At 68.1% G+C, this 43,273-nt stretch carries 37 protein-coding genes and 6 pseudogenes; 16 read left to right on the forward strand and 27 right to left on the reverse strand.

Annotated features, from left to right (window positions below):
* The first annotated feature begins 164 nt into the window (after nt 1-164).
* Nucleotides 165-494, forward strand: a complete 330-nt coding sequence (locus AQJ91_RS56440) for an L-rhamnose mutarotase (protein ID WP_234383241.1) — start codon at nt 165-167, stop codon at nt 492-494.
* 308 nt (nt 495-802) lie between these two features.
* Here AQJ91_RS56440 and AQJ91_RS35975 read toward each other — a convergent pair whose 3' ends face one another.
* The 4 genes from AQJ91_RS35975 to AQJ91_RS35990 form a co-directional block, all read right to left on the reverse strand.
* The gene (locus AQJ91_RS35975) at nt 803-2,056 is read right to left on the reverse strand and encodes an ROK family transcriptional regulator (protein WP_234383242.1); all 1,254 of its coding nucleotides are present in this window, start codon (nt 2,054-2,056) and stop codon (nt 803-805) included.
* Nucleotides 2,022-3,302, reverse strand: a complete 1,281-nt coding sequence (locus AQJ91_RS35980) for a sugar ABC transporter permease (RefSeq protein WP_067030075.1) — start codon at nt 3,300-3,302, stop codon at nt 2,022-2,024. The genes AQJ91_RS35975 and AQJ91_RS35980 overlap by 35 nt, the downstream gene beginning before the upstream one ends.
* Nucleotides 3,299-4,075 (reverse strand): ATP-binding cassette domain-containing protein, encoded by a 777-nt coding sequence (locus tag AQJ91_RS35985; RefSeq protein WP_067030077.1) that lies wholly within the window; start codon nt 4,073-4,075, stop codon nt 3,299-3,301. Before AQJ91_RS35985 ends, AQJ91_RS35980 begins: the two co-directional genes overlap by 4 nt.
* Nucleotides 4,076-4,189: 114 nt before the next feature.
* The gene (locus tag AQJ91_RS35990) at nt 4,190-5,281 is read right to left on the reverse strand and encodes a sugar ABC transporter substrate-binding protein (RefSeq protein WP_067030079.1); all 1,092 of its coding nucleotides are present in this window, start codon (nt 5,279-5,281) and stop codon (nt 4,190-4,192) included.
* A gap of 918 nt (nt 5,282-6,199) precedes the next feature.
* On the opposite strand from AQJ91_RS35990, the gene AQJ91_RS35995 reads away from it, so the two are divergent.
* On the forward strand, nt 6,200-7,729 hold the full coding sequence (locus tag AQJ91_RS35995) for a non-reducing end alpha-L-arabinofuranosidase family hydrolase (RefSeq protein WP_067030082.1): 1,530 nt from the start codon (nt 6,200-6,202) through the stop codon (nt 7,727-7,729).
* 54 nt (nt 7,730-7,783) lie between these two features.
* Here the strand turns inward: AQJ91_RS35995 and AQJ91_RS56445 are convergent, their stop codons facing one another.
* The 6 genes from AQJ91_RS56445 to AQJ91_RS36015 form a co-directional block, all read right to left on the reverse strand.
* Nucleotides 7,784-9,253, reverse strand: coding sequence for a hypothetical protein (locus AQJ91_RS56445; protein WP_234383243.1), 1,470 nt, complete (start codon nt 9,251-9,253; stop codon nt 7,784-7,786).
* Nucleotides 9,250-9,456: a hypothetical protein gene (locus AQJ91_RS56450; protein WP_234383244.1), complete on the reverse strand. Its 207-nt coding sequence runs from the start codon at nt 9,454-9,456 to the stop codon at nt 9,250-9,252. The genes AQJ91_RS56445 and AQJ91_RS56450 overlap by 4 nt, the downstream gene beginning before the upstream one ends.
* Before the next feature lie 257 nt (nt 9,457-9,713).
* Nucleotides 9,714-9,953, reverse strand: coding sequence for a transposase family protein (locus AQJ91_RS56455; protein ID WP_324618044.1), 240 nt, complete (start codon nt 9,951-9,953; stop codon nt 9,714-9,716).
* Between the two features lie 232 nt (nt 9,954-10,185).
* The gene (locus AQJ91_RS36005; RefSeq protein WP_067030088.1) at nt 10,186-11,007 is read right to left on the reverse strand and encodes a 2-keto-4-pentenoate hydratase; all 822 of its coding nucleotides are present in this window, start codon (nt 11,005-11,007) and stop codon (nt 10,186-10,188) included.
* Between the two features lie 51 nt (nt 11,008-11,058).
* The gene (locus AQJ91_RS36010; RefSeq protein ID WP_067030090.1) at nt 11,059-12,021 is read right to left on the reverse strand and encodes an NADP-dependent oxidoreductase; all 963 of its coding nucleotides are present in this window, start codon (nt 12,019-12,021) and stop codon (nt 11,059-11,061) included.
* 41 nt (nt 12,022-12,062) lie between these two features.
* Nucleotides 12,063-12,452 carry a RidA family protein gene (locus AQJ91_RS36015; protein ID WP_067030093.1) on the reverse strand — a complete coding sequence of 130 codons (390 nt, stop codon included), beginning with the start codon at nt 12,450-12,452 and terminating at the stop codon, nt 12,063-12,065.
* A gap of 169 nt (nt 12,453-12,621) precedes the next feature.
* Here AQJ91_RS36015 and AQJ91_RS36020 point away from each other — a divergent pair, with 169 nt between their 5' ends.
* The 3 genes from AQJ91_RS36020 to AQJ91_RS53990 all read left to right on the forward strand — a co-directional run bounded on the left by AQJ91_RS36020 (nt 12,622) and on the right by AQJ91_RS53990 (nt 14,270).
* Nucleotides 12,622-13,122: an Lrp/AsnC family transcriptional regulator gene (locus AQJ91_RS36020; RefSeq protein ID WP_067030095.1), complete on the forward strand. Its 501-nt coding sequence runs from the start codon at nt 12,622-12,624 to the stop codon at nt 13,120-13,122.
* Nucleotides 13,119-13,967: a PhzF family phenazine biosynthesis protein gene (locus AQJ91_RS36025; protein ID WP_067030099.1), complete on the forward strand. Its 849-nt coding sequence runs from the start codon at nt 13,119-13,121 to the stop codon at nt 13,965-13,967. Before AQJ91_RS36020 ends, AQJ91_RS36025 begins: the two co-directional genes overlap by 4 nt.
* 66 nt (nt 13,968-14,033) lie before the next feature.
* Entirely contained in the window at nt 14,034-14,270 is a 237-nt protein-coding gene (locus AQJ91_RS53990) for a hypothetical protein (RefSeq protein WP_159054722.1), read from the forward strand.
* A gap of 94 nt (nt 14,271-14,364) precedes the next feature.
* Here AQJ91_RS53990 and AQJ91_RS57895 read toward each other — a convergent pair whose 3' ends face one another.
* From AQJ91_RS57895 to AQJ91_RS36060, 8 genes and pseudogenes are all read right to left on the reverse strand, one after another.
* On the reverse strand, nt 14,365-15,207 hold the full coding sequence (locus AQJ91_RS57895; RefSeq protein WP_067030102.1) for a PhzF family phenazine biosynthesis protein: 843 nt from the start codon (nt 15,205-15,207) through the stop codon (nt 14,365-14,367).
* A gap of 137 nt (nt 15,208-15,344) precedes the next feature.
* Nucleotides 15,345-15,641, reverse strand: a pseudogene (locus AQJ91_RS58530) (PhzF family phenazine biosynthesis protein); the annotation flags it as partial.
* Between the two features lie 98 nt (nt 15,642-15,739).
* Nucleotides 15,740-16,678 carry a 2-hydroxyacid dehydrogenase gene (locus tag AQJ91_RS36035; protein WP_067030104.1) on the reverse strand — a complete coding sequence of 313 codons (939 nt, stop codon included), beginning with the start codon at nt 16,676-16,678 and terminating at the stop codon, nt 15,740-15,742.
* Nucleotides 16,675-17,511, reverse strand: coding sequence for an enoyl-CoA hydratase/isomerase family protein (locus AQJ91_RS36040; RefSeq protein ID WP_067030107.1), 837 nt, complete (start codon nt 17,509-17,511; stop codon nt 16,675-16,677). The genes AQJ91_RS36035 and AQJ91_RS36040 overlap by 4 nt, the downstream gene beginning before the upstream one ends.
* Before the next feature lie 73 nt (nt 17,512-17,584).
* Nucleotides 17,585-18,859 (reverse strand): CaiB/BaiF CoA transferase family protein, encoded by a 1,275-nt coding sequence (locus AQJ91_RS36045; RefSeq protein WP_079085481.1) that lies wholly within the window; start codon nt 18,857-18,859, stop codon nt 17,585-17,587.
* Between the two features lie 108 nt (nt 18,860-18,967).
* Nucleotides 18,968-20,359 (reverse strand): MFS transporter, encoded by a 1,392-nt coding sequence (locus AQJ91_RS36050; RefSeq protein WP_079085482.1) that lies wholly within the window; start codon nt 20,357-20,359, stop codon nt 18,968-18,970.
* 161 nt (nt 20,360-20,520) lie between these two features.
* Nucleotides 20,521-21,327 carry an SDR family NAD(P)-dependent oxidoreductase gene (locus AQJ91_RS36055; protein ID WP_067030111.1) on the reverse strand — a complete coding sequence of 269 codons (807 nt, stop codon included), beginning with the start codon at nt 21,325-21,327 and terminating at the stop codon, nt 20,521-20,523.
* Between the two features lie 3 nt (nt 21,328-21,330).
* The gene (locus AQJ91_RS36060; protein ID WP_067030114.1) at nt 21,331-22,824 is read right to left on the reverse strand and encodes an aldehyde dehydrogenase family protein; all 1,494 of its coding nucleotides are present in this window, start codon (nt 22,822-22,824) and stop codon (nt 21,331-21,333) included.
* 208 nt (nt 22,825-23,032) lie between these two features.
* On the opposite strand from AQJ91_RS36060, the gene AQJ91_RS36065 reads away from it, so the two are divergent.
* Nucleotides 23,033-23,764, forward strand: a complete 732-nt coding sequence (locus AQJ91_RS36065) for a FadR/GntR family transcriptional regulator (RefSeq protein ID WP_234383245.1) — start codon at nt 23,033-23,035, stop codon at nt 23,762-23,764.
* 213 nt (nt 23,765-23,977) lie between these two features.
* Here AQJ91_RS36065 and AQJ91_RS54000 read toward each other — a convergent pair whose 3' ends face one another.
* From AQJ91_RS54000 to AQJ91_RS36080, 5 genes are all read right to left on the reverse strand, one after another.
* Nucleotides 23,978-24,802: a hypothetical protein gene (locus tag AQJ91_RS54000; RefSeq protein WP_159054723.1), complete on the reverse strand. Its 825-nt coding sequence runs from the start codon at nt 24,800-24,802 to the stop codon at nt 23,978-23,980.
* A 137-nt stretch (nt 24,803-24,939) separates the two neighbouring features.
* Complete coding sequence (locus AQJ91_RS57905; protein ID WP_324618046.1) at nt 24,940-25,293, reverse strand: ATP-binding protein; 354 nt, start codon at nt 25,291-25,293, stop codon at nt 24,940-24,942.
* A gap of 287 nt (nt 25,294-25,580) precedes the next feature.
* Entirely contained in the window at nt 25,581-26,477 is an 897-nt protein-coding gene (locus tag AQJ91_RS36070) for an HTD2 family dehydratase (protein ID WP_067030120.1), read from the reverse strand.
* A 97-nt stretch (nt 26,478-26,574) separates the two neighbouring features.
* Nucleotides 26,575-27,561 carry an HpcH/HpaI aldolase/citrate lyase family protein gene (locus AQJ91_RS36075; RefSeq protein ID WP_324618045.1) on the reverse strand — a complete coding sequence of 329 codons (987 nt, stop codon included), beginning with the start codon at nt 27,559-27,561 and terminating at the stop codon, nt 26,575-26,577.
* A gap of 141 nt (nt 27,562-27,702) precedes the next feature.
* Nucleotides 27,703-29,283 (reverse strand): CoA transferase, encoded by a 1,581-nt coding sequence (locus AQJ91_RS36080; protein WP_199848114.1) that lies wholly within the window; start codon nt 29,281-29,283, stop codon nt 27,703-27,705.
* A gap of 73 nt (nt 29,284-29,356) precedes the next feature.
* Here AQJ91_RS36080 and AQJ91_RS36085 point away from each other — a divergent pair, with 73 nt between their 5' ends.
* A complete protein-coding gene (locus AQJ91_RS36085) occupies nt 29,357-30,418 on the forward strand; it encodes a DEAD/DEAH box helicase family protein (RefSeq protein ID WP_234383246.1) in 1,062 nt (353 codons plus the stop codon).
* A 267-nt stretch (nt 30,419-30,685) separates the two neighbouring features.
* On the opposite strand, the gene AQJ91_RS36090 is transcribed toward AQJ91_RS36085, so the two are convergent.
* Nucleotides 30,686-31,216 (reverse strand): hypothetical protein, encoded by a 531-nt coding sequence (locus tag AQJ91_RS36090; protein ID WP_159054724.1) that lies wholly within the window; start codon nt 31,214-31,216, stop codon nt 30,686-30,688.
* Between the two features lie 520 nt (nt 31,217-31,736).
* Here AQJ91_RS36090 and AQJ91_RS36095 point away from each other — a divergent pair.
* From AQJ91_RS36095 to AQJ91_RS36105, 4 genes and pseudogenes are all read left to right on the forward strand, one after another.
* A complete protein-coding gene (locus tag AQJ91_RS36095; protein ID WP_067030126.1) occupies nt 31,737-32,912 on the forward strand; it encodes an alpha/beta hydrolase in 1,176 nt (391 codons plus the stop codon).
* 24 nt (nt 32,913-32,936) lie between these two features.
* On the forward strand, nt 32,937-33,083 hold the full coding sequence (locus AQJ91_RS54005; protein ID WP_159054725.1) for a hypothetical protein: 147 nt from the start codon (nt 32,937-32,939) through the stop codon (nt 33,081-33,083).
* A 53-nt stretch (nt 33,084-33,136) separates the two neighbouring features.
* A pseudogene (locus AQJ91_RS36100) lies at nt 33,137-33,448 on the forward strand (IS5/IS1182 family transposase); the annotation flags it as partial.
* A gap of 412 nt (nt 33,449-33,860) precedes the next feature.
* Nucleotides 33,861-34,701, forward strand: a pseudogene (locus tag AQJ91_RS36105) (IS110 family RNA-guided transposase); the annotation flags it as partial.
* Between the two features lie 223 nt (nt 34,702-34,924).
* Here AQJ91_RS36105 and AQJ91_RS36110 read toward each other — a convergent pair.
* Nucleotides 34,925-35,659, reverse strand: a complete 735-nt coding sequence (locus tag AQJ91_RS36110) for an alpha/beta fold hydrolase (protein ID WP_067030129.1) — start codon at nt 35,657-35,659, stop codon at nt 34,925-34,927.
* Nucleotides 35,660-36,031: 372 nt separating this feature from the next.
* Between AQJ91_RS36110 and AQJ91_RS50750 the strand changes: the two are divergent.
* Nucleotides 36,032-36,217, forward strand: a pseudogene (locus AQJ91_RS50750) (IS110 family transposase); the annotation flags it as partial.
* A gap of 258 nt (nt 36,218-36,475) precedes the next feature.
* Here AQJ91_RS50750 and AQJ91_RS50755 read toward each other — a convergent pair.
* A pseudogene (locus tag AQJ91_RS50755) lies at nt 36,476-37,551 on the reverse strand (IS110 family RNA-guided transposase); the annotation flags it as partial.
* A 262-nt stretch (nt 37,552-37,813) separates the two neighbouring features.
* Between AQJ91_RS50755 and AQJ91_RS36125 the strand changes: the two are divergent.
* Nucleotides 37,814-39,067: a hypothetical protein gene (locus AQJ91_RS36125; protein WP_234383248.1), complete on the forward strand. Its 1,254-nt coding sequence runs from the start codon at nt 37,814-37,816 to the stop codon at nt 39,065-39,067.
* Nucleotides 39,068-39,392: 325 nt separating this feature from the next.
* Here AQJ91_RS36125 and AQJ91_RS36130 read toward each other — a convergent pair whose 3' ends face one another.
* Nucleotides 39,393-40,097, reverse strand: coding sequence for a hypothetical protein (locus AQJ91_RS36130; RefSeq protein WP_067030139.1), 705 nt, complete (start codon nt 40,095-40,097; stop codon nt 39,393-39,395).
* 1,226 nt (nt 40,098-41,323) lie between these two features.
* On the opposite strand from AQJ91_RS36130, the pseudogene AQJ91_RS56470 reads away from it, so the two are divergent.
* The 3 genes and pseudogenes from AQJ91_RS56470 to AQJ91_RS36140 form a co-directional block, all read left to right on the forward strand.
* Nucleotides 41,324-41,467 (forward strand): annotated as a pseudogene (locus AQJ91_RS56470) (DUF6207 family protein); the annotation flags it as partial.
* 333 nt (nt 41,468-41,800) lie between these two features.
* Nucleotides 41,801-42,487: a CPBP family intramembrane glutamic endopeptidase gene (locus AQJ91_RS36135; protein WP_234383249.1), complete on the forward strand. Its 687-nt coding sequence runs from the start codon at nt 41,801-41,803 to the stop codon at nt 42,485-42,487.
* Between the two features lie 501 nt (nt 42,488-42,988).
* Nucleotides 42,989-43,273, forward strand: a 285-nt coding sequence (locus AQJ91_RS36140) for a GNAT family N-acetyltransferase (protein ID WP_159054726.1), incomplete at its 3' end; no start/stop codon positions are given.

The following is a 43,273-nucleotide window of genomic DNA, read 5'->3' on the forward strand; positions in this document are numbered from 1 at the left end:
CCGAGGCGGCCTACGACAGCGCCTTCCTGACCGTCCGGCTGCCCGCGTCCCACCCGGGTCCGGCTCATCCTCCGCCTCCGGCTGCGCACCAACGCCCCCAGCTACCGCACACCGTTCGACGCCCAGGCCCACGCGTCCTCCGCGGGCGTAGAGGGAGAAACCGTATGAAGCGCATCGCCCAGACCATCAGACTGCGGCCCGAACATCGAGAGGAGTACCGCGAACTCCACTCCGCCGTCTGGCCAGGAGTCGAAGCCGCCCTGAACCGGGCGCAGATCCGCAACTACAGCATCTTCCACGGCGACATGGACGCCCGAGTCGCCGCACCGGCCGTCCTGGGACACGAGATGTCCGGCAGGATCGTCCGCGTCGGCCCGGGCGTGGAGGGCCCTCCCTGGAGACCGAGTTCGCCGCGATCGACCGGATCGAGGCGGGCGTCGTCGTCAACGAGGTCCCCGGCTTCCGATCCGACGTCATGCCGTACGGCGGGGTGAAGGACTCCGGGACCGGACCCGAGGGACCCCGGTTCGCCTTGAGGACATGACCGTCACGCGGATGGCCGTCATCCGCTCCCGTACCAGGAAGGCCTGACCCATGACCCACCAGCCGAAGCCGAGCGCGCCCTTCGCCGTCCGAGATGCTCCGGCTGCGACGCTTGCGGCCGGAGCCGAATGGCGAGCACGAGCAGGCCAGCAGGACCATGGTTCCTCCGCCGGGGCCGGGGTGACCACCGGATGCGGCGACCGTCTCGGGTGTACCGCGTGGCGGTCCGGTCTTCGTGCCGTTCGCGTCGCCGTACTGGCTATGCGCCGGCGCGGGCCAGCGTCTCCAGAGGGCCGACCAGGATCTCGGAGAAGGCGAGTTCGGCGGCTCCGATGAGCACCGCGTCGTCGCCGAGTTCCCCCAGTCGCAGCCGCAGGTTCTCGCGGGAGGCCGTGAGGGCATGGCGGTTGATACGGCTGCGGATCTGGGCCGCCGAGCCGAGGAACACCTCGCGGAGCGTCCCGCCGAAGATGACCGTACGCGGGTTGAGCACATTGACCAGGTTGGCGACGCCGATGCCGAGCCAGTCACCGACGTCGTGCAGCGCGGCGCGGGCGGTGATGTCGCCCCGGTCGGCCGCTTCGACGACGGCGCGTACGGCTTCCCGGCCGGTGGCCGACGGGTCGCGCTGCGCGGTCTCCAGCAGGGCGCGCTCCCCGGCCTCGGCTTCGAGGCAGCCGCGCGCCCCGCAGCCACAGGGCCTGCCGCCGCGCGGGTTGACGACCATGTGCCCGATCTCGCCGCCGTATCCGCAGTCGCCGCCCAGCAGTTGGCCACCGGTGATGACACCGCCGCCGATGCCGATGTCGCCATGCAGGTACACGAGGTCCTGGCAGCCGGTCCCGGCACCGCGCAGGTGCTCCGCGAGCGCACCGAGACTGGCCTCGTTGCCGACTGAGACGGGAAGGCCGAGGCCCAGCCGGCGGGTGAGGTCCTCGCCGAACGCTTCCTCCTCCCAGTCGAGGTAGGGGGCGGCGCGGACGAGGCCGTCGGGTCGGCGCACCATCCCGCGGACGGCGGCGGCCACGCCGACGCAGTAGGTTCCGTGCGGCGCCGTGCCCACCATCTCCAGTGCGGAGCCGGCGAGGACCTCAGCCACCTTGTCGGCGTCGCGACGGCCGGGAAGCACGGGGATCTCCCTGCGGTCGAGTACGACCCCGCCCAGACCGATGCGTGCGGCGGCCAGCCGGTCCACGCCGACGTCGAAGGCGAGGACGTACACGCGGTCGGACTCGGGCCGTACGACCAGGGACGGCCGGCCGGCCCTGCCGGTGTCACGGGGCAGTTCCTCACGGACGAGTCCGGCCGAGGTCAGCTCGCTGACCAGACCCAGGATGGTGCTGCGGTTGAGTCCCATGCGCTCGGCCAGGACGGCCCGCGACGTGGAGCCGCCGATGTGCACATGACGGAGCAGGGTGCCGAGGTTGTGCCGGCGAATCTCCTCCTGCGAGGGACCGGCTTTCATGGAGACCCAGACCTCATCGTTGTACGGCCCGGCGACGGGAGAGGGCATCCACGCCTGCGGCCACCAGCAGAACCGAACCCGTGACAGCGTACTTGACCCCTGAGCTGTACCCCATCAGGCCCATGCCGTTCTGGATGACCGCGACCACCATGCCGCCGAGCACGGCGTCAACGACCCTGCCCCGCCCGCCGAACAGGCTCGTCCCGCCGATCACGGCGGCGCCGACCGCCAGCAGCAGCACGTTGCTGCCACCGGTGTTGGGGTCGACCGAGTTGCCCCGGGACGCGGCGATGATGCCGCCGACCGCGGCCAGGGACGAGCAGATGACGAACGCGGAGATCCGGATGGCTGCCACGTTGATGCCGGCCCGGCGGGCCGCCTCGGCGTTGCCGCCCACCGCGTAGATGTGCAGGCCGAACGAGGTGCGCTGGAGCAGGAACGTACCGGCGACGAGCAGGACGGCGATGACCGGCACCACGATCGGCACGCCCTTGAGCGAGTCGACGATGACGTTGCGGCTGCGCTCCTGGTTGAGCAGGTGGACGGCGATCGCACCGAGCACCGCCAGGCCGCCGATCCTGACCGCGAGCAGGGTGAGCGGAGCGGTGGCGAGCCCGCGCTGCCGGCGGTTGCGGTTCTGCCGGAGCTGGATCGCCGCGTACGCCCCGACACTGACGGCGAGCAGTACCCAACCCAGCACGGGGGAGAGGTTGTTGTTGGCGACGGCCAGGATCGTCTCGTCCCGGATGGAGATGTTGGTGCCTTCCTTCAGCAGCATCAGCACGATGCCCTGGAATCCCAGGAAGGCGGCCAGGGTGACCACGAAGGAGGGGATGCCGACCTTCGCCACCAGCAGGCCGAGCAGCAGGCCGATGACCGTGCCGGTGAGGATCGCCGCGCCGGCCGCGCCGTACCAGGGCCATCCGTGGTCGGTGAGCAGGATGGCCAGGACGGCGGCGCAGACCCCGCTGGCGTACCCCGCGGACAGGTCGATTTCGCCGAGGAGGAGGACGAAGACCAGGCCCATGGCGATGGCGATGCTGCCCGCGCCCTGGGTGAGCAGGTTGGCGAAGTTCAGCTCGGAAAGGAAGACCGGGCGCAGGGCGGCGAAGAACAGGCACAGGACGATCAGGCCGAGTACGGCGGGGAGGGCGCCCAACTCGCCGCCCCGTACCCGCTCGGCGTAGTTCCGGGCGACCGAGCGCAGACTCGCTGACCCGGCCGCTCCGTTCTTCTTCGACGTACCGGGACTGCCCGGCAGGTCCGGCTTCTCGGGGGCGAGGGCGGCGGTCATGCGGTGGCTCCGTTGCTGTGGGCGAGGCCGAGGTCCCCGCTGCGGCCTGAGGTGATGAGTTCGACGACCTGGGAGTGCGTCACGTCCGACGTTTTGACCTGGGCGGCCATCCGGCCCAGATAGAGGGCGGCGATCCGGTCGGACACCGCGAAGACGTCGTTCATGTTGTGCGAGATCAGGACCACGGCGAGGCCGTTGTCGGCCAGCCGCCGCACGAGTTCGAGGACCTGTGCCGTCTGGGCGACACCCAGCGCGGCGGTCGGCTCGTCCAGGACGACGACCTTGCTGTTCCACAGCACGGCCTTGGCGATGGCCACGGTCTGCCGCTGGCCGCCGGAGAGACTGGAGACCTGCTGGCGGATGGACTTGACGGTGCGGACCGACAGCCCTTCGAGGGTCCGGGCGGCCATCTCCTCCATCGTCGCGTCGTCCAGGACAAGGCCCCGGCGCTTCTCGCGGCCGAGGAACATGTTCTGCACGATGTCGAGGTTGTCGCAGAGCGCCAGGTCCTGGTACACGATCTCGACACCCATGGCCGCCGCCTCACGCGGGCTGTGCACCTGGACCTGCTCACCGTCGAACCAGTACTCGCCGCCGTCGATCGGGTGGATTCCGCCGATGCACTTGACCAGGGTGGACTTGCCTGCGCCGTTGTCTCCGACGAGGGCGGTCACCTCGCCCGGGTGGACGTCGAAGGACACGTCGTGCAGTACCTGCACGGCGCCGAAGCTCTTGTCGATCCCGCGCAGTCGAAGGATCGGGGTCGCTGTCATGGAAGACGGCTCCTTACGGTCGTGAGGTCGCGGGCCCTGGGGAGGTGGGAGCCCCGGGGCCCGCGGTCGGGCAGGCCGGACCAGGGGGCACGGTCCGGCCGGCCGGTCAGGGCGCTACTTGATGCCGGCCTTGGTGCACAGGGCGGCGTACTCGCCCGTGCACAGCTCTTCCTTGGTGACGAAGCCGTCGTCCACGACGTCCTTGACGTTGTCCTGGTAGATGGCCACCGGGGTCTCCAGCACGGACGGGACCTTGCGCTTGCCCTCGGGGTCCTCGACGGTCGCGTTCGTCTCGCCCTTCTCGCCCTTGGCGAGGGAGATGGCGAGCTTGGCGGTGGCGTCGGCCTCCTTCTTGACCGCCTTGTAGACGGTCATGCACTGGTCGCCCGCGAGGATGTTCTGCAGGCCCTGCACGGTGGCGTCCTGGCCGGTGACCGGGACCTCGCCGTTGCGGTTCTGCTTGCGCAGGACGGCGATGGCCGCGTTGCCGAGACCGTCGTTGGCGGCGAGCACACCGCCTATCTGGCGCTCGCTGGTGAGCATCTGCTCGAAGATGGTGCCGGCCTGGGCGTTGTCCCAGTCCGGGACGGACTGGTCCGGGCCCTTCACGTAGTCACCCGACTTGTACTTCGGGTCGAGGACGCCGTTGTAGCCCTCGGCGAAGAGGGTGGCGTTGTTGTCCGTCGGGGAGCCGTTGAGCGTGGCGATGATGGGCTTCTTGGCCTTCATGTCGCTCAGGCACTTGCTGAGGCCCTCGCCCTGCAGTTTGCCGACCGCGGTGTTGTCGAAGCTCACGTAGTACTGGGCGGAGCCGCCGAGAGTGAGCCGGTCGTAGTCGATGGTGGCGACGCCCTGTGCCTTGGCCTTGTCCAGAACGGCCTTGCCGGTGCCGCTGTCCAGGTTCACGATCACCAGGACGTTCACGCCGCTGGTGATCATCTGGTCCGCGATGGTCTGGAACTCCTGCTTGTCGCCCTGCGCGTTCTGAATGTCGTACTCGACGCCCGCCGCCTTGAACGCCTCGGAGAGGTACTTGCGGTCAGCGGTCTCCCAGCGGGCCGAGGACTTGCTGTCCGGGAGGATCACACCGATCTTCGGCTTGGCGTCCGAGCCGGAGTCACTGCTGCTCGACGAGGAGCCGCCACAGGCGGTGAGCGAGCTGGCCAGCGCCACCGAGGCGGTGGTGAGGAGGAGTCCCTTGCGCATGGGCAGGGTCCTTTCTGGTGTTACGGCCGGACGACCGGACGCACGAGGGTGGTGAGGAGGAAGGCGAGAAGCGCGCTCTCGGGGGAATTGCCGGGTGTTGGGTGATCCGCCCGGCTGAATGTTGTGAGCGGGAACTTACGGCGCTCCGGAGCCCGTGCGCCAGAGTGTGGGAGGCGCTATTTGTCATTCGCCATAACAATTAGGTGACGCCGTCGCAACACGGAGGCCGCGCGGCCTCCTGTGCGCCATGAACCCGCAGAGGGCATGAGGTCGTGCGATGGCCGGCCGCGCAGTGGCCCATAGGGCGGCGTGACGCGGAGTATCCGCGCCGATGGGCTTCCACGGTCGTGACCGCGTCCCTGCCCGCGCGTGTTGGTGGGCCCGCGCGCATCTCGACCGGGCCGGAGCCGGGCCCGCATCGGGAGCCGGAACTGCGGCGGGAGTTCTGGGGAGCGATCCACCTGGTGGGCAAGGGGTGGTGACAATCCGTCAAGACGGAGCACATGTGCAGGTCGGCGCGGTTCGACGTGACCATCGGTGATGGAGGGGCGCCTTCCGTCCGGGAGTCCTGGCTGCCCCGGTCCGCCCACTGAATTTGCAACAAGTCTTGACGGGGGGATCTTCCGGCCCCACAGTGTGGCCCGATTAATCAACTGCCCTTACAAACTCGCTGCCCTCCGACGGGACGGGGGACTGTGGTCGGGTCAGGGAGCGCTTCCAGGCTTCTCTGGCGTCGACAACAGATTCGGTGCGCAGGTCATCGCACTGGCAGTGGCGGCCGCAGGACCTCGCTGCGGGACTTCTCCGTTCCTTTGCTGCGGCGGGAGTGCCTGCCGGTGCTGGACTGGTTGGTTCTGGCGAGAGTGTGCCGTGCCATGAGACGGGCTGCCCGGGCCCTGACGAAGAAGGAGGAAACAGATGGTGGCCATTGGTATGGCCAGATGGACTTCGCCCCGACAACGTGGCCTGGTGGCGGTGGTGGTCATGGCCATGCTGACCGCTTTTCTGGTCGTGGCCGGTGGGACGCGGGCGTCGGCGGCGACGGTTGACCTCAACGGGTGGTACGTGCTGGTCAACCGCAACAGCGGCAAGGCGATGGAGGACTACAACTTCGCCACGAACGACGGTGCCGCGGTGGTGCAGTGGACGCGCCACGACGGGGCCAACCAGCAGTGGCGGTTCCTCGACTCGGGGGGCGGCTACTACCGGTTGCAGAATCGGCACTCCGGCAAGGTGCTCGACAACCAGGGGTGGTCGACCACGGCCGGAACCGACATCGTGCAGTGGAGCGATCGGGGCGGGGCCAACCAGCAGTTCCGGCTGGCAGACTCGTCGGGCGGCTATGTGCGGTTGATCAATCGGCACAGCGGCATGGCCGCGGAGCTGAAGGACGGCTCCACCGCTGACGGGAGCAAAGTCGTCCAGTCCTGGGACTGGGACGGGAACAACCAGCAATGGCAACTCGTCCGCGTCGGCGACGTCTCCACCCCCTCACTGCCGTCGACGTTCCAGTGGAGCTCCAGCGGCGTGCTGGCCGGGCCGAAGCCGAACGCGAACCACAACGCCGTGGCCATCAAGGACTTTTCGGTGGTCCGCCACAACAACGAATGGCTGATCTACGCCTCGGCCGTTGGCCCGGACTTCGGGTACGCGCTGGAGTTCTTCAAGTTCGGTGACTGGTCACAGGCCGCGTCGGCGCCACAGACGTACCTGGACGAGGTGTCGCCGATGGGGCCGGGCTACCGGGCCGCACCACAGGTGTTCTACTTCGCCCCGCAGAACCTGTGGTACATGGTCTACCAGACCGGTCCACCCACGTACTCGACGAGCACCGACCCCAGCAACCCGGCGTCATGGTCGGCGCCGAAAACGTTCATGTCCACCCAGCCTCCGATCGTGCAGCAGTACAACGGCGGATGGCTCGACTTCTGGGTCACCTGCGACACGGCCGACTGCCACATGTTCTTCACGAACAACAGAGGGCAGCTCTTCCGGGCGCAGACCACCCTGGCCAACTTCCCCAACGGCTTCGGCAACACCACCGTGGTCATGTCCGACACGGCCGCCAATGTGTTTGAGGCGACCAATGTGTACAAGGTTGCTGGCGGCAACCAGTACCTGCTGCTTGTCGAGGCCATGGCGCCGTCCAACGGACGACGCTATTTCCGGTCCTTCACCTCCAGCAGCCTCACCGGACCCTGGACACCGCTGGCCGCCACCGAGTCCTCACCGTTCGCCGGCGCCAAGAACGTCTCCTTCTCCGGCACACCCTGGACCCAGGACATCAGCCACGGAGACATGGTCCGCTCCGGCAACGACCAGACCAACACCATCGACCCCTGCAATCTGAAGTACGTCTATCAGGGCTTGGACCCCAGCGCCAGTGGCGATTACAACTCGCTCCCGTGGCGGATGGGCCTCCTCACCCAAACCAACTCAACCTGCTGACCGAACTGCGCACTCCCGCCCGCAAGTCCGGTACCCACAACGCGTATGCCCTGGTCAAGCGGCGCTTTCCAGGGGGCGTCGCAACGCGTGGTCGTGTTGATCGGGCCGCGAGCAGTCCATGCTGGCGCTCGGCTGGGGTTTCCCAGCCGAGCGTTTTGCGTGGGCGGCCGGTGAGCTCGGTGGCGACATCTCGAGCTGTTTGACAGCACCATCTCGTCCGCCCAGGTCAACCGGCGACAAACCGGCGCTGCCGCCTCTTGACGAACCATTGGCAGCGTCGTCAGGCAGGCGAGCGGGAGTCACCGGCAAGCGGTCCCACCGCCGGGCGACGACGAAAGAAGCCGCCGAGGCGAAGGCGGCCAAGCTCGGAGATTGGAGTGAGTACGCGGAGTGCCGATCTGTTCCATGTCGTGGCGTCGATCGCGTGCGCGCGAGTCTTGTCGAAGACGCATGGGAACTGCGCTGCGGACGCGGGAATGCACACCGATCATGGTCGTCAGTACATCTCGAAGGCGTTCCAGCGCGCACGTCTGCGTCAGGGTGGCCCAGGAGAAGCGAAGTCGCCGGGCCGTGAAAGCTGGAATCGTGTCGGCGTCGCTTGAACCGTGGCTCAGTCAAGATTTCCGTGAAGCCGATCACGGGACCGGTCGCTTCATAACTCTGTGTTGTCGGCGGTCCGCGGCGACGAGCAGGCCTCGCTTGCGGAGCAAGGGGAGTCCTGCTCGTCCTGCCATCTGCCGTTTGAGCAGCTTGGTCCGTCACCCGGCCCTCGACGCAGCCCGAACTCCACTCCGTGCTGAGCCCCTGAGCGACGGCGTCGAAGTCGGTCAGCAGGCCGTCGGCGAAGCCGCGGAGCCCGTGGTGCTCGTCCGCGCGGGCGTCGGCGATCCATTCGGGCAATCGGCTCGCGCTGCGGATGGCCATCATCGCGGCGAAGGACCGGACATGTCGGGTGGCGGCCTCAAGTTCGGGGCAGCGGGCCAGGATTGCCTTGAGTTTCTGCTGATCGTCGTCGCTCATGCGGTCGGGGTTCCTGGTGATCCATCCGGTCACCTTGCGCACCCTGGGCGGGCGCGGTGGGGGCGGGGTGTCGGCCGGTGCGCGGCGGAAGCGGCGGAGGTAGTCGCGGACGACGGAGTAGGAGCCGGTGAAGCCGCGTTCGCGGAGTTCGGCGTGGAGCTTGGCCCCGCTGGTGTGTCCTTCGTTCCAGCGTCGGTTGAGATAGGGCTTGTAGGGGTCCAGGGTGCTGGGGATGTTCTGCCAGCGGCCGGTGGCGAGTTCCTGCCAGGTAGCAGCCCGGGCATAGCGCCGGACGGTGTTGGGGGCCAGGTCAAGGCGGCGGGCCACGGCCCGGACACTCAGGCCCTGGCCGAGGAGTTCGTGCACGGCGGTGTGTTGCTGCTGGACCCGGGCGGCCAGTCGGCCTGCGTGCGAGATGGGCGGGCATACGATGTCCGGACCCGATTCCGGGTCGGGATCCGGCTCGCGCAGGCAGGCGCTGTGCTTGCTGACCAGGTGTTTCATCGCTTCGGCGAGGTTGTGCCAGATGTGCCAGAGATCGGCGATCTGGACCGCATCGGGGCTGCGGAGCGGGCGCCCTCGGCGAAGGCGCCGCCCCGGTCGCGGCAGATGATCTCCACTCCGGGGTGGTCGGTGAGCCAGGCGGCGAAGGTGGCCGACTCCCGGTCGGGGAGCAGGTCGATCGGGGCGTGAGTCTCGCAGTCCACCAGCACAGTGCCGTACTTGTGTCCCTTGCGGGTGGCGAACTCGTCGACCCGAGCACCCAGGGCGTCCCAGCGGGCGGATCAGGCAGCGCCATGACCAGTCCCAGCAACGTGGTCCGGCTGACCGGCGCCGGCAGCCGGGCCGCCAACCGCTCGCCGGCCCGGCCCGCCAGAGCCACCGAGATCGCTCAACAGGTCCCTGAGCTGCGGGGTTCGACGCCCATAGCGCACCGTCAATCCCTCGACCTGCCCGGCGAAGGTCACCCGGCTGCACCCAGGTCGCAGAACAGACGGCGGATGGTCAGCTCGATGCACACCCGCCGGCCGCCGACTGCGCCATCCGCGAGACGGCGCTGGTATCCGCTGTGCCGTCGCAGGGACGGTGCACCGCAATCCGGGCACGACGCCGGAACCGACCCCGACGTTCTCGCCGCAATGCGTAACACCCCGCCCTCGGCACTCACTTCCTCCACCAGCACCCCGCCCAGGTGCGGTAACACCGTCTTCAGTAGCTCCCCACACTCTCCGAGTGTCGTGGCATCAGTGACGGAGCGTCACCGGCGCACGGAAGCGTGATCGGCTTCACGGAAATCTTGACTGAGCCCAAGTTCAGGCGCCCCCGACAAATCGTCATGAGGAGGATGTCGGCACCTGCCCGCGCAAATAGCATACCGGTACGGCTTGTGCTTCCTTGGTCTGTGCCAGCAGGACACGAAATTGTTCGTCAGCAGATCAGGGGACGAATGCGCAGGTCACAGTCATGAATCCCTGGAAGTGTGCTGCCAATCGGTCGCCTGGCTGCACGGCGATGGGGGCGCTGCATGTCCCTGTGGTGACGAAGGCACTGGCTTCGAGGGGCGTTCCGATGTAGGTGAGCTCGTTGGCCAGCCAGGTGAGCGCCGCGACCGGATCGCCGAGCACATTGGCTCCCGTCCCCTTCACGGACCGGCTCGTTGCTGGACCGTTGATGGTCGCCGTCATGTCTACGGAGGCGAGTTCCGATGCGGTCCATGGGCGGAGCGTCTCAGGGCCCAGCACGAACTGGTGGCCGCAGGCGTTGTCGGCGATCAGCTGATTCGCGCCGACCGCAGTGACGTCGGTGAACCGCGTACTCGGCAGTTCGATGCCGAAACGCAGCTCAGACACGGCATCCATCACCTCGGCCGCAGTGTATGGCCGTACGCGCGGAAGTATCGGGGAACCGAGGACGAACACGAACTCCGGTTCCGCCAGGCGCATGGCGTTTCCTCGCAGGGAGAGCGCGGTGCCGTCGGCGTGGACGCGATCGGCAAAGACGCGGCCACCGATGGGGCCGTCGACGTTGATGTGCCGCTGCCCGGCCGCGCTCGTCGCAGCGATCTTCCAGCCGGCCGTGGCATGGCCCCCGAGGTCGGCGATCCTGGTCTGCACGACGTATGCCTCCGCCCGTGTGGAGGGAGCGATGCCGGACGGGAGCGGGCCAATGCGCTCACCGCTCCTCGTCGCCCGGAGCAGCATGGCGGCACAGAGGTCGGCTCTTTCGGCTCCTTTCGGGAGCGTGGGACTCGTGTCCATGCTGTCCTTGATAGGGGACTCCGAATGATTCGGTGCAGTCCGCCGCGTCCGTCAGCCGGCGACGCGCAGCACTGTCTTGGGCATGCGCCCTGTTGCCATCTGCCGGTGGATCTCGACGGTGTCCTCCAGCGGCGCGACCCGGGGAGGCACGACGTGGAGAGCGCAGTCGGCGATGAGCGCGGAGACGTTTTCGAGAGCGACGCGATCGGGTTCTACGATGATGTCGGTCCAGCGGATCCCGGATCGCTCGGCGGCGGAGTGGAGCTCCTGCTGCTGGCCGGAGGGCACACCGACGATCAGGCCGCCCGGCCGGGTGAGCGGCACCGAGCGCGCTGCGAACTGTCCACCGATGAGATCGACGACGACGTCGACGTTGCGGACCGGCCCTCCGGGGAGGTACGGGTCGTCGAATTCGTGGGCGGCGTAGTCGATCGCGCGATCGATGCCCAGCGTCTCCAGCTGCTCCAGCTTGGCACCGGTCGCATGTCCGATAACCGTCGCCCCCAGCCTCCTGGCCATCTGCACGACGTAGGAGCCCACGATCCCGCCCGCCCCCAGCACCAGAACTTTCTGGCCGCTGCGCACCTGCGCGGCGTCATGCACGATCTGGTACGCCGTCGTCGCCGGCAGTGGGATCGAGGCGGCAGTGGCGAAGTCGAGGCAGTCCGGAATGCGCGCCAGATGGCGCGACGGGGACGTCACGTACTCGGCGTACCCATTCGCCGCGCGAGGGAAGCGAGGCATGCCGTAGACGCGGTCGCCGACCTGGAAGCGATTCACCCCGGTGCCCAGTGCGGTCACGGTTCCGGCGACGTCCCACCCGACTGTCATCGGGAACCCGCCCATGAGCGGAGCCACCGACCGGCCTTCCCGGGTCTTGCCGTCCACGGGGTTGACGCCGACGTGGCTGACGCGCACCTGCACCTCGGTCGGCACCGGCTCGGGCACCGGTGCATCGTGCACCAGGGACAGGACCTCCGGGCCTCCGAACTCGGTCTGCACGACAGCGCGCATCGCAGCTGCCCCCTTCTGATCACCACGGGCTTGAGCGGACATCAGGACTGGGAGTCCCGGGCGACGAGCTCGATCTCGACCGCCGCCCCGAGCGGCAGGCCGGCTGCCGCGATCGTCGTTCTTGCCGGATACGGCTCGGTGAAGACCTCGCCGTAGATCGCGTTCACGGCCTCGAAGTCGTCAAGATCAGTCAGGTACACGTTGACCTTCAGCACCTCGGTGAAGCTCGATCCCCCGGCGGTCAGCACCGACTCCAGGTTGGCGAAGACCTGGCGCGTCTGCGCCTCGATCCCTCCTGCCACCACCTCGCCCGTCTGCGGGTCGAACGGAGCCTGGCCGGAGAGGAACAGTAGGCCGCCGTGACGAACCGCATGCGAGTACGGCCCGACTGCGGCAGGTGCTCCAGCAGCATCAATAGTGTTACGATTCATAAGTGCACTGTATCATCTGCTTTGATATATAAATCAAATCTGCGCATCAGCTTTACTAAGTGAAGCGAAGTCGGTGCATGGGTGACTTCGCGAGTCACAGCGACCTCACACTCGCAGCGCCGTGGCGGGGTGCTCGTCGCCGATGCGTGGTCAAGGGACAGGGACCCCAGTGAGTGAAACTCTCGATGCCGTTGATGTACGTCTGCTCCAGCTTCTCGACCTGGACGGACGCGCCTCGTTGCGGAGCCTGGCCGAAGCCGTCGGTCTCTCCGGGCCGGCGGTCGCCGATCGCATCAGCCGGCTGACCGAGCGCGGCATCATCCGCCGCTTCGCCGTCGACATCGACTGGGCGCGACTGGGCCTTCCGACGCTGGCTCACATCGCTCTGCTGACGGACAAGACCCAGCACATCGAGACCGTCATGAGCAGGCTGCGCGAGGTGGAGCGCATCGAGGAGATCTCGATCGTCACCGGTTCCATCGATCTGCTCGTGCGAGCACGGGTGGCGGACCTGGTCGACCTGCGCAGGCTCCTGGTCGAGCGGATCTGGCCCATCGAGGGCATTCAGCGGGTCGAGACGACGCTCGCGGTCGAGACGCTTGCACTCCCCGACTTCACGGCGGCTCTGCTCACTGACCGCACCACCTCCGACGGATCGAGCCGATCATGACCAAGTCCCCGACCGTTGCCCGATACGCCGCATTCGCCGACAGCCCCGAGCTTGGCAACCCGGCCGGCGTCGTGCTCGATGCGCGAGCCCTGTCCGATGCCGACATGCAGAGCATCGCCGCCGAAGTCGGCTACAGCGAGACTGCCTTCGTCACCTCGCTTGTCGAACCAGGGGCGACCGCCTTGTCCGTACGGTATTTCGCCCCGGACGCCGAAGTCGATTTCTGCGGCCACGCGACCATCGCGACAGCGGCCGCACTGGGCGACGTGCTCGGCCCCGGCGACTACGTCCTGAACACCCGCGTCGGCCCCATCCACGCCTCCGCTCGACGAGAGAATCAGCGCACCATCGGGGCGTTTCGAAGCGCGGCCGTCTCCAGCTCTCCGCTCAGTGCTGAACAGCTCGACGCTCTGCTGCGGCAGCTGGGCTGGTCCAAGGAAGATCTGCACCCGGAATACCCTCCCGCGATCGGGTACGGCGGCAACCGTCACCCCGTCCTCGTGGCCCAGGATCCGCACCGGCTGGCTGACTTCGACTACGACTTCGATGGACTCCGCGCCCTGTGCCGCGCAGAGGACTGGGTCACGATCCAGCTCATCGCCCCTGAAGGCCCCGGCTGCTGGCGTTCCCGCAACCCCTTCCCGTGGGGCGGGGTGGTCGAGGACCCGGCCACAGGCTCGGCCGCCGCAGCTTTCGCCGGCTACCTCCGTGCACTCGGACGAGCCACTCCAGGGGACCGGTTCACGATCATCCAGGGAGTCGAAATGGGTCGTCGCAGCCGCATCGAAGTCGAGGTCCTGGAGACGGCTGCGCTCATCGCCGGCCCTGCGACCGTCATGTCCTGACCGCGCATGCGTCTCACTGCTTCTCATGCAGGCTGCGGCGGCGAGGCCGCATACCGACCGATCGAGGTGCTCGTCACCGATGTCCTTGAGAAGGACCGCACCGTGATCGAGGTGCCGGGAAAACTCTCCGCGCCGCTCGACCACCTCGCCACGAACGGCGCCACGACGAACGACGGCGAGAGCAAGCGACCATCCCGGCGGACAGCGACACGGACACCGGTGCCGCGGGACCGGTCCCGGTGGCGGTCGCCGCCTTGGAGACCCGCGTCGGGAAACGCTCAGGAGCGCGCCGTCGATCCGTGACCTGTGCCGTCGTGCAGAAGGCTGCAGAGGGACCGGAGAGAAGAGCACGGCGTACCAGCGCTCCTCTGCCGACCCTCCACTGTGGGCGGGGCCGTCAGACGACCGCGGTGGCGCGCAGTTCGAACAGGACCGCCGGGTGGGTGAATCCGGTGATGAGGGTCATGCGCGCCGGCCCCGGGGTGGGCCACACGCGGAGGAACTCTTCGTTCCAGCGGGGCACGTCGGACGCGGAGGCGAGGAACGCGTCCAGCGACACAACCCGGTCGTGCGCAGATCCTGCCGCCTTGAGCTCTGCGAGGAGGGCGTCCACCGACTCGGTCACCTGCTGGGCGAACGGCACGGTCCCACCGGTCTGCATGGCCTTGATCACGGAGGGAGCGATGATTCCCGAGGTGAAGACGAAACCGTTGGCGGTGACGGACCCGGGGAGGATGGGCAGCTGCCCTGGGGTGCGGTGGATGCTGGTGCTCACGAGGTTCTCCTTGGACTGCGGAATGTCGGGGTGCGGGGACACCGCCCTGCCTTTGCCGGTACGGCATCGCGGTGGCGCTCTGGGCTTGCGGTGAAGGCAGCCTTCGCCAGGGGGCCAATCGGGAAGCGCGATGGTTCCGTTCAGGAAACGCACGCAGTTGCCGGTGACGAAGGTGCGGTCGCCTTCGACGCGGCATCGGACGGTCCCGCCGCGGGCCGAGAGCTGGCGTGCGGTGAGCGTCGTCCTGCCGAGGCGCTCGGCCCACAGAGGGGCGAGCTGGGCGTGGGCGGAGCCGGTGACGGGGTCTTCGGGGATGCCGGCCTTGGCGCCGAACCAGCGGGAGACGAAGTCGTAGGGGGTGCCTGTGCCCGGGGCGGTGACGGCGACGCCACGCACATCGAGTCCGCCGAGTGTGGCGAGATCCGGGCTGAGGTCACGGACCGTCTGCGCGTCCCGACGACGCATACCAGATCGTCCGTGCCGCGCAGCGCCTCTGTCACGGGCGCGCCCATGGCCTCGACGACCACGGGATCGACCTCGCCCGGGGTGAGGGGCCCGAAGGGGAGGTCCATGGTGTAGCCGCCATCGGGCTCGTGTTCGACGAAGAGCCATCCACTGCGGGTGAAGAACTGCAGGCGAGTCGCATCGGGATGGCGGTCTTCGAAGAGGTATGAGGAGGCGGCGAGTGTGGCGTGGCCGCACAGGTCGACCTCGATCGCGGGAGTGAACCACCGCAGCTGATAGGCCGGTTGGGTGGGGATCGGCGCTGTGACGCCGGCCGGCAGGTCGGGCACGAGGTAGGCCGTCTCGGAGAGGTTGTTCTCGTTGGCGATCTTCTGCGGCCGGGTTGCCCTCGAAGAGGGCGTCGGCGAACGGGTCGATCTGGATGATGGGCGGATTCACGAGGATCATGCTGTCCGAAACGGGATGTAAATGGTTGAACGGTCGGGTCCGTAGGACCGGTGTCGAGCCGGGACGGCGCATCCGGACGGCGCTGTCATGACGGGCCCTCGTCGGTGCGTGCGGTGGTCACAGGTGTGACGTCCATGACGTTCTGGAGCGGTTCGCCGGCTGCGAATCTGGTGAGCTGCTGTCTGATCAGCCGTTCCGCGCGGGGGCGGAACGCGCTGGTCGGGCCGCCGACGTGGGGCGAGAGCAGCAGGTTCGGCGCCGTCCACAGGGCGTGGCCGGGTGGCGGTGGCTCGGGGTCGGTCACGTCGAGGGCGGCACTGATCCGCCGGGTCCGCAGCTCGGCGATCAGGGCGTCGGTGTCGACCACTCCACCGCGGGCGACGTTGACGAGCAGCGCGTCGTCCTTCATGGACGCCAGGAACTTGGCGTCGACGAGGTGACGGGTGTCGGCGGTCAGGGGAACGGTCAGGATCACGATGTCTGCCTGCGGTACGAGTTCGGGCAGGTCGGCCATGGCCCGCACGTCGCCGCGCGCCGTCCGGGCCACCTTGTCGAGCGTGACCTCGAACGGCAGGAGCCGCGCCTCGATCGCGGCGCCGATGTCGCCGAACCCGACGATCAGGACGTGCTTGTCGGCGAGAGACGGATAGAACCTCTGCAGCCATTCCTGGCGGTCCTGGGCGCGGACGAAACCCGGGATACCGCGAAGTGAGGCGAGGACGAGGGCGACGGCGAGTTCGGCCGTCGCGGCGCTGTGGATCCCTCGGCCGTTGCAGAGGGTGATGCCGGCCGGGATCCGGCCGCTGAGGTGCTCGACGCCGGCCGTCTGCGTCTGCACGACCCGAAGTTTCGGCATCCGGGACAGCAGTGAGCTGTCGTCTGCCAGGAACCGGTACGGCATGACGTAGAACTCGATCTCGTCGAGGTAAGTCGGTGCGGCATCGGCGTGGTCGGCCACCTCGTAGCGCAGCCCCTGGGGCAGGTCGTCGATGGGGAACGGCAGCCAGACCAGTGGCGCGCTCATGCGTCTGCTCCCCTCATGGTCACCGCGGCCGCGTCGCGTGGCGGATAGGGGTGGAGGCGGTAGTCCGGTTTCGTCTTGGCGACGAAGGCGTCGACACCGTCGCCGGCCTCGGCCGAAGTGAAGGCTCGTTCGCTGAATGCCAATGTGTGTTCCAGTGCTTGGTTTTCGTCGGTGTCGAATGCCAGGTCGATCGCCGCCTTGCACATCGCTGTGCCCGTGGCGGGCCGGTCGGCGAGTTGCTCGGCCAGGCCGAGCGCCACCTTGAGGCTGTCCCCGGTCGGGGTGACCCGGTTGATCAGGCCCCACGAGAGAGCCGTGAGGGCGTCGATCGGTTCTGCGAGCAGCATGATCTCCTTGGCCCGGCCCACACCGATCCGACGCGTCGTGCGCAACGTGCCGCCGCTGCTGGGAAACAGACCGAGCGTGATCTCGGGAGAGGCGATCTTGACGTGTTCCTCGGCGACGATGAGGTCGCAGCACACCGCGATCTCCAGACCGCCGCCGTAGCAGAGCCCGTTCAGGGCCGCGATCGTCGGCTTCGGGAAGTGCGCGAGATGGTCGAACACCTCCTTCTGCGGCCGCAGCTTGAGCTCGACCGCCGCGCCCGGCTCTCGTAGGCCGACGATCTCCTTGATGTCGGATCCGGCGCAGAACGCCTGCTGTCCGGCCGCCGTCACCACCACCGCGCGGACGTGCGTGTCGTCGTGGGCACGCTCAAGCGCCTCGGCCAGGGCCATCGTGAGGGGACGGTTCATCGCGTTGACCGGCGGGTGGTCCAGCGTCAGGACAGCGGCGGCGCCGACAACTTCGTAGTGGACGGTGCTGGTGGTCATGAGTCCCTCCGGATGGGGGGTTCCTCGCAAAGCGAGGTCGCGTACGGGTCGAGCAAGGGCCGGTTCGCAGGAATCACAGGGCGCCGCCGTCATCGAGCCGCTTGAACTCCTCGTCTCCGACCCCGAGCAGTTCGTGCAGCACGTCCCGGTTGTCCTGGCCGACGGAGCGCCCCAGATACCTGATCACGCCGGGTGTCTGCGACATCCGTGCCACGGGCGCCTGCACCCGCACCTCGTCGAGATCCTCGTCCTTGACCGGGACGAAGGTGCCGCGGGCCTTCAGGTGCGGGTCCGCCATCAGCTGTTGGGCGTTGTAGACGGGACCTGCCGCGACACCGTGGTCGTCGAACTGCTGCATGACCGTCTGAAGGGAGCGTTGCCGGATCCAGTCCGCGATCAGGTCGTCGACGGCGTCGCGGTTGACGATGCGACGCAGCGGGTCCGCGTACTCGGGGTCCTCCCGCAGCTCGGGTCGTCCGATCGCGTCGAAGACCTTCAGGGCCACCGACTGGGCGCTGCCGGACAGGGCGATCCAGTGGCCGTCGCCGGTCTTGTAGGTGTTGCGCGGCACGCTGATGGCCCACTTGTTGCCGACGCGGCCGGGGATCTTACCCAGCTGGTCGTAGGTGAGTGTGGCCTGTTCGGCGAAACGCGCCAGCGGTTCGAGCAGGCTCAGGTCGATGAGCTGTCCCTGTCCGGTCCGCTCGCGGTGCAGCAGCGCGGCGCTGACGGCGAAGGCGCCGTGTACCGCGGCGGTGCAGTCGGCGAGCATGAACCCGGGCAGGGTCGGCGGGCCGTCGGCTTCACCGGTGATGTGGGCGAAGCCGCTCATCGCCTCGCTGATGGTGCCGAACCCGGCCTTGTCGCTGTAGGGGCCGCCGGCGCCGTAGCCGGTCACGTGGATCATGACGAGACCCTCGTTGCGGCTGGCCAGGTCCTCGTAGCTGATACCCCATCGTTCGAGGGCCGAGGGGCGGGCGTTGAGGATGACGACGTCGATCTCGGCGGCAAGCCGGCGGAAGAGCTCTTGGCCGGCCTCGACGCGCAGGTTCAGCGACACACACCGCTTGTTGCGGCCCAGGCTCTTCCACATCAGGTTGATGTCGCCCTTGTTGGCGCCCCACTGCCGGATCGGATCACCGGATCCCGGCTGCTCGACCTTGATGACGTCCGCGCCGTACTCACCCATGTAGGTGGCGATCATGGGGCCGGCGACCAGTGTGGCCGCGTCGAGCACCTTGATCCCGTCGAATGCTCCCGGCGTGTGCCGGGGCGACGGAGGGCGCTGGCCGGTAGTGCCGCCGGGCCGGCTGCGGGTGGGTGGCTGGTACGCAGAGTTGGTTGTCATGAGCGGCCTCTCGGGGCGGAGATGGAAACGAACGGGACGAGTCCCTTTGAACGGCGCTTTGTCTCGGACGGGCGGGCAGCGACTGGGCCCGGGTGTGCGTGCAGCAGGTCACTGAGTGACGGCAGCCGTGCCTTCGCCGGTCTTGACCTGGGTGCCGGTGCGCATGACCGAACTCATGCGCAGCGCGAGGACGGTTCCGAGGATCATCAGCGCACCGATGCTCACCAGTCCCCACTTGGGGTGGCCCGTCCTGTCGGTGAGCCACCCGACCCAGTAGGGGCCGACGAACCCCGCGATGTTGCCCAGCGAGTTCACCGCGGCGATACCGGCCGCGGCGGCCGCACCGGTCAGGAACGCGGTCGGCAGCCGCCAGAATCCGGCAAAGGTGGAGATGACGGCGACGGCGCAGATGAACAGGCCCGCATAGCCGACCCACGGGTTCGTCGCGAACGCTGTCACGGTCAGGGCGAGGCCGCCCGCCGCCAGGAAGAACGCCGTGATCCGGGCCGGCTGGTTGAGCCGGTCGACCATGATGCCGGCGGCGATGATGGCGATCGCTCCGACGGCGTAGGGCGCCGCCGTCAGCAGAGTCACCGTCAGGTTGTCCTCGATACCCAGACTGGACTTGATGATCGTCGGCAGCCAGAAACTCAGCCCGTAGAGACCGAAGACGAGCGTGAAGTAGACCGCCGCCAGGCCCAGCACCCGCGGGTCCTTGAGCGAGGCCAGCTCCGACTGAGGGTGATGCGCTTCGATCTCCGTGGCCTCCGCCCTGAGGGTTGCGGTCAGCCACTCCTTCTCCGGCCGGGGAAGCCACTCGGCCTTATCGGGCCGGTCGGTCAGGTAGGAGAACAGGAACACACCGAGGAGGACGGTCGGGATGCCTTCGAGAATGAACAGCCACTGCCAGCCCTCGAGCCCGAGGCCATTGACTTTCAGCAGCAGGCCGCCCAGCGGTGCGCCCAGTGCGGTCGACAGCGGTACGGCGCAGAAGAACAGGCCCACGACCCGGGCACGCTGGCGGGCCGGGAACCAGAACGTGAGGTAGAGGATCATGCCGGGGAAGAACCCGGCCTCGGCCGCACCCAGCAGGATCCGGATCGCGTAGAAGCTCATCTCGTTCCACACGAACGCCTGGAGTACAGCCACCAGGCCCCACGTGACCATGATGCGGGCCATCCACACGCGCGCCCCGACCCTGAACATGATCAGGTTGCTCGGGACCTCGAAGATGAAGTACCCGAGGAAGAACAGTCCGGCACCGAGTCCGAACGCTGTGGCGGAGATCCTCAGCGCGTCGTTCATCGTGAGCGCCGCGACCGAGACCGAGGTGCGGTCGAGATAGGAGAAGAAGTAGCAGACGCACATGATCGGCAGCAGCCGTCGCGCGACGATGCGATAGGCACTCGCGGCAACTTCCGGTTCGGCCGGGGTTGCCGGGCCCGGCGTCACAGGACCTGCCGGCTCGGTCGGCTGTTCGGTGCGCCTGTCCTTCGTCATGGCGGCTTCCCCTTACGTGCGGGTGTCAGAAGAGATCAACTGCTGGGGCGACAGCGGCTGCGGGTGCGGTTCGGTCAGGCGCCACAGAGCAGGGCGGCGTGACGTGCGCAGGTGCTGGGTGCGACTCGCCAAGCGGCGAGAAGCGGGCAGGCGGTGGGGGGTCAGCCCATGGGCGGGGTGTAGCGGCCGTCGACCGCGGTCCAACCCCCGTCGACGCAGAGCTGGCTTCCGGTGATGAAGGACGCTGCGGGAGAGGCCAGGAACACGACCGCTCCGGCGAGTTCGGAGGGGTGGGCCCACCGGTCGAGGGCGCCCTTGGTGGCGTATGCCTCGTCCCACTCCTTGTTGGAGCGGATCGGCACCGTGAGGGCGGTGTCCACGGCGCCGGGCGCGATGGCGTTCGCGCGCACTCCCTGTGGTCCGAGTTCGGCGGCGATCGTGCGCAGCAGCTGGACCAGGCCGCCCTTGGTGGTGGCGTAGACGCTCTGGCCGGGCTCGACCAGGGTCGCGCGCATGGAGCTGAAGCCGATGATGCTGCCCTTGCCGCGTTCGGCCATGCCGCGGCCGAAGCCACGGAACAGATCGAACTGGGCGCGGAGGTTGAGCGCGATCACCCGCTCGAACTCCTCGCTGGAGTAGTCCAGGATCCGCTTGCGTACGTTGGTCGCGGCGGTGACCACCAGTGTGTCGACCGCGCCGATCTCGGCCACGGCGCCCTCCACGTCGACGCTGGATGTGGCGTCGAGCTCGTAGGCGCTCATCCCCGGCCCCCGCGATGCGGTGTCCTTGGCGGCGATCAGGTTGCGGTCCGCGCAGATCACCTCGGCGCCGCCTGCCGCCAGGGCGATGGCGCTCTCGCGGCCGATGCCGCTGCCGGCGCCGACGACTACGGCACGCTGACCCGTGAGGTCGAACATCTTGGTGTAGTCGACGGCGTACGGCGCGCTCGACTTGGGCTCGTGGGTCATGGTTCAGCTGTCCATTCCGGTGTGGGGGCGGATGATGGCCATCCGGGGCACGGTCATGTCCTCGATGGCGAAGCGGGGACCCTCGCGGCCGGTCCCGGAGTCCTTGACGCCGCCGTAGGGCATGACGTCGGAGCGGAAGCCGGGCACCTCGTTGACGACCACGCCGCCGGCCTCGATCCGGTTGACCGCGGTGAACGCCGTCTCCAGGGACGCGGTGAAGACAGACACGTGCAGCCCGTAACGCGAGTCGTTCACCAGATCGAAGGCCGCTTCGACGTCCGCGACGCCGCGGATGCCGACGACGGGGCCGAAGATCTCCTCGTTCCAGGCGCGGGAATCCGTGGGGACGTCCAGGAGAACGGTCGGAGGGATGACCCGATCCGGGGCTGTTCCGGCAGTGAAGCTGGACGCGCCGTGGCGGACGGCTTCCTCGACCCAGCTGTTCACGCGCTCGGTCGAGGCCGGATCGATCAGGGCCGACACCCTGGTGGCCGGGTCACGCGGGTCGCCCACGGTGACATCGGCGAGCCGGTCCTTGACCAGCGCGAGCAACTCGTCGCGGATCGACTCGACGGCGATCACCCGCTGCACGCTGATACATGCCTGCCCCGACGCGTAGTAACCGCCCTTGACGATGGCGCTCGCGGCGGCCGGAAGGTCGGCGTCCTCAGCGACCACCAGCGCCGCATTCGAGCCCAGCTCGAGCAGCACCTTGGTCGGGGCCGCATCACGGGCGATCTGGTGCCCGACGGCGGCGGACCCGGTGAACGAGACGAGCCCTATCCGCGCGTCGGTGGTCAGGCGCCTGCCGACGTCCACACCGCCGGTGACCAGTTGAACCGCCTCGGCGGGCGCACCGAGCTCCACCAGTGCCTCCCGCAGGACGTGCACCAGCCACAGCGTCGCCAGCGGCGTCTGCGGGGCGGGTTTGACGATGACGGGGCAGCCCGCAGCCAGTGCCGGCGCAACCTTGTGGGCGGCCAGCATCAGGGGGTAGTTGAACCCGGCGATCGCAGCGACGACGCCGATCGGCTTGCGGACCCAGAACCCGAGCAGGCCCTCACCGCTGGGCAGCAGGTCCATGGGGACGGTCTCGCCGTGAATGTGCGTCGTCTCGTCCGCTGCGGCGCTGAGCGTGACCAGTGTGCGGTCCACCTCGACCCGGCAGTCGACCAGCGGCTTGCCCGACTCCAGGACGAGAAGCTGCTCCACTTCCGTTCGGGAGGCCGCCAGGGCGTCGTGCGCCCTGAGCAGCGCTGCGCGGCGTACGTGCGTCGGCAGCGCGGCAACCTCGTCCTTCGCCGCGGCCGCGGATTCCAGCGCTTGCTCCACCAACTCCACGTCGCCCAGGGGAGCTGCAGCCACGAAGGACCCGTCGTAGGGAAAGACCACGTCACCGGTGGCGGGGGTGTCCACCCAGCCGGCGCCGACAGGCAGGCCGCTCGGGTAGGGCAGCGCCACGCGGGACGTTCGGTCGACGCGTACCGAAGATGTCATGTGCATTTCCTCATCTCGCCAGTGGCGGGCGTCAGATATGGCCCACTGAGTAGACCTAGGTCACTGGTCAGACCAGTGCGCTTCCTTTAATATTGAGGTGTTGCGCTGGCCTGTCAAGGCCCATCGCTAGGGTTGAGCAGCGACTAGGCGAGTGAGGGGTGCCCGGAATGGTGATCAGCCAGTGAGTGGAGAAACCACGTTCAAGCCTGTGCAGTCGGACCGGCTCTACCGGCGCATCGTCGAGCAGATCGAGGACGCTCTGCTGCGCGGAGAGCTGCGCCCAGGACAGCGGCTGCCCAGCGAGCGCGAACTCGTCGCGCAGTTCGGAGCCAGTCGCTCCACCATTCGCGAGGCGCTTCGCGTACTGGAGAACGACGGCGTCGTCCGCTCACGCCCGGGTGACAAACAAGGGCCAGAGCTGCTGCCGTTCTCGACTGCCGCCCTGGCGCGCCAGATGACACGGCTCGTGCGGTTCGAGCAGATCACGATCGCCGAGCTGATCAGCTCAAGGATGATCTTCGACTCGGCCGCAGCTCGACTGGCCGCGGTACTCCACACGGCGGACGAGCTCGCGGAGATGGAAGCAGCCGTCGCATCGATGAACGCCGCCATGCCCGACGACTTGGACGCATTCGGCCAGGCGGACCTCGCTTTCCACGAAGCCGTCGCCAGGGCCAGCCGCAACACCTTCGTGCAGGTTTCGGACGCCGTGGTGCACGACGTCGTACTGTCGCTGATCACCGACGACATCGACCAGGCACAGAACCAGGTGTCGTTCATGGCGAGATCGGCCGAGTTCCACGGACGAATCCTGGCTGCCATCCGCGAGCGCGACGGCATCACGGCAGCACGGCTCTCACGCCAGCTCCTGTTCGACTTCTACGCCAATCACGTCAGTGCCGAACAGAGGGTGCTCCTCGCCGCTCTGGTCGACGAGTAAGAGCTCGCCCAGCTGGGGCATGAGGTCATGGTCGTCGGTGGGGTGGTTGCCGCCGGTGTCCGAGGAACGTGTCCAGCCACGCAGGAATGCGGCCGAACTCCTCATCGCGATCGGGGAGGCACCGGGGTGTACGAGGGGGTGGCGGACGCGCACCTCATGAGCAGTTCAACGGTTCGCCGCGACCCTCGCGACATCCTCCGATGTGACGAGTGGTCAGCCACGATCTGCTGCGCTCGGCGCCCGAGACTCACCCGGTCCGGTCCACAGCGTGCTGCGAGTGCAGTAGGTCGCCAGCCCCCACTGCTGGTCGACAATCAGCTCCAGTCCCTGTTCGCTGAAGGCGGGCAGGAGCCGTTGCAATCGTGCCCTCAGGGCGCGCAGGGTCATGGGCAAGTCGGGGGTACCGAACAACAGTCTCAGGTGGTGGCAGCAGACGACGCTGCGGGCATGGGAGGCTATGTGGAACAGAAGCCTCTGGCTTGACGTTCCTCTTGGGTATCCGGCATTTCGGGCTGGTGGTGGACATCGTCTGAGGTCGGCCCGGATGCGCCACGTGAGTTCGGCCGTCGGCGCTGTCGGGTCGAGGACGTCGCACGCCCCGGCATCCAAGGCGTCAGCGGCATCGCTTCCGTCGGGTCGCAGGACCGCCACGGGGGCGACGAGTGATGCGGCCCGTACCAGGCGGGCCAGGGTCTCCGGGACTGCGGCAGGCGCATCCAGCAACAGCATCGCCGGTCGTAGTTCCAGGATCGATGCGAAGAACTGATCGCTTCCCCACCGGAGGACGCCGCCTTGGGCGAGGCCGGCGTGGTGCAGACGCGCCGCCAGGCCGGAGGTCGGCGTCTCGACCGACACCACCAGCGACGCGCGAAGATGGGCCGACAGCGTGGGGACGACGCGCGCCGTCGCGGGAAGTTCCGTCCGTGGTCCTCGGCGTTGGTGGGCTTTGGCGTAGTTGAGGTCCGCGACCGGAGCCGCATGATGTCTCATGGGGCCGACAGGGCGAGTGTGGGTGGCCCGCAACTCCTGGATGGGCATCGCGTGCCCTGGGAGGTGAAGTCAACGGCCGTGGCGACACTGTCGGTCGGCAAGTCGTCCCGTCAGGCACTGTGGACAAACGGCGGCCGGAGACACCGACCAGCCCGCGCCGTTGTCCGCGGATGCCACCGTCGAGCTCAAGCCTCATAGACACGGCTTCTTGAGTGATCGATTCCGCTACCGTGCAGCATGAGGGTCAGAGGGGCGTGTGGAACATCTTGTGCAGGCGCTGGACTCAGGCTGCACGGAGCATCGCCCACCTTGGTGGTCCCGCAGGTGTGGGTGTGGATGCCGTACTCCGAGGACAGAGCTGCGACGATGGGGATCCCACGGCCGTGTTCCTCCGGTTGGAGGTCCTGGGGCGACCGCTGGATGCCCGAAGGTCCCGCATCGGTGACTTCGATGCGCAGGCCGCGACACTCCTCGGTACTGATCCAGGAGAGTCGCAGTACAGCCGGAGGAAGGGCGTGGGAGACAGCATTGGTGATCAGTTCTGATCACCAGGAGGGCGTCCTCGGCTGGTTCCGGGAACAAGTTCCACTCGGAGAGGATCGTTCGGGCGCGTCGGCGCACAGCGGCGAGCGCCTGGGGGACATGCGGTACCAGGCAGGTGTGCTCCATGTCTTTGGGAGGCACACCGTTCGCATGGGCGGCCAATTCGGAGACTGTCGTGCTCATCTTGTGTCCATCCTCAGTCAACTGAGGGATCATTCGGTGCGTCTTGGGCGGTGAACGCCTCGGTCACGCCTACCTGCGCGAGCGCCAAAACGGCGGCACATCAGAAAGCAGTGAACGACACTGCAGCCGGGGCGGGCTCAAGGGCAGCGGCAGCGGTCATGGTCTTCACATGGCCGCTGAACGCGGCGACTTCGACCGTGGCTCCGCCTGTAGGGGCGTCTTCGGCTGCCTCGCCCAGGCTTGATCCCTTCAGCCTCAACCGCAGATCGTGGTCGTCGAAGGCCGGCGCGAGGGCACGGAACTCAAAGCTGCGCACCGCACGGCAGGGAAAGAAACGGGCAACCGCGTCTGCCAGCAGCACTGCCTGCAGCGGGCCGTGGACGACAAGCGCCGGGTAGCCTTCCACATCGGTGGCGTAGTCGCGGTCGTAGTGGATTCGGTGCGCGTTGTAGGTCAGAGCGGAGAACCGGAACAGCAAGGTGGGTTCGATCCGGACGTCGCGCCCCCAAACCCAGGCGTGTGCGTCTTCCCGCAGCTCGGGAGCCTCGCGGGCCTCGAAGCGGCGAGCGTCCCGGTAGACGATGTTCTGCCGCTCGTGGATGGCCGCACGGTCGGAAGCGAGTTCGTGGTCGACCGTGACGAACATGAGGTCACCCGTTCGGCCCTTCTTGCGGGCCACATCGGACACACGCGAGGTGCGGGTCAGTGGCTCTCCCACCGCTGGCGCGGAGCCGATCGCGATGCGGCCTCCGGCGTACATGCGGCTGCGTCCGTCGGCGGGAGGCAGAAAGGTGCCTGTTCTGGGGTGGCCGTCTTCACCCAGGTCGGACTGTCGCGCCTGCGGCAGAAAGGCAAGCCAGTGCCACAGCAGGGGGAGCGGTGAGCCGACGCCGGGCGGATCGCCGTCACGGTCGAGCAGATCATGCAGAGCCGATGCCGCAGCGGGCGTAACGACATCCTGGTGTGTTGCCTCGACCGGCTGCCAGATAGTGGTCATGGCCCGGTGGTCCCTCCTGTTGGTGCAAGGCACTTCCCTACGGGTGCTTCCTGCCGTGATCCACCTGTTGGATCCGGCGGATTGGGCGCTGAGGCCATCAGTTGCGCTCCTCGTCGTCTCGAAGCGCATCCCGATGCTCATGGTCGGCGCGGCTCGCTCGCGCAACGATGGCACGTGCCTGCAGATAGACAGGGCGGTCCACCATGCGCCCGGCTACGACGCCGACGTCGTGCTCGCTCATGGTGTCGACCACGCGTCGCGCCCACTCGAGTTCATCGGGGCCAGGTGCCAGGGCGGCATGGACGGGCTCGATTTGGTCGGGATGGATGCACAGTTTGGCGGTGAATCCGGCCCGCAGGGATCGGCGTGTGTCACTGAGGATCTTTTCCCGATCGCGCACCGCGACGCAGACACCGTCGATGGGGGTGGCGATCCCGGCGGCGACCGAGGCGGTGAGAACGGCGAATCGGGCCGAGGCCAGCACAGTCTCTTCGTCGGGGTCCACACCGAGTTGGGCACTCAGATCAAGATGTCCGAACGCGAGTCGTGCAACGCCGGGAACGGATGCCAGGGACCGTACGTCAAGGACGCCGACGGCGCTTTCGATCAAGGCAATGAGGGCCGATCCCGCCGGGAGGTCGTCGTGAACGGCCTGCAGCAGGTGAGGGTTCTCAGCCTTGGGGACCATCAGCGTGACAGGCCGACCGCCGCTCGCCCGGGCCAGCGCTGTGATGTCGCCCAAGCCCCGGGGCGTGGTGGGGTCATTGATACGGAAGGCAACCGGTGTGCCGTTGCGTACCAAGACCTCGCCGGCCCTGCGCGCGGCGTCCTTGTCCTGCGGAGGGACGGCGTCCTCGAGGTCCACGACGACGAGATCGGCCCCGGCCGTGAGGGCTCGTTGGAACCGGTCGCGACGATTGCCGGGCACGAAGAGGACCGTACGGGCAGTCGAGACGTGTTCGGCCGGGCTGGGCCTGGACCGGACCTTCGGGGCGCCCGGGAGGCTGGAGGCGGCCGGTGGCTCGCTGATTCCCTTCATGTTCAAGGCGGTTGTTCCTTCGACGTGTGTGAGTTGGTAGGCCATTCGGAGTGGGGGATCCGAGCTGACCGTGGCTTGTGATGTCCAGCGTCAGAGGCTGTGACGGCCGCCTCCTTGACGGGACGGATACGCCGGGCCTGGCGTGCCATCACGCCGGCACGCTGCCACCAGCGGGAGGTGGAAAGTTCATGGGGAACTTCTCCGCAGAGGGCCCGCGACGGCCTTGTCCCTGTGCAGCCCCTCGATCTCCTCGGCCGACAAGCCAAGGTCGTCGGCGAGGATCGCGCGAGTGTGCTGGCCAAGGAGCGGTGCTGGTTCGGCATCGAAGGGGGCGCTGGCGAAGGTCAGCGGTGATCCGGGGGCAAGGTGTGGCCCGATGTCCGGCTGGTCGATGATCGACATGATCGGGTTGGCGCCGTCGGACGACTGCAGATGTTGAACCGCCTGTCCGAAGCTGCGGTACGGCGACCACACCAGCGATGTCCCGGTCAGCGCATGACACACCTCGGCCATCGGCCGGTCGGCGAACCAGCGCTGGAACAGGCCGGCCAGCACTTCGCGGTACTCGAACCTGTCGTCCTCGACGGAGAAGTCGGCACGTAGGGATTCCTCAAGGGCGGCCACAGGCTTGTGCATGCCCGTCACCTCAAGCAGGTCACGCCAGTGCCGACCGGTCAGGGCCACCACCATGAGGCGCCCGCCATCGCTGCAGGTGAAGTCCCGGGCGAACCCGCCGTACAGGTAGTTGCCTATGCGCTGGCGCTGCACGTTGTTCACCTGGGCCTCGGCCAGGAATCCCAGATTGCCCGCCATGGCAAGTGCCACATCGGCCAGAGCGACCCGCACCTGGTCACCCTCGCCTGTAGCGGCGCGACGACGCGCGGCCGCGGAGACTCCGAGTGCGGCGTACAGCCCGCAGGCGATGTCCCACGCGGGCAGCACGTGATTGACCGGATCGCCGTGACCGGCCGGGCCCGTGACCATGGGAAACCCCACCTCGGCGTTCACCGTGTAGTCCACGGCCGGAGACCCGTCGCTGCGTCCTTCGATCTGCACGTGGATGAGGTCGGGGCAGACGGCCGAGAGCTCGTCGTAGGACAGCCAGGGTCGGCCCACAGCGTTGGTGAGCACCACAGCGGTGCCCGCAGGGCAGGTGGCCACCAGGTCCCGCACGATGGCGCGTCCGGCGTCTGAGCGCATGTTGACCATCAGGGACCGCTTGCCCTTGTTCAGTCCGGCCCAGTACAGACTCGCGCCGGACTTGGTGAGCGGCCAGCGTCGCGTGTCGGCGGCGCCGTCCAGAGGGTCGACGCGGATCACCTCTGCACCGAGCTGCGAAAGCGTCATGCCGCCCAGCGGGGCAGCTACGAACGACGACACCTCGATCACACGCAGCCCGCTGAGCGGTCCTGTGGCCGGACGGCGGCCTGGGCTGCCTGCCGAGCCTGCGCGCTGGCTCGATGCTGCTTCTACCTGCATGAAGTTCCACCACTCTGTGCCGCTGAAGCCTGCACGGCTTGGTTCTCTTAGTGCACTGGTCAGACCACAGTACTCGCCCCTCTCAGGGCACACCAGTACTGGCTCGACAGGCCCGCGCGAATTGAGTGAGAGCTCACACAGATGAGCCCGGTGGCACCTCGTCGTTACCCACCCGAGCTCCGGCGCCGCGTCCTCGGTGTCATTGGATCCAGTCGGAAAGTCGCCGATGTGGCCAAGCTCCTTGGAGTCAGCGCGCAGACCATGATCACGTCCGTCGAGGTGGTGCATCGGCGGCTACTCCGTGGGTGGAGTGGTCCAGAATGGCTGCCTACCTTGCCTGCGCCGTACGTCGAGGACCCGCGTGACGCCCTCCAGCCCCGCACACACCCAGCACACCGCTCGCCTGGCCCTGCGCACCGACCAGCAGGAGGGCATCGCCAACACGGTCCGCCACCTGCGCCGCCCGCACACCCGAGGCCACGTCGTCTCCGCCTGCGGCACCGGCAAAACCCTCCTCGCGCTGCGCGCCTCCGAGGAACTGGGAGTGCGCCATCTGGCGGTGGCAGTGCCGAGCCTGGACCTGATCGCCCAATGGGCGGCCGCCGCCCGCGCCGACCTCCGCCGCGAGCCGATGATCACCGTCTCGTCGCTGCGCGCCGCCTCTCATCCGGTGCTGGCCGCAGCCGAGGCCGATTCCACCAACGAGGGGGAGTACCTGGCCTACTGGCTGGCCCGTCACCCCCGAGCAACGGTGTTCTTCACCTTCGACTCCCTGTCCAAAATCGAGGAAGCCCAGCACTCCGCCGTCTTCCCCGCCCCCGTCTTCGACCTCCTGGTCGTCGACGAGGCCCACGCCACCGCCGGCACCTGGACCAAGAACTGGACCGCGCTGCACGACAACAGCCGTATCCCGGCCGACCGCCGCCTCTACCTCACCGCCACCCCCTACGCCTGGGAAGCACCGCGCCTGGCCGAACCGCCCACCACCGGCCCGACCCCCAAACGCACGACCGCAACGGCCCCGCACTGGGACGACCCCACGCTGCTGGCCACCATGGACCAGCCGAAAATCTTCGGCGCCCGCCTGCACACCTACTCCCACGCCGACGCCATCGACGACGGCGTCCTGGCCGACTACCAACTCGTCGTACCCACCGTCACCGACGACGAACTGCGCACCGCGCTCACCGATCCGGAAGCCGGACCCACCGCACGCCGCACCACCGCCCTGCACCTCGCCATCCTCAAGGCCATGCGAGAGCAGGACCTGAACCGGGACGTAGTCCAGGTCCTTGATCGTGTCGAAACGCCGGTCCTGGTCATCGATCAGCGCATTGATGATGGGCAGCGAGCACGTGAGGTCCATGCTGGCCTTGGTCTCGTTGCGGACGATGGTCTCGAGGATCATGTACTTGGCGTCTGAGCCAGCCTGTTTGGCGGCACCGTTGAAGGTGATGCTGTTGGCCCCCCGGACCTTCATGATCGTGACAACGGTGCCCCGATTGCGCGCCTCCTCCCCGAGCTTGAACTCGGCTTCGCTGGGCGCCTCAGTGTCGGCGTTGCCGCCGGTCGCTCCTCCTCTCGGATCGTCGAGATAGATCGGCGGCTTTGAGGTACGCGCGTTCCGCCAAAGCCAGGAGTCGGCGACTGTCCGCCGAGCGGGAACGGATGGGTGGAGGACCTGCGCCGGCTACAGGAAGGGAGGAACCCAGATGCGCATGCCGAGCTGCCGGTAGGCGTCTGCGTTGTCCCGGATCGTCCACCAGTTCCGGCGGGTGAATTGCAGGGAGGTCGACTGGGCGGGGTGGCGCTTGCCCAGGGTTGCGCAGATCTCGGTCAGGTCAGGCGGGAAAGCCAGGACACCCGTCACGGCGAACGCTTCGTAGACGACAAGCGCGTACCAGTCGACGCCGGGGATGGTTCGCACGGTGTGCTCGTTCGGCCAGTCGGAGAGAGGATTGGCGAGGTACTTGACCTGTACGTACTCGCCGTCGACCGATCTCAGGTCGTAGTTCGCCTGGACCCGGGATTCAGCGAGCTGGCCTCCCGACAGGGCTGCGACCAGATGCTCGGCGAACTCGGCCAGTGGGTCCCGGTTCGACTGGCCGAGTCCCAAGGTCCCCAGCAGGGTTTGCCGCGCCAACCGGTAGGAGTCCAAGGCGCTCAACAGCTCGGGTATGCCAGCGCCGTTCGGCGCGGGATGAAGAACGCTATCGGTCACGCAGTAACGATGTCGCACCAGGCTGCAGGTCCGCCAGTGGTTCTACTGTGGAGGTGATGGCGATATCTGTAACTGATTGCACGAATCCCCATCAACGGCCGGACAAGATCAATTTCACCGGTGATCGCTGTGCCGACGCCAGGAGCTACGGGCGGATCCAGACCTTCTGGCCGCACGGTTCGAAGCGGATACCCTTCGGCCCAGTGAGTGGTGTGCATCGTGAAGTTGCAGGTCATGGGTCTGGTGTGCGCGGGGTGCATGGTGCTCGTGCTGGTCGTGGGCGGATGGCTTCGGTGAAGATCGTCGGTCGCCGGGAGACTTCGCGGTTCGTCAGGGCCAGCTGGGCCCTCACCAGAGCAGTCGCCCACTTCGGGTCGGTGCGGACCTTGCCGAGAACGCGTGTGTGCGCTGATGTTGAACCGGGTTCGTTGGATTTCCCAAACGAGTGACCTACGGCGGCGCGGTTGGGCGGGGAAGTCCCAGCAAATTTCCCCGAGTTGACGGTGGTACGTTCATATACATGCCGATGGGATACGTGGCGACGACCGCGCTCTTCGCCTGGTGCACCTTCTTCGCCGTTGTCGCGCCACGTCGGCCCCGGCCTCTGGCGACCATGAGCTTCTGGTTCGGCCTGGGCCTCAACGAGGTGCCGTTCGTGGGGATCTATGTCCTGGTGGTCTCCACGGCACTGGCCGCCCAGGGCGATCTGGAGTCACCGGGTGCCAAGGTGACAACTGCGGTGGCCGCCGTCGTCACCGTCGGCCTTGCTGTCTCCGCCTGGCGGGGCGTGCGCACGGATCAGGTGGTCGGGCGGGCTCTTGAGCAGGGCCTCGGGACCGGCTGGCGGGATCGTGTGCACGTACCGCTGCGCCGCCACCGGCCCTGGGCCCGCATCCTGCTGCTGCCGGGCCTGATGCGGCAGCGTGACGTGCAGCGGATCCCCAACATCCGCTACGGGGACGCCGGCCGCCGGAATCTCCTCGACATCTACCGTCGCCGCGACACACCGCAGAACGCGCCGGTCCTGATCTACTTCCACGGTGGCGGGTACACCAGCGGAGCGAAGAACCGCGAGGCACGGCCCCTGCTCTACCGGCTTGCCGGCCAGGGGTGGGTGTGCATCAGCGCCAACTACCGGCTGCGGCCCCAGACCACTTTCCCCGGCCACCAGATCGACGCCAAGAAGGTCATCGCCTGGGTCCGTGAGCACGCCCCCGAGTACGGTGCCGATCCGTCGAGGCTGTTCGTGGCGGGCAGCTCCGCCGGCTCCAACCTGGCAGCCCTGTGCGCGCTCACGCCGAACGACCCGGTGTTCCAGCCCGGATTCGAGTTGGCCGACACCTCGGTCACCGCGGCGATCTGCCTCTATGGCTACTACGGCCACTTCTTCGGCGAGGAGCCCGACGCAACGCCGTCCCCGAACCAACCGTATGCGTACCTCAACCCCGGTGCGCCACCGTTCCTCATCGCCCACGGTACCAAGGACGCGCTGGCGACTGTCGAGGGCGCCCGGAACTTCGTCGACCGGCTGCGCCGTGTCTCGGACAGCACCGTGGTCTACGCCGAACTGCCCGGCGGACAGCACTCGTTCGACCTGTTCCACTCCCCGCGCTTCGAGGCCGTCGTGGACGGCGTCGAAGCCTTCGCCGCCTGGGTCCTGGCTGCTCCGGAGCGCACTCCCGACTCAGCCCGTTAGGTCCTACGGGACGCAGACGACCCGGTGCAGGTCGGGACGGTCGGTGGGCAGCTGGGCCTGGACGCCTCGGCGCGCGGCAAGCTGGAGCCGCTGCGGGCGAAGATGACCAAGCTCGCCGGCCGAGGCTGGCTACACACACGGGGCGGCGGGCGATTCACCGCGCGGTTGTGATCGCGCGGGGGCAGGGCGTAACTGACAGGCCCCTGACGGCAGTTGAGTTTGGTGTGAAGGAAGCCAACAGCACCGTCGAGGGCCCTGATGGCCTTGTCTACACCGCCCGCCTGCCGCTCTCGAGCGCCACCCTGAATTGGCTCGCCGACCTGATCCGCGGCCATCTGAAGAAGATCGGCTCCAGGTGGCGGGCCCTGCCCGCGGGGAAGATCGCGGGCATCGTGCTGGCGGTACTGCGCTGTGACCAGCTGCCGGGCGACCTGGCCGGCGGCAACGGGGTACACCGCACCACCGTCGCCCGGTGGGTGCGGGAGGTCATCGGCCTGCTGGCCGCCCGCGCCCCGCGCCTGGAGCGGGCCCTGAAGACCGAGTGGTGACCGAAGTTGGATCCGGGATGCGTTCGCCCAGTGGTTACTGTGACCGTTCGGCGAACGGTTCCGTTCCGGCGCCTCCAAGCCCTCACCTTGCACCGCGGCGAGCAGAACATCGCGTCCGAGCGGCGGTCGACGCCGGCCACCCGCCGGGCCCCGCACTCCGGGCACTCCGCCTCGCCCGTGCCGTCCCGGACGGCCGCCAGGCGCTGGCGCAACCGCCGTTCCCGGCGCCACTGCCTGGACCGACACGCCGACGAACAGAACTCCGCCCCGGGCCGGGCTCCCGGCCTCAGCCGTTCCCCGCAGCCCCGGCAGATCCTTTCCCCGGCCCGACCGGCGTCCTCGGACACCAGGCCAGCGTAGGACGCCAGACTACTCAGAACCGGGGCTTAGAAACACGCACATAGACCTGGCGGACGGCGGGGCCGCCCTGGTCATCCCGGTCCTGCTCAACCACGGCCAGCAACTCCTCTACATTCCCGGACGGGCGGTCAACCGGGGCTCCGAGGGCTACCGGGGTGACGTCAAGACTGATGCCAAGGACGCGGCGGTCATCGCCGACCAGGCCCGCATCCGCCGCAGCCTCACGCCCTTGCGGCCCGGCGAAGAGCTGGTGTCCGACTGGAAGGTTCTCACCCGGCACCGCCGTGACCTCAGCGACGACCGCACCCGGACCATCAACCGGCTCCGCGGCCATCTCACTGAGGTCTTCCCCGGCCTGGAACGCGAACTCGACCTGGGCAATGTCGGCCCCTTGGTAACTCCTGACCGGCTACCAGACCCCGGCCGCTATCTGCCGGACCGGACGACGGCGTCTGGCCACCTGGCTGCGCAACCGCAAGGTCCGGGGCGCCGACGAACTCGCCGCCAGGGCCGTCCAGGCCGCAGAAGGACAGCACACATCCGTCCCCGGTGAGGACATGGCCGCCCACGTGGTGCACTCCCTGGCGAGGGAGGTGATGGCCCTCAACGAGAAGATCGCGGAGACCGACAAGCTCATCAAGGGCCGGTTTCGCCGACACCGCAACGCGGAGGTGATCACGAGCATGCCCGGCATCGGCGTCCTGCTGGGCGCCGAATTCGTGGCCGCCACCGGCGGAGACATGGCCGCGTTCGCCACCGCGGACCGGCTGGCCGCGTTCGCCGGCGTTTCCCCGGTGCCTCGTGACTCCGGGAAGGTGAGCGGCAACCTGCACCGCCCCACCCGCTACAGTCGGCGCCTCCAACGCGTCTTCTACACCTCCGTGGCTTGGTCACGAGAACAGACAGCACCTGTACACGAGTTTGGGCAGCACTCGAAGCTCTGCAGAAATCGAACAGTTCATGACTTCAGGCAGCACGGGCCCCTGCCGAGAGTGCAGCAGGGGCCCACGGTGTGGAGAGCTGCGGAGGGCCAGGACCTGTCCTCGATGAGCGGCATGCCGGCCGACATCAGCTACCGTCTGCTGCCGGTCTGACGGCCCGGCCTCACTTCAGATGTCGGGTGAAGAACTGGGCCGCGGCGTCTCCCGCGAACTGCGGGACGCCGGTGTGCCCGCCCATGTTGGCGTGCAGGGACTTCTCCTTGGAGCTGAAGGCGTCGAACAGGTCCAGGGCCGCCTGCCGGTCGTTCCCTTCGTCATCCCACTGCAGCAGGACGTGCAGTGGAATGGTGACCTGCCGGGCCTCCTCGAACATGGCGCGAGGCACGAAACTCCCGGCAAAGAAACCGGCGGCCACGATGCGCGGCTCGACCACCGCAAGCCGGACGCCGATGGAGATCACTCCCCCCGAGTACCCGACCGGGCCGCCGATCTCGGGCAGCGAAAGGAGGGCGTCCAGGGCGGCCTGCCATTCCGGGACTGACTTTTCGACCAGCGGGAGGATGAGGGCGTCGACGATCTCGTCGCTGACCGGCTCGCCGGCCTCCATCGCCCGGTGCAGGTCGGCGCGGGCCTGCTCGGCCGCGGGCCAACGGGGCCGGTCGCCGCTTCCGGGGAGCTCGATGGTAGCCGTGGCGAAGCCCTCCGCCGCGGAGTGCCGGGCCCGGGCCACCAGTCGGGGGTACATCTTGTGCAGCCCGAGGGGAGGGTGGCCGAGCAGGATCAGCGGCACCGGTGCGGGTGCGGATGCGGGTGTCCACAGGATGCCGGGGATCTCACCGAGGGTGAACTCGCGTTCGAGGACGCCGTCGTCGAGGCGCTGCTCGGAAGTGAATTGCATGGTCGTGCCTTTCGGGAGGGCTCTGGAACGGCGCTCCCGGACGGCCTATCGCCCGACCGTGACCCCGGAGGGGAGCACCCATGTCGATACTGCGTTCACGGGTACCACCTCCTCGTTCTCTCGCACGGCCTCCGGGAAAGTAGCAGTGGTCGCCGTGGTCCGCCAACGGGTTTTCGCGGAGCCTCCGTGGCCGGATACCACGGAGACACTACGCAGAGCTACTTAAGGTGTCGTCGCGACTTCCCGAGTGACGGCTCTGCGACGGCCGGGTGCACTGGCGCTGCCATTTCTCATGAACATCGAACACGACGCACCGCCGACGCCTCCCAAACTCGTGTACAGGCGCTGTCGGTTCTCGTGAACAAAGCCACCTCCGCGCTGATCAGCATCCGCTGTTGTGACGAATCCCGTCGCTTCTACGACCGCAAGCGCGCTGAAGGCAAACGACACAGCCAAGCTGTCATGGCACTCGCCCGGCGAAGGGTCAACGTCCTGTGGGCCCTGCTGCGTGACGGACGGTGCTACAAGCCCATACCGCCCGTCACTCAGGCCACTTGACAACTCCATTAGGAATCGGTTTACAGCAGAGAGGTGAGATGGCGCAGCTGCTTCACGAGGGGGGTGCCCCTATCTGTTTCGTCAACCCTGGCGGGGTCGGGTTGTAGGGGTTGATCCTGGTTTCCGGGAACGTCCCGCGAAGCGGGATGTTCCCGGCGGATCGGGTGGCTGATGGGCAGCCCGGTGGCCGGCAGGGCCGGAGTGGCCGTGCCGGTGCGCGGGCGTGATGGGGCCTGGAGGGTAGGGGCGGTGGAGTCGTCAGGCGGCGAGGCCGACGTCGCCCGGGGTGCGTGCTTCGTAGAGGGCCCCGGTGCGGATCATCGCGTGGATGACGTTCACGCGCTGGCGGGCCAGGCGGAGGATCGCCTGGGTGTGGGTCTTGCCGCGTGCGCGTTGCCGGTCGTAGTAGATCCGGGAGGACGGGTCGGCTTTGCAGCCGATCGCGGCGAACGCGGCCTGGAACAGGGCTCGTTTGAGGAGCCGGTTGCCGCGGTGGGGTGCGTGCTCGCCGCGGATGGAGGTGCCCGAGGACTTCGTGGCGGGCGCGAGTCCGGCGTAGGAGGCGAGGTGTCCGGCGGTGGGGAAGCCGCTGCCGTCACCGATCGCGACGATCACGGCGGCCGTGGTCCTGACGCCCAGGCCGGGCAGGGACGTCAGGAGGTGGAAAAGAGGGAGGGCCTCCAGCAGGGCGGCTATCTCCTGCTCGGCCTGGCGGCACCGAGCTGGGCGGCCAGACCGGGGATGATCAGCGCGGACGTCTCGGTGCCCGGGACGACCAGGGTCTGCTCGTCCAGCGCCTCGAAGATCTCGGTGGTGAGGTGGTGGGCCTTGCGCGAGCCGTTCGCCTTGAGCAGTGCCTCGACCCGGGCCCGCCCCAGCTTCCTGATCTTCGCAGGAGAGCCGTGCCGCTGAAGGAGGGCCTGGACGTAGGGGTAGGCCAGGCGCTTGCCCAGGACCCGCTCCAGGGAGGGGTGGATCTGGGAGAGCAGGCCGCGCAGCCGGTTGGTGGCGCGGTTGACCTCGCCGGCCAGGTCGTTGTCGTAACCGGTGAGCATGGTCAGTGCGGCCAGCGTCTCGTCGTCCCGGTCGATCGCGCGCAGGGTGTGCGGCATCGTGCGGGCCGTCTCGGCGATCACGAAGGCATCGCGAGCGTCGGTCTTCGCCTCACCGGGATACAGGTCGGCGGCCCGCCGCATCGACAGTCCGGGCAGATAGGCGACCCGGCAGCCCGCCGCGCGGGCCACCGTCAGCGGCAGCGCGCCGATGTTGGCGACCTGGTCCACGATCACCAGAACCGTGCCGAACTTCGGCCGGAAGGCACCCGACAATCTGGGTGCCTTCCCCCATGGCAAAGACCGCACCATCCTGGGGCCCCGCCCGGCTTCGGCCGTGCGGGGCCCTCTGCGTACTCGGTCGGCGGGCCTGTCCGCACGATGGACGCCGACTGAAGGGGAAGACAGCCCCTTCGGGACTGACGACGGTGTGACACGTGCGCTTCGAACGTTGCACCAGCCATCGGCTGGATCGCGTCGTGTCCCGCCGTTGCGGGTCGGGTACGGCTTCGGTAACTGGCCGTGGCAGTGGGGAGGCTGTGGGGTGGGGAAGGCGAGCCGGGGCAAGCTGGAGCGCAGCAGGGACAAGGCCGGGCAGTGGACGGCGGCTGGCGCGGCCCGGGCTGCGCACCGCCTGCGGGAGCAGACCCAGCGGTCTTTGATGGGTAACCCGTGGGTGCAGATGACGCTCGCCTCCAACATCAACAACGTCATCACCGAGCTGCAGGGCGTGCTGCTACACAGCGATCTCGCGGACATGGCGGAGAAGCCCGAGGGCCTGGAGTGGGATGCGGCGCTGTCGATGACGCTGGGCAAACAGGGACTTCGGCCGCCGTGGCCCCGTGCGGCCGGGGAGGCTGCCGCGTGGCAGGTACGGGAGATCCAGAAACTGCTGCGGCAGGCGGAGGTCCTCGTCATCTCCCCGGCCGCGCACGCCGCGGTCATGGCCGCGGCCGCCACCCTCGAGCCGGCCGATGTCAGCACCCTGGACCGTGACCAGGACATCCTCGTGCCCACCGGGCTGGTGGTGCTGCCCGAGCCGGTTGTGGTCGTCAACCGCACCGGCTCCCTGTCTGATGTCAAGGCGTTCGGCTGGCAGTTCATCACCCAGCACTTGATCCTGCCCACCGCCCAGTACCCGGGCGTGCAGGTGACGACGTTCATGGACCGCGACGGGCCCGTGCAACCGACCGGGTGGCGGCAGGCGGTCGCCCAGGCGCACGCGTCCGGCAGGCCCCTGCCGCCGCTGATGCCAGACGGCATGTACGGGATGCGGGGTGATGCGTGCCTGGCGGAAGAGAGCACCGAGACGCTCGCGGACCTGTCCGAGCGCCACCGCCAGCTGCAAACGGCCCTTACCCAGGCCTCGCAGTGGCGCTCCGAGCCGGTTCCCGAGACGGGCGAGTGGGGCGGCGGTCGAGTGGACGATCCGTACGACGACTTCGTGAGCCGCTATATGTTCGCCTTCTGGCGTCTGATTGCCCAAGGGGTCACGGCCGCCAGCCCGTCCCGGAGTACATCAGGGGTGCGTACGACGGCGGGCGGCGAGGACCGCTCCCTGCCGCGTGATCCCGAGGTGCGGGTCATCCGGCTTGCCGCGCCCTCGCCCCGTCCGTCGGATCCGGCGGGGGAGACGAAGCGGGTGTACCACCACCGGTGGCCGGTGCGGATGCACAAGGTCCGGCAGTGGTATCCCAGCCTGCAGGAACACCGGTTGATCTGGCGCGGCCCCTACATCAAGGGGCCGGCTGACGCACCGCTGATGATGGGGGAGAAGGCCTACCTCGTGGACTCATAGACGTCGCAGCAGCACAACTCATGGGCTGCCTGATCCCGGCGCGGCCCAGCTGGGAGTCTCATTCCTGGAGCACCGGACGCAGCATGGGCTGCGGTGTCCGGACGGACGCGTGGGCGCGTGGCGAGGTCGCGCAGGTACGGCTCGGATTCCTGCAGAAGGTCGGACCAGGGGTGGGCTACGCGATGGCCCAGTGGGTGCCGGGATCGAGGGTGTGGCTCGAGCAAGCGATGTCGACGATGCCGTTCGCCGAGCAGACCGGACGACAGCGTCCCGGACCGGCCACTTGCACGGGAGGATGGCCGGGGGCGCCGAGCCTGGCGGCCTGTCAGGGCAGAAGGAGCAGAACGAATGCGGTGTACGTGCTCGTGATGAGGGTGGTGGCGTGGGCCTCCCAGGGGCGGGGGCCCCGTGATGGCACGGTGCCGGGATGTCCAGTGCGCAGTGCACTGGCGACTGTAGCGGTGACGGTGAGCGCCAGGCCGGTGAGAATGATCGTATTCGCTGCAGCGGTCCCATCTGGCAGACGGAGCCCTCTGACTCTGCAGACGGTGCCTGCGATGACTGGCAGAACGCCGATCGCCGTTACACGCAGTGCGGCTCTATCAGCGTGTCCCTGCGAAGTGATCCACTCTGTCTTCTTCCAGTCCTGGTAGTCGGGCGAGTGTGTCGGATGGGTGGCCAGGCTGTCGCCGAGGGCAAGGGCAGTGAAAAAGACGCCCAGAAATCCGGCTGCTCCGGTGATCAGCAGCAGGAGGAGCCGGGCGTGAGGCAGAGCGAGGAAGGCGAGGATTTCGAACGCTGCGACTATGTCGACAAGAGCGATGACGACAGCAACAGCGGCGTACATGATCCCTGGCGTGAGGTTAGGCGTCAGTTCGCTTTCTGCGCCGATCGCGGCAAGAGCAATGGCTGCGATGATGCTGCCGATCATTGCGACGACGAGAAGCCCTGCGGCGAACGCGATGGCCTGGCCGCCGCTTGGATCCTCGGGAGGACTCGTGAACACGACGATGACTGCGGGGACTGCCAAGGCGCCGAGCGTTCCGACGATTGGGGCGTAGCCAGCCGCACCACGGCGTGCGTCATAGTGGCCTTCGGGAGTCTTGTCAGGCACAGGTGGTGTGGGGTCGTGTAGAGGGGTAGTTGTAGACCGCCGCTCCGCCGCTCTGCGTGCAGTGAGGGCGATCAAGCTGGCCGCAGTAATGGCGGCGAGAATCATCTTTGGGCGCTTCACGTGTCCCCCTCGTGACTGCTCGATGACGCTACGTGGCTATCGGAAAGCGCGTTGGAAAGATGCGAATCCGTGATGCGAAGCGACCCGCCTCCGTGCGCTGCCTCGGTCGGGTACGGCGGTACTGGCGCCCCGCGCCCAGCCGCTGGAGTCCAAAGAAGCGTCTGCTGGTTCTCGACCGAGCCGGAGGCCGTGGTGCGCGACCGATCATCCTCGATCGACACCGCCCGCGGCCCCGGCGGCTGGGTCCGGCAGCCGCGGGATAGCTCGGTCAGGATGCGCGGGGCGGTCGTCAGACGAGGCCGAGCGCGGCCAGTGTCGTCAGGGCGAGCAACGGTTCGTGAACGCCTCGTCAGCCTGCAGGCTGCGGTCGTTCGTACTGAACAGGTCCCTCAGATCCCGGCTGCCTGCCACGTCCACTCCCGAAAATGATCACCCTGCGAGCTCCAACTTATGCCCGCAGTATTCCTGTTGGGGATGCCGCCCCTGTCCGGGGTGGACAACTTGCTGCCTGCCGGGTGAGCGTACGGCATCCTTCAGCGATGAAGCTCGATCCCGAGCCCTGGTACAGCACCACCCTCAACGTCCGGATGCTGGCGGGAGTGGTCGTCGCAGTCTGGACTCTCCTCAAGACGATCACTGAGGGTGGCGCCGCACCATCGGCCGCAGGCGCTACCTCACCACCCGCCTCCGCAAGATCGCCCCCGGTGTCCCGGCACGACTACGTCGTGTCCCTGCTCGGAGAGTCGATGTGGCACAACGATGGAATGCACCCGTCTCACCGCCACCGAGCCAGAAGACGCCGATGACGAGGTCAGGAAGGTGGAGATCGCCGTCCGGACCTGGCCTCTGTCATGGCCACCGACGGCGACGAGCACTTCATGCTGTACCGCGGAGAGATGGGCAGGCACGGCTTCTACGAAGCTCCGAGTCTCAACTTCCGCGTGGCCAGCTACAACTCCCGCAGCTGCACTTGACGCCACGGTCGCCGTGAGTGACTGGCCGTAGTGTAGGTCGCGGCCCGCGGCGACCAGACCGCATTCGCCGTCCAAGAGCTGCTCGCCGTCCGGTGGGCGATCGCGTCGGCGGAACGTACGACCCGGGAGGCCGGCGAGCCGGGCGTGAGGCTGCGCTGCTTCCTGGACCTGCTCCAGGAGCCTGGCCAATAGCTCTGCGAGCACGGGCAGGCTTCGTCCTGGCCGTGCTCGCGGCAGCCGTGCAGTACGCCGCCCGGCTGCCAGTGTTGTCGACGACGACCCGGCCACCATCATGCAGTGGCCTTCGCTCAGAAGGTCCTCGCCGTGCGCAATGCTGGCCACGGCGGCCACTGACAGTGGCTCCTGGCGGCAAATGCCCGGTTTACCGCGACGGCGAACCGGCCTGCTGACCAGGACCAGATGACACAGACGCCCTTGGCCGTAGCTATACGAGAACAGGGCCGTGGAACGGCGCGTTGCTGGTCGCGCGTCGCGAACGTCGGCGATCCTTGTGCGGCCATGTGGATGCTGCTATTGGCCGTCGTGGTGCTCGCGGCCGCGAACGTGCTCAACGCCCTGCTCGCACCCGGTTGGTACGTGCCGGTCTGTGTAGTCGCGGCCGCGCTGCTTGTTCTGATCGCCCGCCGGTCCGGCCTCACTTGGGACGATCTGGGGCTCGGCAGGGCCGCGGCCCGCCGCGGTCTGCGCTGGGGCCTGGTCCTGGCCGGAGCCGTTCTCGTGGTCTATCTGGTGGGCCTGGCCCTACCGTTCACCCAAGAGGCATTCCAGGACGAGCGGGCCGCGGGCCTGTCTCCCGGCGAACTGGTGTACCGCGTGCTGGTCCGCGTACCGCTCGGCACGGTGCTGCTTGAGGAAATCGCATTTCGCGGCGTGTTGTGGGCCATGGTCTGGCGACGGTGGGGGCCTGTATGGGCCACCGTTGCTTCCTCGGTGCTCTTCGGGCTTTGGCACGTACAGCCGTCACGCGGGCTCACGCGCGCGAACGCTGCGGCCCAAGCGGTCTTCGGAGCCGGCCAGGTCGGCGTCACCCTGTCCGTGACAGCGGCGGTCGCCGGCACCGCCCTCGCCGGTGCGCTCTTCTGTGAGCTCCGCCGCCGCTCCGGCAGCCTCATCCCACCCGTGGTGCTGCACTGCTCCCTCAACAGTCTGGGCTACGCGCTCGCCTGGGCGGCGAGTCGCTGGTGGGCCTGATCGGCACACCTCGGTGCGTCAACGGCGCAATGGCGCTCGTAGGTCCATTTCTGCCCCACTCCCGGGCCGTCACTCACCGCTACATGTCCGTCTGCCGTAGCTATACGAGCGGACCCCCTCGACCCCCGCGAGTTCGCGGAAGCTGAAGGTTCTTCGGCGTGAACCCACGGGTGCGAGGCCCCGACTGTGAGGGGCGGGCCCGCGGGTTCGTGGTCAACTCGCTGGGTCAGCCTCGACCGCCTGGTTCCGATAAGGATCTTTGAAATCGGCTCTGGCCGCGCTTCCGTGAACGACCTTGGCGCTGCGACAGGCTGCCGCCGAATCGGTCTCACCTCTTGACCGCGCTGCCGAAGTGGCACGTCATCTGCCCGGCCGTCGGCCCGATGTTTCGCCCGTCACAGTGTGCGGTGCAGGCGGCTTGATGCCTTGCGGTCCCGGAGCGGCAGCACGGGCGAGCGCCGCATTACCGGTGAGGACCTTGCCTTCGGCAGGATGGGCGCCATGACCGAGATCCGCACACCTCGCCTCCTCCTGCGTCGCTGGCATGACGACGACCTCGCGCCGATGGCGGACATCAACGCGGACCCGCGGGTCATGCGCTGGATTGACGACGGCTCGGTGCGCGACCTGGACCACACGGCAGAGGCCGTCGAGCGGTGGGAGGAGGAGTGGGACGAGGAGGGCTTTGGACTCTTCGCCGTCGAGCTGCTGGCCTCGGGCGAACTGGCAGGCTTCATGGGTCTGTCCGTGCCCGAGTTCCTGCCGCAGGTACTGCCCGCCGTGGCG

Source organism: Streptomyces dysideae, assembly GCF_001514305.1.
GTDB lineage: Bacteria > Actinomycetota > Actinomycetes > Streptomycetales > Streptomycetaceae > Streptomyces > Streptomyces dysideae.

Excerpts from the sequence above, each read along its gene's own strand:
- AQJ91_RS56440 (WP_234383241.1), top strand. The coding sequence starts at position 165 with ATGAAGCGCATCGCCCAGACCATCAGACTGCGGCCCGAACATCGAGAG.
- AQJ91_RS35975 (WP_234383242.1), bottom strand. The coding sequence starts at position 2,056 with ATGCCCTCTCCCGTCGCCGGGCCGTACAACGATGAGGTCTGGGTCTCC.
- AQJ91_RS35980 (WP_067030075.1), bottom strand. The coding sequence starts at position 3,302 with ATGACCGCCGCCCTCGCCCCCGAGAAGCCGGACCTGCCGGGCAGTCCC.
- AQJ91_RS35985 (WP_067030077.1), bottom strand. The coding sequence starts at position 4,075 with ATGACAGCGACCCCGATCCTTCGACTGCGCGGGATCGACAAGAGCTTC.
- AQJ91_RS35990 (WP_067030079.1), bottom strand. The coding sequence starts at position 5,281 with ATGCGCAAGGGACTCCTCCTCACCACCGCCTCGGTGGCGCTGGCCAGC.
- AQJ91_RS35995 (WP_067030082.1), top strand. The coding sequence starts at position 6,200 with ATGGTGGCCATTGGTATGGCCAGATGGACTTCGCCCCGACAACGTGGC.
- AQJ91_RS56445 (WP_234383243.1), bottom strand. The coding sequence starts at position 9,253 with ATGAAACACCTGGTCAGCAAGCACAGCGCCTGCCTGCGCGAGCCGGAT.
- AQJ91_RS36005 (WP_067030088.1), bottom strand. The coding sequence starts at position 11,007 with ATGGACACGAGTCCCACGCTCCCGAAAGGAGCCGAAAGAGCCGACCTC.
- AQJ91_RS36010 (WP_067030090.1), bottom strand. The coding sequence starts at position 12,021 with ATGCGCGCTGTCGTGCAGACCGAGTTCGGAGGCCCGGAGGTCCTGTCC.
- AQJ91_RS36015 (WP_067030093.1), bottom strand. The coding sequence starts at position 12,452 with ATGAATCGTAACACTATTGATGCTGCTGGAGCACCTGCCGCAGTCGGG.
- AQJ91_RS36025 (WP_067030099.1), top strand. The coding sequence starts at position 13,119 with ATGACCAAGTCCCCGACCGTTGCCCGATACGCCGCATTCGCCGACAGC.
- AQJ91_RS57895 (WP_067030102.1), bottom strand. The coding sequence starts at position 15,207 with ATGCGTCGTCGGGACGCGCAGACGGTCCGTGACCTCAGCCCGGATCTC.
- AQJ91_RS36035 (WP_067030104.1), bottom strand. The coding sequence starts at position 16,678 with ATGAGCGCGCCACTGGTCTGGCTGCCGTTCCCCATCGACGACCTGCCC.
- AQJ91_RS36040 (WP_067030107.1), bottom strand. The coding sequence starts at position 17,511 with ATGACCACCAGCACCGTCCACTACGAAGTTGTCGGCGCCGCCGCTGTC.
- AQJ91_RS36045 (WP_079085481.1), bottom strand. The coding sequence starts at position 18,859 with ATGACAACCAACTCTGCGTACCAGCCACCCACCCGCAGCCGGCCCGGC.
- AQJ91_RS36050 (WP_079085482.1), bottom strand. The coding sequence starts at position 20,359 with ATGACGAAGGACAGGCGCACCGAACAGCCGACCGAGCCGGCAGGTCCT.
- AQJ91_RS36055 (WP_067030111.1), bottom strand. The coding sequence starts at position 21,327 with ATGACCCACGAGCCCAAGTCGAGCGCGCCGTACGCCGTCGACTACACC.
- AQJ91_RS36060 (WP_067030114.1), bottom strand. The coding sequence starts at position 22,824 with ATGACATCTTCGGTACGCGTCGACCGAACGTCCCGCGTGGCGCTGCCC.
- AQJ91_RS54000 (WP_159054723.1), bottom strand. The coding sequence starts at position 24,802 with ATGCCCATCCAGGAGTTGCGGGCCACCCACACTCGCCCTGTCGGCCCC.
- AQJ91_RS36070 (WP_067030120.1), bottom strand. The coding sequence starts at position 26,477 with ATGACCACTATCTGGCAGCCGGTCGAGGCAACACACCAGGATGTCGTT.
- AQJ91_RS36075 (WP_324618045.1), bottom strand. The coding sequence starts at position 27,561 with ATGGCCTACCAACTCACACACGTCGAAGGAACAACCGCCTTGAACATG.
- AQJ91_RS36080 (WP_199848114.1), bottom strand. The coding sequence starts at position 29,283 with ATGCACCACCTCGACGGACGTGATCATGGTCTGCGCGCTGACTCCAAG.
- AQJ91_RS36095 (WP_067030126.1), top strand. The coding sequence starts at position 31,737 with ATGCCGATGGGATACGTGGCGACGACCGCGCTCTTCGCCTGGTGCACC.
- AQJ91_RS36110 (WP_067030129.1), bottom strand. The coding sequence starts at position 35,659 with ATGCAATTCACTTCCGAGCAGCGCCTCGACGACGGCGTCCTCGAACGC.
- AQJ91_RS36135 (WP_234383249.1), top strand. The coding sequence starts at position 41,801 with ATGCTGCTATTGGCCGTCGTGGTGCTCGCGGCCGCGAACGTGCTCAAC.